Here is a 57,671-nt window from a genome sequence, read left to right as displayed (position 1 = left end):
AGGCTGCATTCCTGCAACGTTGAACATAACACCTGTTGATCCGTCGGATACAAGTGATACAGCGCCACAGTCTACATGTCCACGCTCTATATAAAACTGCTTCCAAGCCTTGCGCAGTTCGTTAGCTGTAAATTGTTTCATCTTTATACTCCTTTGTAACCCTCATCCCTATGGGCACCTTCTTCCCGGGGAAGAAGGCAGGGATTTATATTTCTTTTGTTTTAGAAGTCGAATTTATCTGAGAAGAATGCCTCGAGCTCATCGATAGCGATTCTCTCCTGCTCCATGCTGTCACGGAATCTTACAGTTACCTTTCCGTCTGTCTCTGAATCAAAGTCATAAGTGATGCAGAAAGGAGTACCGATCTCATCCTGTCTTCTGTATCTCTTACCAATGTTACCTCTGTCGTCGAACTCACAGTTGTACTTCTTTGAAAGCTGAGCATAGATCTTCTCTGCACCCTCGTTAAGCTTCTTTGAAAGAGGAAGGATACCAATCTTAACAGGAGCAAGTGCAGGATGGAAACGAAGAACTGTACGCATATCAGGTGCCTCTTCTGTTCCAAGATTCTCCTCGTCATAAGCCTCGCAAAGGAATGCAAGTGTCACACGGTCAGCACCAAGTGAAGGCTCAACAACGTAAGGAATGTACTTCTCCTTAGCTTCATCATCGAAGTAATCCATAGGCTCACCGGATGTCTCCTGGTGTCTTGTAAGGTCATAATCAGTTCTGGAAGCAATACCCCAAAGCTCACCCCAATCTGTGAAGGGGAATGCATACTCAATATCTGTAGTGTGATCACTGTAGAATGAAAGCTCTTCCGGATCATGGTCACGAAGTCTTAAGTTCTCTTCCTTGATACCAAGTGAAAGAAGCCACTCATAGCATGTCTTTCTCCAGTATTCAAACCACTCTGTCTGTGTTCCGGGTTTGCAGAAGAACTCAAGCTCCATCTGCTCGAACTCTCTTGTACGGAATGTGAAGTTACCGGGTGTGATCTCGTTACGGAAGCTCTTACCAATCTGGCAGATACCAAAAGGAACCTTCTTACGTGATGTACGCTGAACGTTCTTGAAGTTTACGAAAATACCCTGTGCTGTCTCAGGGCGAAGATAAACTGTGTCCTTTGCATCCTCTGTTACACCCTGGAAGGTCTTGAACATAAGGTTGAACTCTCTGATGCTTGTGAAATTGTGCTTACCACAAGATGGGCAGGGAACGCTGTGCTCCTTGATGAAGTTCTCCATCTCCTCGTGTGACCATCCATCAACAGATGTCTCAAGCTTAATGCCATTATCAGCTGCAAAATCCTCAATGATCTTATCAGCTCTGAATCTCTCGTGGCACTCTTTACAATCCATAAGAGGATCTGAAAATCCGCCAAGGTGACCTGATGCAACCCATGTCTGAGGGTTCATAAGGATAGCGCAGTCAACACCTACGTTGTAAGGATTCTCCTGTACGAACTTCTGCCACCATGCCTTCTTTACGTTGTTTTTAAACTCAACACCAAGGTTACCGTAGTCCCATGTATTGGCAAGACCGCCATAAATCTCACTGCCGGGATAGATGAATCCTCTGCCCTTGGCAAGTGCAACTATTTTGTCCATTGTTTTTTCATTTGCTTTCATTCCAAAACCTCTTTCCGAGCAAAATGCTCTATTTATATATATAATTCAGAGCTAAATGCTCATTTTTTACTTTTCAAGAACCACGCAGGCTATTTCGCCATCAACATTATCTGACATATCAGCCATGTATTTATTATACGCCTTGGCTTTTCCTGCAAAATATTTCACCTTATAGGGTGCTGCGATTATATTGGCAGATTTGGTTATGATCACGTGCTGATCGCTTAAAACCGCTGCCTTATCAGGATCTATTGCTATTCCGTCCTTATCGACAAGAGTATTCACATCAAGCTGACCTGAGAGCACTGCATCGGTTACAGTCTCGTAGGCAAGATATTCGCTGTTAAAATCCGCATAATTATCAACATCGGAAAATTTGATGACAAGCTTGACCTTACCATCATTCAGGTCTACGCTCTTAAGCTCCGCAGCGCCCTCACCCTTTGAAACTATGAAGGAATTTACCTCGTTCTCAGTCATCTCCTTCAGCTCATCCAGATTGTAATAGCTCTCTGCAAAGTCATCAATAATTGTACTAACTACAGATCCGTCCTTGTTTATCTCAATAGACGAAGTAGTAAGCTTTGAAGTGTTTCCCCCGGCACCGCAACCTGACAAAACGGAAAGTGTCATGATTACAGATATTACTGCCACACTGCTTTTCATAAACTCTTTTTTCACTAGAATAGTCCTCTTATATTTATACACTTTAGTGTACTAAAACTATGCACACTTGTATGATTATATAACGCCTTTTCAGCTTTTTCAATTATCTTCAATCATCTTAACCATTTCATAGCTGTTAAGGCTTCTGTCAATGAACCTTTTCCTGTAGATATCACAGATGTGATCGAGCTCATTAAGCACCTCTTTAGTAACTGCAAAGGTATACAGCTTTTCAATAGTAGAGCTTCTTATAAACTCCAGAGTATAAGCGGTCGAATTCTCGTAAGTCCTGTCTGTAGGTATCCCCGGAAACTCGCCGTTTATGACAAGGCTTTTTATTTCAAATACGCATCTTACCAGTCTGTTATCAAAGCTATCGGACTCCAATGCCCTAAGTGACTGATACAGAAGCTTTAAAACCTGTCTCTCATCATTGTTTTCCCTGGTATAGTAATCTGCTATCTCAAGGAAAAGCATCCCATACATAGAGCCGTTAAAATCATTTCTGAAATGCTCAAAATAATTGGAAATCCTGGCTTCCTGTATTGTATATGAAGTTCTTCCTTCATAGAGCCTGAATTCCCCAAAGCAAAAGGGCTCTACAACACCCGCAAGATGATTCCCCGGACGTCGTGACCCCTTAGCAAAGGCTGTGATCTTACCACGTTCGGATGTAAGGATAGTCACCACAAAATCGTAGTCTCCTACAGGTGCCCTCTTTATGATCATTCCGTTAACAGTGGTAAACTCAACCATTTAATGTATCAAACCTCATCTGCCGGAAAACTCCGGCAGCCCTCCAAGCCTGTGAGGGCTTATTTAGTATTCTTATATCCAAAATTCTTCATCTGGACTGTGTCATTTCTCCAGTCCTTTCTGACCTTTACAAAAAGCTGAAGATTAACCTTGCAGCCCACAAGCTTTTCTATATCAACTCTTGCCTGTGAACCAATCTTTTTAAGCATGGCTCCACCTTTACCGATAATGATTCCCTTATGTGAATCACGCTCACAGATGATAGAAGCTTCAATATCCATGATCTCAGTCTCATCAGACACATCCGCTGCATCCTTTGCTCCGCCCTTAAGAGCTGCAAGCATGGCCTCAAGATCAGGAGCATCACCCGAGCCCTGAACGTTTTTTGCAGCAACATTGGCATTTTTCTTTGGCGGGTGAACATGCTTGGATTTCTTCTTTTTAGCAGGCGCTGCAGCCCTTCTTGTTTTCATGGTCTCTACAGTTACAGCAATACCATGAGGTACTTCGTCGGATAAAAGTCTAAGCGCCTTTTCACGGATGATCTCTCCTACAATATCCCTCTCGGACTGGTCTGTAAGAGTTTCATCATCATAAAAAGGATCTCCGTAGGGAAGTCTGTCGAATATTCTCTGCATAAGCTCATCAAGATTATCGCTCTTTAAAGCAGATACAGTCACGATATCCGCATACTCCATCTCTTTTTTATAGGCATCAATGAAGCTTTTTAAATCTTCTCCTGAAACAGTATCAATCTTATTTATTACAAGAATAACCTGCTTACCGCATTCTCTTAGCTGATCTATGATCATGTGCTCACCGGCGCCGATAAAGGTGCTGGGCTCAACAAGCCATAAGATCAGGTCAACTTCTTCCATGGTCTTGGTAGCAACCTTTACCATGTATTCACCAAGCTTATTCTTGGACTCATGAATACCGGGAGTATCAAGGAATACAATCTGTCCGCGATCATCCGTATAAACAGTCTGTATCCTTCCGCGGGTTGTCTGGGGCTTATGGGATGTTATAGCTATCTTCTGACCTATAAGATGATTCATCAGCGTGGATTTTCCCACATTAGGTCTTCCGATGAGCGTAACATAGCCGCATTTCATACTTAAATTATTGTTCTGATTTTCCTGCATAAATAAGCTGCTCCACTTTTCCAAATAAATCCTTATTCTGCATAAGCTTGTTGCCGTCACCTACAACGCAAAGGCACTCGTCCTCCATGAAGGCATCAACATATGCGGCAAGGCTTCTTATCTTATTCTGATCTGTAGCAAGAAGTGTATCCCTGTCGTTCTGAATGTTCTTCATATCAGCCTTGCAGAGGTAGGCTGTAAGTCCGTAAGCTCCCTTCGCAGAAGGTGTCTTCGGAGTATCGATATCACTTATAGCTCCTATTACAAACTGTGTGATCGTACGGTCATCAGCCTCAAAGTTCTTAAGATAATCAGATGCTTCCTTGAAAACATCAATACTTCTTGAAAGGTGCGGGTCTCTGTAGGTTACAAAATATGAGTCACCGTTCTTGGCAAAGCCGCTCATGCAGCCATAGGCACCGCCCAGAACTCTGATATTTTTCCAGAGATAATCATAGCCAAGCATAACTCTGAGTACTCTTAAGGAACCATCGTATTTAAGTCCCTTTGATGCAAAATTACCTGCGCGGCAAACATACTGAACCTGTCCCGCTGTCTGGAAGCCCTCGTTCTTCTTCTCACACTTGATTTCAAATCCCTTAACTGAGATTTCCTCTGTATGAAGAGTATCGGCGAACTTAACTACCTTATCCTCGAGACCGGGATACTCCTTCTCAGAAGCTGTATAGTCTACAAGAAGATTCTCCGGACGGAAAATTATTCTGCAGAGCTCTGTCATTTTATCAATAATGTCATCAGCAGCGTTTATGTCATCTGTGATCTTCTCGCGAACTTCCTCAACAAGTCTGTAGCCACCGATACCAGAAACCATATCGGATATCATAGCTGACTTTGATACATAAGAAAGAGCTCTTAAAGCCGCACTGTGGTGGCCTGCTCCGGCCAGCTCAGATCTTGCTCTGCTGCAGGATTCATCGAGAATCTCAAGAATTCTCTTTTTATCCTCAAACTTTGTTCTTAAAATAATCTCGCTTACAAGCTCGAAGGCCTTTTCAAGCTGAGGATAAAGAACCTTAGCTGATATCTCAAAGGTTGTTACGAACTTACTTGTATCATTAGAATCTGTATATGTGCTTATAGCAGCATTTATTCCACCTGTCTGAAGGTTGATCTCATTGTACAGATCAGTATATGAATAGTTCTCGGTATCCATAAGTCCAAGCAGGGTCTTCAGCATGGGTGCATACGGAAGAAGTCTGTCCGGAACATTTATCATGTCAAATACAAAGTTCAGATAACCGATTCCGTTTGTAAATACATTATGGAAAAGAATCTTTCTGTCGCCGCACGTTCTGACTTCATTTATAAACTGCTCTGCCTCTTTCTTTATATCATCGATTGTAAGAAGCGGAATCTTGGCAAGATCCTCAGGCCTGTCAGGCTCCTCCTGATATGCCTTGAGCTCTGCTGTTTCCTTTACGATTGTCTCGAGCTCATCCTTAGACATACTGTCACGAAGAGTCTGTAGTTTCTTTTTAAGCTCCTCTTCCTTCTTCTCAGTAAGTCCCTTCTTGGGCTCCATTACAAGCAGAGTGCTGTGAGTGTTCTGAAGCAGGTATTTTTCTATAAGCTTTTCAAAATAGCCTGTCTCAACCTCTTTCTTAAGAGCAGCAAAGGTCTCATTTGCTTCAATGTTGATCCAGGGCTTGGACTCATCGTAGAGCCAGCTGTCGAATACCTGAAGTCCATAGAGAAGTCCCTTGGGGAATCTTCCAAAATCAGCCTCACGGTATTTGAATTCATCTGCGTTAATACCTGCAAGGAGGGCCTTTTTATCTATTCCCTTAGCTACCTGCTCCTTAAGTACTTCTTCAATAGTACTTACAAATTCTTCTCTCTGCTCAGGATTGGCATTCTTGGCAACAATAGAGAAAACAGGCTGAATAATGCCGTTGTCGTAGTCGCTGAATACTTCGCTGCCAATTCCCTTATCAATAAGAGCCTTCTTAACAGGCGCTCCGGGAGCTGAGCAAAGTGCATAGTCAAGAATGTCAAAAGCAACATAGAACTTAGGATCAAGGCTGCTTCCTACTGCATAGTTAAGGGAGAGATATGTATTATCTCTCTCTGATTCCTCGTTAAGGATAGGATACTGACCAGTAACTTCCTTTCGTACATCAAAAGCCTTCTGAAGCTTTATCTCTGAATCTATAGCCAGAGTGTCATATTTTGAGAGATAGTTCTCATCGATATACTGAAGCTTTTCAGCCATATCCATATTTCCGTACAGGTAGATATAGCTGTTTGAAGGATGATAATACTTTCTATGAAAATCGAGATAATCCTCATAGGTCAGGTTATAGATTTCTTCCGGATCTCCGCCTGACTCAATTCCGTAGGTGGTATCAGGGAAAAGAGATTTTCTTATCTCTCTTGAAACAACCTCATCAGCTGAGGAAAATGCACCCTTCATCTCGTTGTAAACAACACCGTTGATCTTTAGCTCATCATTGATGTCGTCCATCTCATAGTGCCATCCCTCCTGCATAAATATCTTCTTGGTCTGATAAATATTGGGATAAAATACAGCATCAAGATATACATGCATTAAGTTCTGGAAATCCGCATCATTACAGCTTGCCACAGGATAAACTGTCTTATCCGGATATGTCATGGCATTAAGGAATGTATTGAGGGAACCCTTTACAAGTTCAACAAAGGGATCCTTTATAGGGAACTCCTTAGAGCCGCAAAGTACGGTATGCTCAATAATGTGAGCTACACCTGTAGAATCCTTGGGCGGAGTTCTGAAACCGATGTAAAAAACCTTATTTTCATCATCATTAGATAAAAGTGCAACCTTAGCACCTGTCTTTTTATGACGAACTATATAGCTGTCTGAGTTCAGATCCTCTATTCTTCTGTGCTCTAATACTTCATAGGTACTAAGCTCTTCAACTTTCATTAACAGTAATCCCTTTCAAAATTATCTTTATATTTTTAGATATCGAAGTCATCACCCGGTTTAAGAGTGATATCGAAATCGTCTTTTTCTTCATTAGTTTTTTCTGGAGTTTTTTCCTCTACAGGCTCGTTTATTTCGGGCTCTTTCGTTTCAGTTTCTTCTGTTTCGGGCTCTGAAGGTTCTGTCGCAGCAGCTTCTGCAACTGTGTCAGTTGTCTTCTTGCCTACGGATAATACTCCTATATCAGCCATCTCGGGTCTGTTCATATTGAAATTAGGAACAAGGTCTTCCTCATCCTCATCTCCAAAGGGAAGTACCATACCCTCAGGAACAAAGCGTAGCTTTTCTTCTTTCTCTTCCTTCTTTTCTTCCTGTTCAGGCTCTTCTGTCTTTTCTTCTTCAGGCTCATCAATCTCGATGATATCATCTGCACCTTCAACATAGGCAAAGCATGCAAAGCCGCAGCTGATAAGAATAACAAATGCAGCAATTATCATTACTTCGCTGTTAGCTACGGTCTCTCCAAGGAATACAGAAACCAGGATCATAAGGACTGAATAAATCAGCCATGGTGTAATCTTCTCGCATCTTTCCTTTGTTAAATACAAAATTGCAGGAATAAATGCAAGTCCAAGTATAGCAAATGCAAAATATGTATTAGGAAGAGAATTCTTAACCATAATCAGCCAGGGGCTGTTGTTATATCCGTAGAATCTCCAGGTCCAGCGGTAATATGTATCCGGTACACTTCCTGTGCCGCCCTCCCATATAAGCATGCCGATAAATGCGGCAACTCCTGACAGGAGAAGCAATATCTCATTTATGCATACGTCAAAGGTCTCGCCGTAAATATCAGCAAGTGCCCAGGCGGAAAGTAAAAATACTACAGGTACAGCTGCTGCAGCATCAAGGTAGATCATAAGTCCCATAAATCCGCCAAGTAAAATACTGAACACCTTGTAAAACCATCTGGTACCAACTCTGTGCTCAAAGCCTTTTACATACAGCACAACAAGAAACGTTTCAAAAGCCAGTGCTGTAAAAATAAGCTGAGCGCTGTCAATTGTGCGAAGTGAGTATCCAAAGGATGGAACAAAAGCTGTCACAAAGCCAAAAACCATTGCAGGGAGCATTCCGATACTGATTCTGACTGCAATATACAAAAGCAGAACCATTATAATTCTGAGTGCAAGATTTATGGAAAAGGCAACATTAAGAGAATTCCCAAGGAAGCTCATAATAACCCTGAGAACACTTGCATATCCCGCTTCTGCAGCTGTTGCATACTGTGGTATCTCACCTGACATCGCAACAGTTGCATTGTCATAAATCGTCAAATTGCCTGAGAACTCACTTACAAGAAGTGATGAATGGCTAAATGCAAAAAATGCCACCACAGCGATAATAACAGGAACCAAAATTTCCAGCCATACAGGCTTTTTCCATTCCTTTATTTTCTCGTTCTCATTTAGTTTTTCACCGATCTTATTACCGATAAGACATATAATAACAGCAGCTACCACGCAAATCGCAAGAGAACCGCCTGCTACTATATATCTGTCATAAGATAGAAAAAGCCCCGAGACAAAACCGGTAACTCCTATGGCAAATATCATTCCCACTAAATAAATCACCCAGACACAAATACCAATCCATGTCTTCCTAAGTTTCATCTCAAGGCCTCCCCATTTTTATTAGTAATTAATTACTCAGCTGCGCTGTCATCCCAGTTGTGATATACAGCCTGAACGTCATCATCCTCATCAAGGATATCAAGGATTCTCTGAATGCACTTTACATTGTTCTCATCAGTAACCTCAACATAGTTCTGAGGGATCATTGTGATCTCAGCTGATGCTGTTGCGATCTTCTCCTTATCAAGAGCCTCAACAACGCCCTGGAATGCATCGGGAGCTGTAAGGATCTCAAAGCTGTCCTCTTCCTCGTTGAAATCATCAGCGCCTGCATCAAGTACAAGCATCATAAGGTCATCAGCACCCATAGAGCACTCTTCCTTATCGATAAGGATCTGACCCTTTCTGTCAAACATGTAAGATACGCAGCCCTGAGTACCGATGTTACCGTTACCCTTGGAGAAAGCAGCTCTTACATTAGCAGCTGTACGGTTGATGTTATCTGTAAGTGTATCAACAATGATAGCTGTACCGCCGGGGCCATATCCTTCATAAGTAAGTGTCTGGTAATCAACGTTACCGTCAGCACCTGCAGCCTTCTTGATACCACGCTCGATAGTGTCGTTAGGCATGTTGTTAGCCTTAGCCTTTGCGATAACCTGAGCAAGCTTGAAGTTGTTAGCCGGATCAGGGCCACCCTCTTTAACTGCAACTGCGATCTCACGTCCGATTACTGTGAAAATCTTACCCTTTGCAGCATCGTTCTTCTCCTTCTTATGCTTGATGTTGGCAAATTTTGAATGTCCTGACATTTTATCCTCCTAAAAAAAACATTTAATTATCTTTATTTTCCTGATCGTCTCCGGTAGTTTCCGGCTTGTTTGTATCAAGTCGCTTTACCAGTACGCTTTGGATCATGTGGTTCTTCACTGAGAGTATCTTGAAGGAATAGCCTTCAATCTCAGCTGTAAAGTCTTCACCCTCCTCGGGTATTCTGTCCAGCTTGGAAATAAGCAGTCCGTTTACTGTCTCAAAATTAGCATCCTCAAACTCAATTCCAAACTTTTTTTCCAAATCTTCAAGGGGCGTTTTGCCCTCTATAATAAACTCATCCTTATTTGATGTGGCCTCGATGTAGTCCTGATCCTCATCATACTCATCCATGATATTGCCGACAATCTCTTCAATAATGTCCTCCATGGACACCAGGCCGGCGGTCTGTCCGTACTCGTCTATGACAATAACCATCTGAGTTTTGGACTTTTGCATATCATGAAAAAGGCTATCGATATTTCTTGTCTCCGGTACATTTCTGGGGGATCTTAAGAGTCCTCTTGTTTTTCTAAGAGGTGTATCATCATCCGTATGCTCGGAGAGCTTCTTCATTGCATCCCTTATATGAAGTATACCAATTATATGATCGATATTATCAAGATAAACCGGGAAACGGCTGTTGTTCATATCAAGCATGAAATCTACAGCTTCCTTGAGAGTAGTATTTCCGTCGATACAAACCATGGCCTTTCTGTTGGTCATTATATCCTGCGCCTGCTTATCTGAAAATTCGAAAATATTGGATATCATATCCGCTTCCGAATCCTGAAGCACACCCTGCTCCTGGCCTTCAGATACCATTGATTTTATCTCTTCCTCGGTGACGTCATTCTCATCAGCATCCCAGTGAAAACCGAATATCCTCAGAATCCCTATGGCTGTGAGTCTTATAAGTGCCGTAAAAGGACTAAAGAATTTAATGATAAGAGTAATGGCACCGACTCCGAAGTATGCCCACTTTTCAGGGTATCTCGCACCGAGCTTCCTCGGTATAAGAACTCCTATAGTAAGTACTATATACATAAGTATCAATACTGCCAGAATATAAGAAATAGTCTGGACAAGAAAAGTGTTCTTTATAAAGCCGCTAATAAGCTTATATGTGAAACCGCTCAAGGCTCTGATATAGATGACACCCAGCAACATATTGATAAGAAGTGTCAGAAGCTGAATGGTATTTATGTAACGCCCGGGGAATTCAAGTATCTCCTCAAGCTTCTCAGCTGTCTTTTTCTCTCTTTGCTGAAGAGTTGACTGATTATCATCATCCTTGTCAGTTCCGAGCTTTAGATCATCCGGCTTAAGATTCTCAATTGCAGCTCCAAATCCATAGCAGAGCATATCAATGAGAATGACAATAACAAATATCAATAAAAATGCAGTGGCAGTAGGCCCACCATCGTCCATTTATATCCATCTCCTTTACCGTAAAAATCGCAAAAAGCGTCAACATAAAATATAGCATTTTGCATGGATACCGTCAAGAAACCGTACTTGTCATCGTTTTTTCGTTAAGTTAAAATGAATACATGATTTCGGTGTTTTTTGAATTCCTCATAAGAGGACTAATTTGGATATTTAAATGCATATTTGATATGATACTGTTTTTCCTGCGTCAGTTATTCAGGCTGCTTCGCCTGTTCCTGGCGCTGCTTCCTGTAACTGCCGTGGTTTACAGCTTCTTTTTCTGCTTCCTCACCATAGAAGTCATCGCAGGCGAGAATATTATTTCATCGCTTCTTCCTATACAAATAGATTCCACTGAAGTAAAGGATGTTATAGTAAGTACCTTACGGGGCTATTTATCGATTTTATCAGGGTACAGTGGAACTCTGATGTATTTCCTGCTTTTTATTATAATGCTAATTCTTGCAATCCCGCTATTTTTGGTTTTTGTAGGTGTCGGAACCTTTGTATATGTAGGCAGGGTCTTTGTCATTACACTACTGGCGGATCTCGTCCTGTACTTTATAAGATGTGTGATATCAGGAAAATCGCCCTTTGACATCATCTCATCCAGGTGCCGATTGCTCTTCCCCGAGATGGGCAGACGAATGAACGAACGAAGCTATAACAGATGGCTACGCCGACATCGTGATGAATTTGAAAATGACACCTTTGGAAAAACCGAAAAAAGAAGTCCTCTTGAAGAGTTCTATGCGGAAGATCCTGATGACGAAGATGAAGATTATGATGACGAGGATTATGGCGACGAGGAGGAGTATTACCCCGAGGAAGAATACGACGAGGACGAGTATTATCCCGATGAAGATTATTATGAAGATGAGGAAGACGATGATTTCGATGAATACTATGACGATCGCATAGAGGACAGGCACAGTCGCAGAGATCATCCTCATGAAAAGCCCGGTCACACATCCTCTGATATATCTGCCTTCAATTTCTTTGCAGGCTGTACCACCTTAGAGTCTGCCACAAAAAAATACAAGACCCTGGTTAAGCTCTATCACCCCGATAACATGGACGGCGATACAGCTGCCCTTCAGGAAATAAACATGCAATACAATGAAATAAAAAGACGGCTAAGCTGATAATCCTTCAGCTATAGCCGTCATATTTTTATACCTCGAAGGCTTTAAGAATCTTACCATCCATGGAGTACAATCTTGGCACGCGGTGATTTATATCACAGGTAAACTCATAGTTGAATCTACCGCTCAAATCTCCAAGCTCCTCTATCGTAATCTTTTCAGGCTCGGAATCTCCATAGACCGCCTGTGCCTGTCCGATAAGAATAACCTCATCGCCCTCCTTCGCATTAGGTATTCCGGACACATCCACCATGAACTGATCCATGCATACCCTGCCAAGGATTCTCGCCTTTACGCCATGAACGAGGACATATCCTCTTCCACCTGAAAGGCTTCTGGGATAGCCATCACCATAGCCTACAGGAATTGTCGCTACTCTCATTCTTCTGTCGGAAACGAAGGTTCCGCCGTAGCTGACAGATGTATTCTCAGGAATATCCTTTATAAAGGATATATGGCTGTACATAGACATTACAGGCTTTATCTCGATCTTATTCCTGCTGACCTCCTCTGAGGGCCACATGCCATACATGGTAACTCCGCATCTTACCATATCCATGTGTGCTTCAGGCATATCGATTATGCTTGCGCTGTTAGCACAGTGAACGATCGGGATCTTGAAATCATTATCAGCTTCAACCTTTCTTACGAATTCCTCAAATTCCTTAAACCTGGAATGGGCATTTGTAAGATCAGCCTCATCTGCCCTTGCGAAGTGTGTAAAAAGGCCTTCAACCTCAATACCCTCTGTTGCAAGTGCTGTTTTTATAAAGTTCTCTCCATCGGCATCTGTTCTTACACCGATTCTGCTCATTCCGCAGTCAACAGCTACATGGACATGGAATATTTCATTTCCGCCCTGAGCTCTTCTCTTTTTAACACGCTCCGAGAGGTGCTTTAACATATCATATCTGAAAACAGTAGGCCTTATGTTTTCTCTGAGCATTCTCTCGTAGGCATAAGGGAAGGTATAGCCCAAAACTACTATAGGCTTACTTATTCCATTCTCACGAAGCTCGAAGGCCTCCTCTGCAGTTGCAGTAGCAAATCCCCATATATAAGCATTATTCTGAAGCATTCTGGAAATCGGTACTGCTCCAAAACCGTAGCCGTCAGCCTTAACAACTGCCAGCATCTTAGTGTTTCTTGGAAGTGAATTGTACATATTCTCAACATTCTGAGAAAGTGCATCCAGATCTATTTTTGCATAAACTCTTGAAAACTCGTCCAGCATTACAATATTGCCTCTTTTTTAAATAGTTTTTCCGGAAAAAATATCACGCAAGCTTCCGGATATATCTCTTGCGGTCATTCCCTGTCTGCCGTGCTTAATAGCAGCCATATCACCGGCTAAGCCGTGAAGAAATGCTCCTGTTACAGCTGCCTCAATAGCGCTTGAAAAGCCTGAAAGCACAAGGGCTCCAAGGAGTCCTGCAAGCACATCACCGCTTCCTGCGGTGGCCATTCCGTCATTACCGCTCAGATTGATAAAATTCCTTTCTCCGTCGGTAATAACACTTCTTGCGTCTTTACATATAATACTCGCATGAAATTCTTTTGCAAGTTTTATGGCTTCATCTATTAAACAGTTCCGGCTGTCATGTATGTTTTTACCTATAAGTCTCGAAAACTCGGCAAGATGAGGTGTCATTATAATATCAGCCTCATAATCACACACAAGCCTTCTGATCTCGTTATCCTCAGCAATTATATTAAGCGCATCAGCATCAAGGATAAGTGTATTGCCTGCATTTTTAAGGATAAGCTTAAGTATCTCTCTGCCTGAGCTGCCCTTTCCTATGCCAGGTCCGCATACAACAGCATCAGACCAGCTAAGGGCTTTCAGAAGTGTCTCTTTATCCTCTTCAAGCTCATTATCATCAAGGCCTTCAAAGGCTTCTTCAGAATAAATATCGGTCATAGCCTCAGGTAAAAGCGTCTGAATCGCAGACAGATTAGTCTTTTCGGTAAACACCCTCACCATTCCGGCGCCGCTTCTAAGGCAGCTTTCGGCAGCCATAATGCAGGCTCCGCTTATCTTTCTGCTTCCTGCAGCTACTAGCACCTTACCAAAGGATCCCTTGTTTCCTGCGGGATTCCTGGGCGGAAGAAGAAGTCCTGATGCCTTGTTATTATCAATAATATCAATGTATTTAAACAGTGGCATATCCTCAAGGAATCCTGCTTCCGTAATACCTACATTGACGATATGGATTTCACCTGAGTGAGCAGCTCCGGGATAAAAAGCGCAGCCCATTTTAAGAAATCCAAAGGTCACTGTCTCATCCGCACAAATGGCATGTCCCTGAACCTGTCCCGTATCGGAATTAATTCCGGTAGGTATATCTGCAGCAATAACATGAGGCACCTTATCATCAAAGTCCTCTCTTGCATAATTTATCTCGCAAACCGCTGACAGATAGTCGCCTTCGAGATTCCTCCTGCAGCCTATTCCAAGCATTGCATCTACAATTACGTCGCTCTTTTTTATCTCAGCATTTATCGTGCTGGAAGCAAAGTCGATCACATTGACGCCATAGGTAAGCGCTATCTTTAGCTGAGCGCTGCAGGCTGTAGACCTTTTGGAGGCAGACGCCTTTTCATGAAGGCTGTGATTAACCAGAATAAGCGTAACCTGAATTCCCTCCTGGTGAAGGATTCTTGCGGCCGCAATTCCGTCTCCGCCGTTATTACCGCTTCCCGCAAAAATAAGGACTCTGCCGGATGGCAAAAGAGCCTTCTTTACATATTTGCATATAGAAAGCGCCGCCCTCTCCATCAGTACATCCTGTGGAATTCCAAAGTGGTCGATCGTGGTCTGATCGCACCTTTTCATTTCGGCAGCGCTTACAACATATTTTGAATTCTTGTCAACTATCGGTAAATTTTTCATCTTCTACGATTATCCCATCTTGTTCTTTCATACCGGCTTTTAATACTGGATGTCGCTTATCGGGATCATACTTAAGATCAAAAAGGTCTATGACCTCGGGACCGAAAATGTTATGCATGTAAGAATAGACGTTAAAGTTCTCTATCTCCTTTTCCTGCAATCTGATGACATTCTTCTTAAGCTTGACTCTGACCTGAGATACCCACTCGTCAATGGCATCTATTTCTACGGTGTTGTCATGCATCTTCTTATAGAAAAGATTCATGGTTTCAATCATAAGCTTAAAATTTGCCTGATAGATTTCCCTAGGGAGACCGAGCATATTGTCCTCACACTCCTCTATCTTCTCATTACATTCCTTGATAAGACGGGTGTGATCATCAATCTCAGCCTCTATCTTCTTACGCTGCTTGGGATTCTTATCCGCATCATCCCTAAGTACAACGATTTCACCAAGAAGCTTTTTCTTAAGCCTCTTGATATCCTTGATCTTTTCTCTGGTCTTTTCCTGCGTCGCCACAAGCTTAATAAGCTCCGCCTCAAGCTGCTTAATTCTTGCAGTCTTAGGGCTCAGCACGAAAAGATCCTGCCATTTTTGGTCCTTGAAAAGAACTGGGACATCCTTTCCAACGAGTGCATCGGAATAAGTGCTACTGTCCTTCGCCATATCGGCTCCCTCATATGGTTATACTACTTCAGATTATGCGATTTTTCGTATCTCTCTACGCTGTAGGTAAGCTTCATCAGCGAATCTGAAAGATGTACATTTTCTACCTGCACATAATCCGGCAGTTCAAGATCCACATGCGCAAAATTCCATATTGCCTTTATTCCGCATTTCACAAGCTTGTCCGCCATAGGGACAGCCTGATCCTTTGGAATCGTAAGAACTGCTATCTCAATTTTGTTGTCCCTAACAAACTTTTCAATCTCCTCTACTGGTCTGATCTCAATATCCCTTATCTTCTTACCGTGAAGCTCAGGATTTAAATCAAACGCGCCTTTAAAAATAAATCCCCTGTTAAAAAAATTGTTGTAGCCTGAAAGCGCCTGTCCAAGATGCCCTGCTCCGATAATAATAAGAGTATGCTCTTTTCCAAGGCCTAAAATCTTACCAATCTCATCATACAGATACTCCACATTATATCCGTAACCCTGCTGACCAAATCCGCCAAAATTATTAAAATCCTGCCTTATCTGTGAAGCAGTAACCTTCATAATATCGCTTAATTCCTGAGATGATATACGTGTAATGCCCCGGTCCTTAAGCTCTCCAAGGTATCTGAAATATCGTGGCAGGCGGCTGATAACCGCCTGGGAAATATCTTTTCTTGTCATGTTTCCTCCAAACTTAACTTCACCGAATATATTATGTTTTTCATTAATTAGCACTGAAAATTCGGTTATATTTAATTATACTATCTGTTAAAATTTAGTCAATGTGTGAAATTGCCTATACAACATCATTTCCCATAAATTTAATAAACGTGAAAAATCCTTTCATATTCGGCATTTTCCGGTGAAAAATTGTTTCGAAAAAGTGCATATTTAGGTTTTCTTTAATAGTAAGTTTATGCTTTGTTTCGAATTGGAATTTATAATAATAAATAACTTCGTGTGTCCTTTTTTTGAAGTTGTGAGGGTTATATTATGGGAATGTCAATCGGAGGAATTAACGGATACGATATCTACCAGACCAAGCCTATGAACCTGAGCTTATCCAATCAGGCTCCTGTTTCAGATGTTTATGACAAACATAAAGCTGTAGGCGACGTGGCAACCGTCCCGCCTGTGGTATATCCAAATGCCCAGGAGGTAAAGATCGGTGAAGTCGCTAGTACTGATGGCAAGGATGAAGCCTTAAAGGTTAGTCAGCAGTACAACAACATTGCTTCCAAATTCGGAAATACGACAGTTGGATATGGCCGCGATATGACAGGCTACTCCTATGGTCAGAGTGGAAGCTCATTTGACGCCTTTGCTTAACGTGAATAACAGAAATGCTCCGGTTTCCCGGAGCATTTTTTTATTCTGATAATTCTGCCCACTCATCATAGAGAGTGCTTAATCTTTCTTCATTTGCCGTAAGCTCATCAGATAGCTTTCTCACCTTTGCAAGATCAGTTGCAACATCAGGATCAGAGAGCTCTTCGTTTATCCTCTCATTTCTTTCCTCGAGCTTTGCTATCTCTTCTTCACATTTTTTAAGTGCAGCTTCCTGCTTTCTCTTCTTCGCAGCCTCTTCCTTTTGAGCCTTCCAGTCTGCTGCGCCTGAGCCTGAATTGTCAGAAGAAGCGTTGCTGTTTCCTGCAAGCTTACCAAAGGAGCTGCCGGTTGCAGCTGAGGTGCTGTCCATTCCAATGCCTCTTCCAAAGGATGATGCATTTCCGCTCTCAGCAAGAACTCTTGCGGTCTGCTCCTCACAGTGCTCCATGTAGTAATCGTAATTACCTAAATAATTAATCATTCTGCCGTGTTTAAGATCAAGAATTCTTGTGGCAGTCTTATTTATAAAATAACGGTCATGGCTTACATAAAGTACTGTTCCCTCGTAGCCTGAAAGGGCATCCTCAAGGATTTCCTTACTGGTGATATCAAGGTGGTTTGTAGGCTCATCAAGGATAAGGAAATTAGCATCCGAAAGCATAAGCTTAGCAAGAGAAACTCTTCCCTTCTCACCACCTGAAAGATCGCCAATCCTCTTAAATACATCATCCCCTGTAAAAAGAAATGCTGCCAGGGTATTACGGATCTCGGTATTATTCATGGATGGATAGGCATCTGATAGCTCCTCAAACAGAGTCTTCTCATCATGAAGCACCTGATGCTCCTGATCGTAGTAGCCTATGTGAACCTTAACGCCAAGAGTGATCTCTCCGTCATCAAGACTCTCCATTCCGTTTATTATCTTCAGCATGGTGGTCTTACCGGTTCCGTTATCACCGATAATAGCAACCTTCTCACCGCGCTTGATATCAAAGCTAATGTTCTCAAAGAGCTTTTCATTGGCAAAGGACTTGGAGATGGAATCAACATGCATTACATCATTACCGCTGACACATGAGGGAGTGAGGGTAATTCTCATATCATCCCTTGCCTCAGTAGGCTTTTCAAGTCGTTCTATCTTATCGAGCATCTTTTCTCTGCTCTCGGCACGCTTGATGCTCTTTTCGCGATTAAACTGCTTGAGCTTTTCAATTACCTCTTCCTGATGCTTTATCTCTGCCTGCTGGTTAAGATATGCCTTGAGCTTGGCAGCTCTTATCTGCTCACGCTTTTTTGCATAAGCGGTGTAATTGCCGATATAAACATCAGCGCTTGTCTGATCTATCTCAATAACCTTCTGAGCAATTCTGTCCAGGAAATATCTATCATGGGAAACTATAAGCACAGCTCCCTTGTAGTTCATAAGGTAGCCCTCAAGCCACTTGATAGAGTTCATATCAAGGTGGTTCGTAGGCTCATCAAGGATAATAAGATCAGGACTCTGCAGAAGGAGCTTACCAAGAGCAACTCTGGTCTTCTGACCACCGGAAAGAGTTGAAATCCTCTTATCGAATTCCTCCTCTGAAAAGCCAAGACCCTTGGCAACGCCAATTACTTCACTCTCCCAGGCATAGCCATTCTTAAGCTGAAACTCATGGTTCATCTGGGCATAGCGCTCCATAAGTCTGTCCAGCTCCTCGCCCCTGAGAACGTCCATCTGAGCCTCTGCGCTTCTTATCTCTTTTTCAAGCTCTATAACGTCTCTTTTCATCTCACGAAGTTCTTCGTAAATGCTGTGAGCGCTGTCTATGTTCTGGTTCTGAGCAAGATATCCGACCGTTGTGTCCCTTGAAAGGGTGACAGTTCCTGTATCCGGCGTAAGCTCGCCAATAAGCATCCTTATAAGGGTTGTCTTACCTGCTCCGTTAATTCCTACTATAGCAGCCTTCTCATTGTCCTCTATGTGAAAAGATACGCCTTTTAATATATCCTTACCGTCAAATGATTTTGATAAGTCATGACAATTTAAAATCATAAAAAGTTCTCCAAATAAAATGTGTGCCTAAGCACCAACGCCTAAACACACATTAGATTATCATGAAAAAATACATTGGGCAAATAAAAGCCCTAAGTTTTATGCTTCAAGAGTAAAATCAGCTGCGTTGTCGGTTGCAGAATCAAATCCGACAAATACACTGAAATCCCCTTCTTCGCTGTCAAACTTATTCTCAATAGTCCAGAATCTGAGCATCTCCTCTTTGATCTCAAAGCTGACTTCCCTGGATTCACCGGGAAGGAGCCTTACCTTCTCAAAGCCCTTAAGCTCTTTTACTGGGCGGACTCTGCTTCCGGCAAGATCTCTAATATAAAGCTGAACAGTCTGAGTTGCAGCTGCAACACCTGTATTTGTCACCTTTACATTGGCTGTTATCTTATCTGATGAAGTACCTTTACTCAATTTATCCTTTTCAAGCTCTACCTTAGAGATATCAAAACTTGTATAGGTCAGGCCATAGCCAAAGGGATATCTCGCCTCATTAGGGCAATCCAGATATCTGGTAGTAAAGTTTGAAGGTCCAACCTGCGGCTTGGGTCTTCCTGTCATGAAGCAGTTATAGTAAATAGGCTCCTGTCCAACTATGTAAGGGAAGCTCATCGGAAGCTTTCCTGAAGGTGAAAATTCACCTGTGAGCACATCCCATATTCCATGTCCGCCCTCTGTTCCGGGACGCCAGCAGATCATAAGCGCATCTGAAAGCTCCGGTATATGCTCAAGCTCAAGAGGTCTTCCTGTGAAGATAAGAGTTACAAGCTTCTTTGCTATTTTTCTCATCTCATAGAAGAGCTCCATCTGAACATCGGGAAGCATGATATCCGTGCGGCTTGTGGATTCACCTGACTGTCCGATGTCCTCACCGAGGCAAAGCACAACCGTGTCAGCCCATTCAGCAACCGCCTTTGCTTCATCAAGAAGCCTTTCATTATCATCATAAAAGCTGTCGCTGTGGTATTCACTTATTCCAAGAGTAGTGTCATTATCAAGAATTGTACTGCCCTTAGCGACACGTACGATTGTATCCTTAAGAACGCCAAGGCCACCTCCCTGATTCATACCAAGGAAAAGGCTGACATCCTTACTTTCTCCTGCAGCTTCCATGATTGTCACTGTCTTTTCAGGATCAAGTGAAAGTGCCCATGAGCTATGGAGATTCTTCTCTGTTGCATAGGGACCGATAAGTGCTATCTTCTTGTCCTTAAGAGGAAGTGCCTCATCTCTGTTTTCCAAAAGAACAAGCGATTTTCTTACAGCATCCCTTGCAATCTTTCTGCTCTCATCTGAAAAGGTGATCTCCTCATATCTCACCTTAGATGCGCCGTGATAAGGATCCTCGAAAAGTCCAAGATCATTTTTAAGATTAAGAACTCGTAAAACTGCTTCATCAAGGAGCTTGCCATCAACCTTTCCTGAAGAGATAAGCTCCTCAAGATTAGCAGCATAGCTCTCTGTACACATGTCGATGTCGACACCAGCCTCAATTGCAAGCTTTGCAGCTTCCTTTAAATCCTTGGCAAAGCCCCAGGGTACCATCTCTCCGATTGCACCCCAGTCGGAAATAAGAACTCCGTCAAAGTTCATCTCTTTCCTGAGAATATCTCTCATGAGCAACTTGTTACCGGAAGAAGGAATTCCGTTCAGTGTATTGAAGGAGGTCATTACAAGCCTTGCGCCTGCGCCTATTGCCTTATCATAACCCTTAAGGTACTGATCTCTTAACGCATATTCCGAGAGCTCTACGTTGTTATAGTCTCTTCCTGCCTCAGAAGCACCATAAGCTGCAAAGTGCTTAACACAGGCAGCAACATGCTCCTTATCTGCAATATTATCTCCCTGGTAGCCGCGAACCATTGCAGAGGACATCTCACCGTTAAGATACGGATCTTCACCTGTTGACTCCACTACTCGTCCCCATCTTGCATCCCTTACAAGGTCCACCATGGGAGAAAAGGTAACCTGAATACCATCTGCAGCTGCTTCTTTTGCCTGAATCTCAGCACCCTTCCTTGAAACCTCAGGCTCAAAGGTTGCGCCCTGTCCAAGAGGGCAGGGGAAAACTGTATCATGTCCATGGATGACATCAAGCATGAACAAAAGCGGAATATGATGTGGCTGACCTGCCATATACTCATCCTGAATAGCCTTAACCTTCTCAGCACCTCTTATTCCAAGTACACTTCCTGCCATCTTTTTTAATTTGTCGAAGGAAGCCTCATCAGCAATACCTGTCACAGCAAAATCCGATTCAAAGGCAGAGCCCGGGAGCTGTACAAGCTGCATAATTTTCTCTTCAGTCGTCATGTCGTTTAATAAAGCAAGTAAATCTTCTTTTTTCATAATCTTCCTCCAGCGTAATATAGATTAGTCTACTGTAATTCCAAAGTACTCCTTCACAGCCATGTACCATAATCCGAAGGTCTCCTCGTCATACATTGTGGAATTGTACTCTGTTTTTCCGTTATTAAAATAAAACTTTTTGTTGGCAGCATCAGAAACCCAGACATCATCGTTTCCGTATGCGCTTATCTTGTAGGCGTACAAATTGCGGTTATCATTTGGTATACGCACTGCCTTAAGCTCCACTGCCATGTCATGGAACTGATTTGAAACAGTTGAAGCATAGATCATTGATGTAGCAAAGGACTGATCATCCTTATAAAGTGAAGGATCAAGAAGATAAATCGAAAGCAGATCATAATAAAGCTGACGATTTAAGGTTCTGCCCTTTTCAAGCACCCAGCCATCGACGAAATCAGCATATTCTCCGGCAGTAATTCCCTTGTAGATAACTGTATTGGCATTTACGGTTCCTATGGGAACTACATAATCAGCTTCACCATCGTTCGCGTATTTAGCAAAGGTATACTCGGTAAAATTGAGATTTTCATAGCCTGCAAAGGGATCATCCTCGTTTCCGACCTTCACAGTATTCTCTGCTGCAGGTTCATCCGGAGTCACAGGATCAGTATATGTATCAACATCCGCAGAATAGCCGCTTGTGCTTTGACTGTTTTTCGCTACAGAAACCTCATGCAGAGCTCCCATTATAGAAACTGTGCCATATACCACAACTCCAAGAACGGCAACAACCAGGAATGTTACAACCAGTGCTGCGCCCTTATTAGACTTTTTCTTGGTGTAATAAGGCGTCATACCAGATCTTTGTGAACTATATGGATTCTGTGAGCTGTATGTATTCTGAGAGCTATATGTGTTCTGTGAGCTGTATGTGCTCTGGTAATTATATGAACTCTGAGAACTTACCTGGCTCTTTGCCTTGGCCATCGTGACCTGTTTACCGCAGGTCGGACAGTAAACCTGTCCTCCCTGAACCTCTGCCCCACAATTTGTACAAAACATTTCTTCATTCCTCCACTATATAAAAACCTTATCTGTTCCCCACGTATTTATCCCATCTATCGTCTCTTATAGCGCCCTTCCAGTTAAGACCAAATCCGAAGTCATACTTATTTCCTTCTGAATCTGTATATGGCTCATAATCAAAAGGCACATCTTCCGAGTGCTTCTCAATAGTGCTCATGTCCTTAGGAAGCTGCACGGGAAGCATTCCTGAAGGCTCAGCCTTACCGCTTACTATGCTAAGAACAGCTGCTGTTTCAACACCGAAGTTAACAAGAATTGCATCCGCATATTTTTCAAACTCTGCCACGATGCAGGGGTTGTTCATCCTGATAGAAACAATAACAGGCTTATCTCCCATCTGCTCCCTTGCTTTTATAACAAGGTCTAAGTCGCTTTCATTGGCAGCTCTGTTCGCTTTTCCCTTATAGCTTCTGTTATCAGAATCCTCTCTGAAGTCTCCGCCTGCAATGCTTACCTCTCTTGCATCCTCAGCTACATAATTCCTGTACTGAAGTGTTACAGGTCTGTAGCCTGTTTCCTCTGTATAGCCGTCACTTACGGGACTCTCAATGAAGCATATAGCCATATCAGCATCCTTGGGGTCATCCGTCACTTCATAAAAAGCTGCCACATCTTCAGGCTTAGCTCCCGGTAGATCAATGGCCTCAACCATGTTTCTCATAAACCCCTTATGTGCATCTATATGACGTCCGGGAATATAAACCTTTTTCTTTCCGGATACAGGAAGTACGCCGTTATTTTTTACCATAACGATACTACGGAGCTGAGCGTCAAAGCCTTCCTTCATGAATTCATCACAGCCAAGAACCTTGCCACTGTTTTCCGCATCAAGATAAGGATTCTCGAAAAGGCCGCATCTAAAGCTGTTAAGAAGAAGCCTTACAGCGCTCTCCTCAAATCTTTTTCTCATAGCCTCTTCGCCGTGGCGCTCACAGCCAATGCGATAAGCCTCTAAGATAGGCTTAATATCATTATTTCCGCCGAACTGGTCAACACCGTTTTCTATTATGGTAAGGTGCCTCTCAGCTTCAGAAAGCTTTTCAGTTCCATAGCATCTTGAGCCAAAGGAATCAATCTTATCTGAAGGATCCTGTGTGATTCCCCAGTCAGTACAAACGATTCCCTTATAGCCATATTTATCTCTTAAAAGATCGCCAATAATGTATTTACTATAGCTGTTTCCAACATTTTTGCCTGAAGGATCAACTCCCCAGCTCACAGTATAATACGGCATTACAGCTGAAGCCTGCTCTGTTCCGTCGAGCTTAAATGCACCCTCAAGGAAGGGCTTTAAATGCTCTTCAAAATTGTCTCCCGGATAAACAGCATATTTTCCGAATGCATAATGGGCATCTCTTCCTGCTTCGCAGGGACCGCCACCGGGCCAGTGCTTGACCATTGCTGCTACGCTGTCTCTTCCCCAGCCATCGCCGCATTTCTCATCATTCTGCAGGCCTTCACAATATGCCTTTGCATAATCAGTCGCGAGCTTACTGCTCTGACCATAGGTATCAGCAACTCTCATCCATCTGGGCTCTGTGCCAAGATCAATCTGCGGACCAAGCTCAGTTGTTATTCCAAGTGCTCTGTACTCCTTTGCTGCAACCTTTGCAAATTTATTTACAAGCTCGGGAGAAAAAGTAGCTGCAAGTCCAAGTCCAAGGGGCCACTTACTTGTTCCCTTCGCCTCTGTTTTAAATTCTGCAGCAGTGCTTCCTGCTCCGTGCCTCGGATCAGAGCTTGTATTAACAGGAATACCATGGGGCATCTCCTCGCAGAGAGCCTGCATTTCATTGTTCCACTTTGCTGCTACCTCTCCATTTTTTAGCATCATTGCAAGAACATATCTGACATGATCCTCAGTGAGGAATTTCTTTTGCTGATCTGTCAGTTCATAGTCTTCAGCGCCACTCTCCTCAAAGCTCTTACCACCTCTGTAGGTAGCGCCAAACCATGCACCGCTTTCAGCTGGAACTACCTGATGAGCACTGTACATCATAAGACCTGCCATCTCTTCAACGCTTAGTCTTGAAGCCAGATCCTTAGCTCTCTCCTCCGGAGTAAGCCTCCAGTCCTCATAGGGGACAAGCTCACCTGTCCTCTCCAAATCCTTGAAAAAAAGCCCATCCTTTTCAATAACGGGAGCTGTACAAACTCCAAGGGATGGACCGCTTTTATTCTCAATAACCCTAATATCTGCCATACCTTTCTACCTCCAAAATACATTGAACCCAATGCACTAATTTTAGCATATACAGGCAAAATATAGTAATAAAAAACAGCAGAAAACCCTAAGATTTTCTGCCGTTTTATCAGCTTACGCTTTATATTTATTATTGATTACTCTCTGAGCCATCCATAGTTAGTAATGTCGATTGAATCAACGACACCATCCTCGATGTAGATGTAGTAACGGTTAGCTGAATAAGCTGCGTCACTGCTCTGATCGAAAGGAATCTTATAGATCTCAGTTGTTGTTGAGTACTCGTAGTTCTTAATGCCGTTCTTGTTGAGCCACTTAAGAAGATCTGCCTCAGACATACCAGCCTTAAGACCTGCAGGGAACTCCATGTTGTTACCGAAGTGACCATCGGCGTAGGAATTTACGCTTGTAACAATTGTATTCTTAAGGTATGTAGCCTTCTCGTTGTAGTTGAATACTGTTGCTGTGATGTAAAGGTCACCCTTATGTATTGTGATTACATAGCCTTCGCCGGCACCAACTGCATACTCATCCTCAACATCATAATCCCAGCCGTTCTCCTCCATAACTCTGAGCGGAACAGGAAGGTTATAAATCTGACCGTCAACCTGGAAGTTACCGGAGAAGGGATCTGAACCAAGTGTTGTAGGAGCTGTATAGAGATTGAGGTAATCAGGTGCATCTGCACTGATCTCTGCCTGCTCTAAGTCATCGGGCTCTGTCTCATTACGGAAGCTGATGTAATCGCAAATGCCATCCTCGAATGAAACACTTACCTTCTTCTCATAATTGTCATCATTGTGATCCTTGTAATATGTGTAAACATGGCTTATTGATGAATCGTAAATGTCATCGGGCTCACCGCAGATATCCTTAACATCCTGCTCTGTGCTTGAACCGATCTTGATAGAACCTGACTTAATTGTGATATCAGTACCAAGCTTCTTAACATCATTGTCATATAAAGTGATACCTGTAACGTAGCAGTCCTTAGCCTGCTGAGCGTCCATGCTGAAGTTCTTAACATCTACAGAGATGCTGCTCTTTTCACCAACGGGGCAAATAAGATAGTAATAATCTGTGTTGCCTGCACCAAGCATTGTAGTAGCATCAGTATTTGTATCAAATTCCCAGCCATCATCAAGAAGTACGCTGACCTTCATGGGAATCTGGTAATTGTAGCTGCCGATAGCAAATGCGAAGAGGTCATCTGTATTTACTGAAGGTGCCTGGCTGTTAACTGCATCTGTAGGCTGCTCCTGAACAGGCTCCTCTGCGGGCTGTTCTGCAGGCTGCTCCTGAACGGGCTCCTCTGCGGGCTGTTCTGCAGGCTGCTCCTGAACAGGTTCCTCTGTGGGCTGCTCCTGAACGGGCTCCTCCTGAACAGGCTCCTCAACGGGAGTTTCTACAACAGTTTCTTTTTCAGGAAGCTCCTCAGGTGCCTCCTGCTTCTCTATATTAGCTGCGCTGTCCTTGATAAACTGAGTAGCCTTAACTACGCCGAAAATACCAAGTCCGATAAATGCAACAATAATAACGATAAGTACGATGAACGCTACCTTCTTGTTCTGAGCACTCTGCTCCTTTTCAATTGCAGTGGGATCATAGCCCAAAGAAGCATTATCATTCTGAGCCCCAAATGAATTCTGTGCTCCGTATGTGTTCTGAGCACCATAGGTATTCTGATTACCATAGGTGTTTGATGCGCCATAAGGATTCTGCTGTCCAAAATTGTTAGGTGCACCTGACTGTGAAAGAGGCTTTCCTGTAAACGGATCGAATTTGGGTCCTTCAGGAGTAGCCTGGCTGATAGGCTTGCCTGTCAGCGGATCGAATTTAGGTCCCTCTGAGGGAGCCTGCTGGTTAAGGGGTTGCCCTGTTATAGGATCGAATTTAAAACCGCCGTTATCCTGGTTTGTAATCGGCTTTCCTGTAACAGGATCAAATTTGACATCACTCATTTCATTTTCTCCTCTATAATAAATTCATACAAACGCCTTAGATTTTAGCAAATTTTTAACAAACCAACAAGTAAATCATGTCAAATTTTAAGGTTTCAACTTATCAATTATTGCTGATTATTACTATCATTTTCAACTTTCTCAGCAATTATCTCGCCGTGGCGAAGGTATGAGTCATAAGCAGTATCCCCTCTGTGATCAGGAATCACCTCGGTCCCATACAGGTTTTTCAAGGTTTTTCCAAGGTAATCCGTGTATTTATTACTGCCGTTGTAATTAAGATGTGAGCTGCCATCGGATATATCAGAACCACCGGTATAATCAAGGCCAATTTCTTCGAGATGCTTAAACACATAATCAAAGCACACATGGTCATCCCCCGACTCGTTAAGCTCTTTTACATAATTCTCAAGCCAGTTATAACGTGCTGTTTCCTCCTGCTTTAGCCCCTGCTGCTGTTCCACATTTAGCGCATAGGGAACCATTGTTATATAAAGCTGAATGTTGTTCTTCTTCGTATATTCAACGATTTTATCAAGATACTTAACGGATTTTTCAAGAGGTGGCTTGCACTCATCAGTCTCAATGACAGGATCAGGCATGGACTCATTATGAAAATGGGGAACATATCCCTTGTACGCACTAAGGTCATTTCCAAAGGCCGCCTCAAAGTCTTTCTCCTCCAGATCGTTATATCTGTCGTGATAGCCCCAGAATGAGGGAAAATACTTATTCCACAGTTCCTCCTTATTATCAAAGCAGGCATTCATAAGCTGAAGCTTATTAGCAGAAAGCTTCATTCCGTATAAGCTGTCTCCAAGGAAATAATAGTGGAATTTGTAATCCTCCTGAAAGGCTGCAGCGCTGAAAAAATCAAGAACCACAACCTTTGGCTTTTGATATTTACATATCTCCTTAAGATAATGGTAGGACACCCAGAGGGACTGCTCAGCAGACGACAGGTCATACCCTGCAATTCCATAATCACTAAAGAGCTTTGCTGTATTTATGCCACAGTGAACATGGCTGGAGCCAAGCATTACAACATCAATCGTGTCTTTTGGCTGATCGTACAGAGCTCGCATCTGCATGACACCGGCCTCTGTCTTAGTCCGCAATATATTATTAAAAACCCAGAGCGCACTTACAAACACAATAATGCTAAGTGCGGTAGCAATAATTCTTTTCATAAATTCATATCCTCAAACGGGTATTTATCACTAATTCTTATGCTCTATCAGAACTGCGCATATACAAAACTTCTGATCTCCTCACCTGCTCCGTATCTTCCAAAGACAAGAATTACAAGGGCAAGAAATGCAAACATCAGGCCTCTTGAAAAATCTCCCCACTTGGAAGAAATAAGCTCAGGCGGAATAAGCTTTTTCCTGTAGGACACTCCATCCATAAGGGTAAGAAGTGCAATCGACAAGCCTGCAATCCACCACTCTATGGGGCTAAGTCCAAGCATCAGCTTATCCTCAATCTGAAGACCTGCCCTTAAGCCCTCCGCATTCATAAACGGAAGCATACCCTTTATAAATCCAAAGGCATCAGTAAGGGTATCTGCCCTAAAGAAAATCCAGGCAAAGGAAACTATGCAAAAGCTGATTACTCTTCCGACCATTCCCTTAACAAGAAACGCAGCTTTACTCTTTGATAAGCTGTTTGTGATGACGTTCATAATTCCATGGATAAGCCCCCAGATAATGAAGGTAAACCCTGCGCCGTGCCACATTCCGCACACAAGGAAAACAATAAGGATATTAAGAGCCTTTCTTGCACTTCCCTTGCGGTTTCCTCCAAGAGGAATATAGATGTAATTCCTGAAGAAATTACTGAGGGAAATATGCCAGCCACGCCAGAACTTGACGATATTTTCAGTAAAATACGGTGTCCTGAAATTCTGCGTAAGCTCTATGCCAAACATCAGTGAAATGCCAATCACAATATTTGTGTATCCCGCAAAATCGCAGTAAATCTGAATCGTATATAAAAGTGACGTCAGGATAAGCACCAGGCTTCCATACATTTCCTTTTGTTCAAATACCGTATCAACGACGATTCCAACCCTGTCTGCGATAACAAGCTTCATGAAAAGTCCCCAGATAAGAAATGACAGGACTCTTATAAATCTTTCAAAATCAAAAAGCTTTGTTCTTTCACTCTTTTCAAGGTTCTCTATGAAATCTCCCGCTCTCTCGATAGGTCCGCTCATCCATTTGGGAAACCACATCATGTAAAGAGCAAAGCTAATTGGATTCTTTTCAGGAACTATTTTCTTCAGCTTCACATCGGCGATATAGCTTATTGCCTGGAATATATAAAACGAAAGACCGATTGGCATTCCAAGCCGGGTTACCCTCTCAGGCACTGATGCACCTATGAGAGATGCTCCAAAGCTTAAGTATTTCCACCCAAACAAAACAGCAGCAAGTATGATGATTCCACAGGCTGCTGCAGATTTTTCCGCTGCCATATTCTTATTTTTCTGAAAAACAGAAACAAGAAGTCCGCAAATAAATGTGAATAAAGAGATGATCGCCAGGGCAATAATTCCAAGCTCCTTCCCCTGCCAGTAAATGAAGAACACACTGGCAGCCAGAAGAATGTATCTACGAATTTTGCCCGGTGCTATATGAAACAAAAGAAAGGTCAAAAACAAAAAGCAAAAGGTTGTTATTTGAAAGTGCATCTTTCCTCCAACTCACTGTATGTCATCTGGGTGCCCGCCGAATCTCCCCACAGATATTCTGATCTGAAATCATATTCCCCATCAGCTATCATCATATCCCTATCAAAAAAGCGCTTAAAAAGGTCATCACCCATATACTGGTTAAAGGCCTTAAGATAGTCCTCCTCAGAGACAGAATTGCCATTTCCATCCTCGTAGGAGAAGCTATCATCCCCTTTATTAACAACCAGCATTCCAAGCTCACCAGGCTGACCTGTCGCATCATCTATACTGAAAAAATGGCTCTCTATCCTGTTTCTGGCATCAGAAAACTCATATCTGACATAAATATTATGGTTCGGATAAAGCGCAGCATAGGTGCCAGGGTTATAGGTATCCTCGCCCACATCAGCCGCCTCGTAAATAAGCACAGGCTCAGAAATCCCGCCATTTACATAGGTGCAGTAATAGGCAGATTTTCCGATAACATCATGCATTATAAGCTCAGGAATTCTGTCTTCATTGACATCAACAAGTGAGAACCTTGCAAGGTCATCCGATATATCAGAAAAAGCACCTGCGCAGGAATCCTTATATGCGGCAGCTCTCTCCAGAATCCCCTGATTATATTCAGCACTTGCTATTATCTCATCAGGATTAATTTCAACAGGAGTCTCCACAGGAATCGCCTCGGTGATATCCGGAGTCACTTCTTCCTCTTCATTCTTTCTAAACACCAGAAGCCACACAATAAAGATCAGTAAAACAAGCACAAGGCCTGCGATCACAGAAAGAAAGAGCTTAAGTTTTTTATTGCTTTTTCTTCTCATTTCCATTCCCATCCTTCGCCTGCAACTTCAGCCTTTAGTTCCTCTACGTTAACATCCCATGATGAATATTTCTCATCACCTCTGTGGTCAGGCAGAAGCTCCTCACCATATCTTTGCCTCAAATCCTCAGAGAGGTATTTAGCAAACTGAGTGCTTCCGTAATAGTTTAAATGAGAGCTTCCGTCAGCAAAATGACTTCCGCCTTCATAGTCGATTCCAAGGTCTGATATGTGTTTAAAGGTATAGTCAAAGTAGACATTATCTATACCCTCGTTTTTTAGCTCTGAGAGGTAATTTTCAAGCCAGTTATATCTAAGGTCTTCCTCCTGGGTTACGCCCTCCTGCTGACCTACATTAAGCTTGTAGGGAACAATGGTGATATAGAGCTGTATGCCCCGCTCGTTAGTAAAGTCTATTATTTTCTTTAAATACTTTTGGGATTTTTCAGATGGAGCTTTCACATCAGTGGTGTTTGGAGACGGTGTCTCTATGGCCGCTGATTTAAATGACGGCGTGTAGCCTTTAAATGAACTGTAGTCCTTATTCCAGTCTGCAGAAAGGCTGGCCTCATCACTACCCTCCTCACAGCAAAAATAGGAAGGAATAAATTCCTTCCTCAGATCTTCATTACCATCGATGGCTGTCTCGATCATTTGGAGCTTGTTCATGGAAAACTTAAATCCATAAAGAGCTTCCTTCAGGTAATAATATTTGTCGGCATAGCCATCTAAAAATGCAGCAGGAGCAAAGAAATCCAGCACTACTACCTTAGGGCTCTGGTACTTGCATACCTCCTTAAGGTAGTAATATGAAATCCATATCGCCTGCTCGGCAGATGAATAATCATAAGCTGAGATTCCGTAGTCTTCCCACATCTTTGCGGTATTTATACCGTAGTTTACATGACTTGACCCAAGCATAACCACGTCTATGGAATCCTCAGGCTGGCTGTACATAGCAAGCCCCTGCCTGATTCCTCCGTTTGGTCTGTCAGCAATCACCCCTGAGGGAACCTGAACAGAACTGAAAAGACAAGTTATGGTCAAAAGCAAAGCCATTAAACATTTCATTTACACATATCCTCATAAGTTTCTCTGATAGCCTTGATAAACTGCTCAGAGTTAAGCTTCTTAGCGTTAGGATTGCTTGTGATAAGAAGAAGGTCACCTGTCATCTGACCGCCCTCGATGGTAGAAAGTGTAGCCTTTTCCATGTTGTCAGCCCAGTCGATAAGACCCTGGATTCCATCAAGCTCTCCGCGCTTTCTCATAGCACCTGTCCATGCGAAAATTGTAGCTACAGGGTTTGTGGATGTCTCCTCACCCTTAAGGTATTTGTAGTAATGACGCTGAACTGTTCCGTGTGCAGCCTCGTACTCGTAGATTCCCTCAGGAGAAACAAGTACTGATGTCATCATTGCAAGTGAACCGCAGGCTGATGAAACCATATCACTCATTACGTCTCCATCGTAGTTCTTGCAGGCCCAGATGAATCCGCCCTTAGACTTCATTACGCGGGCAACAGCATCATCGATAAGTGTATAGAAATACTCGATTCCTGCTGCATCAAACTTAAGCTTGTAGTCCCTCTCGAAGGTCTCATCAAATATCTCACGGAATCTAGCATCATAGGTCTTGCTGATAGTATCCTTTGTAGCAAACCAGAGATCCTGCTTTGTTGAAAGAGCATATTCAAAGCATGCCTTAGCAAAGCTCTTGATTGAAGCGTCCTTATTGTGAATACCCTGGATGATTCCGGGTCCGTCAAACTCCTGAATGGTCTGTCTGATCTCTTTTCCGTCAGCGCCTGTAAATACGAGCTCAGCCTTTCCTGCTCCGGGAACTGCGATCTCAACATTTTTATAAACATCACCATAAGCGTGACGTGCTAATGTAATAGGCTTCTCCCAGGTCTTAACGTTGGGCTCGATTCCCTTAACAAGGATGGGAGCTCTGAAAACTGTTCCATCGAGCATTGCACGGATAGTGCCGTTAGGGCTCTTCCACATTTTCTTTAGGTCGTACTCCTCAACTCTTGCTGCGTTAGGTGTGATCGTTGCACACTTAACAGCTACGCCGTACTTCTTAGTTGCAACGGCACTGTCTATTGTAACCCTGTCATCAGTCTCATCACGGTATTTGAGTCCAAGGTCATAATACTCACTCTTAAGATCAATATAGGGCTCAATGAGCTCTTCCTTGATCATCTTCCAGAGAATCCTGGTCATCTCATCTCCGTCCATCTCAACAATAGGGGTGGTCATCTGTACTTTTGACATAGCATCTCCTCTCTTTAAGTAAATTTATATTAAGCTTTTTCAAACATTTCCAACAATCCGTTATTTACCATATTATCATAAGCACTACGCATATGCCTATTGGCAATTTCCTCAGCCCTGTCAGCATCCTTGTCACGGATTGCCTCCATGATCTGCCTGTGCTCATCATTGCAGTCCTTACCGCGTTTTCCGGCCAGGGTCTTCTGTCTTATCTGCCATACATACTGGTGATAATCCTTGAGCAGGTGCTCTAACATCTTGGAATCGCAGGATTCATATAATGTTGTATGGAACCTGTTATCAAGCTCTGCCAGCTGATCGAAGTGTCCCTTCTTTTCATGAAAATCTGCCAGATAAACGATTTCCTCAAGGTCCTCCATCTGCTCATGGGTTATATTTTCACAGGCCCACCTTGCACAGAGTCCCTCGAGCTTGGATCTTATCATATAAATATCCCTGATATCCTTGGCACTTATGCCAACGACATAAGCTCCCTTATTAGGAATAATCTGGACAAGGCCCTCCAGCTCAAGCTGCCTTAGTGCTTCTCTCACAGGTGTTCTGCTGACGCCAAGCTCTTCACCTATGGCAACCTCTTTAAGTTCCTCGTGATCTGCATATTTTCCGTTCAGGATGTCTTCACGTATTCTGTTAAATACTCTTCCCCGAAGTGAGTATTTATCTGTAACTTCCGTTTTTAAGTCTTTCTTTTCCATATCTTCTATTGTCTTCCCTCTTATGGATTCCTTCTAAAAAAGATTATCATTTGGAAAGTTCTTTTATAGCTCCGTCTGTCACTTCAATTCCAATGAGCTTTGAAACCTCAGCGATTTTTTTGGTAAGCTCCTCGTCATACATAACAGTTACACGTCCGTTAGCATATTCCTCATCTACCCATTCCTTAAGAACAAGCACAAGCTTTGAGTCTTTTCCGATAGCCTCATCACCCTTTAAGTGATAGTGAACATTGATCCAGTGAGCTATACCTGCAAGTCCTGAAGTGTTTGATACAGCACTTACAGGGGGTCTTCCAAGGAACTTATCCGTATCAAAAATGTTATAGATCTCCTCATTTTTAAGAAGTCCGTCTGCGTGGATACCTGCTCTTGTCACATTGAAATTCTTACCAACAAAGGGTGTCTGCGGCGGGATGTGATATCCAAGCTCCTTCTCGTAGTACTGAGCAAGCTCTGTAATAACCTGTGTATTCATTCCGTTCAGAGTACCCTTAAGCTGAGCATACTCAAATATCATTGCTTCAAGAGGTGTATTACCTGTTCTCTCACCGATACCAAACAGTGATGCGTTAACACCTGAGCAGCCATAGAGCCATGCAGTTGTTGAGTTGCTGACTGCCTTATAGAAGTCGTTGTGTCCATGCCACTCTATAAGCTCACTGGGAACACCTGCGTTAGTATTAAGCGCATAGATGATACCCTGAACACTTCTGGGAATAACCGCACCTGAGAAGTTTACACCATATCCCATGGTATCGCAGGCACGAACCTTGATCGGTATTCCATACTCCTCTCTGAGCTTCATGAGCTCCACACAGAAGGGAACTACAAAGCCATATATATCAGCTCTTGTGATGTCCTCAAGGTGGCATCTGCAAGCAATACCCTCCTCAAGGCAGTCGCGAATAACACTAAGATAGTGCTCAAGAGCCTGTTTTCTTGTCATCTTAAGCTTTAAGAAAATATGATAGTCTGAGCAGCTTACAAGGATACCGGTCTCCTTCATGCCGATTTCCTTAACAAGCTTAAAATCCTCCTTGCTTGCGCGGATCCAGCTTGTAACCTCAGGGAATTCATAGCCTCTCTCCATACATTTATAAACAGCATCTCTGTCCTTTTTGCTATATAAAAAGAACTCACTGGCACGGATCATTCCGTTCGGTCCGCCAAGCTCATGCATCTTATCATAGATGTGGACTATCTGCTCTGTTGAGTAAGGTGCTCTGGACTGCTGTCCGTCTCTGAAGGTTGTATCTGTGATCCAGATGTCCTTAGGCATGTTGTGAGGAACAATTCTATCATTAAATGGAATCTTAGGAACCTCATCATATGGGAACATATTTCTGAAAACATTGGGTTTTTGTACATCGTCAAGAATATACATATGTTCCTCAATTTGTAACAGATTGTTATGTTCATTCATCGTCACCGGTCTGTTCTGGAATGTCTCGTCCTGCATTTTGGTTCCTCCCTTAAAACTGTTTGTTTTGCTATTATATATAATCTTTGCATTATTGTATACAATGATACGAAACATGTCAACGCTTTAATGTGATAAAGTGATAAAAAATCAATAAAAAGATGGCATATGAACAATATGCTCATCTGCCATCTTTTTTTCTTCAAATCAAACGGGAAGTTCTGCTCTCGCTCCGCTCGCCAGAACAACTTCAGCTGACTAAGCTCGAAAAGACCTCGCTAAGTCATCTGAGTTTGAACTGGTTAATCAATCTTGTAAGATCCTCAGACTGTGCTGTCAGCGACTGTGATACATTGCTGGATTCCTGAGCTGTCTCAGAATTACTCTGCACAACAGTAGATATCTGATCGATACCTTCGTTGATCTCTTCCATGCTGGCTGCCTGCTGCTGTGCCATCTCTCCGGTGTCAGCGATCATACCGGTAATCTCTTCAACTGATGCCTGCATCTGCTGAAGTGCTTCTGTGGTCTCAGCCACAACATCATTACCGTTTCTAATCTCTTCCATTGTATCCTGGATAAGCTGGTGAGTATTCTTAGCAGCCTCTGTACTCTGACTTGCAAGTGTACTGATCTCATCAGCAACAACTGCAAAGCCTTTTCCTGATTCACCTGCTCTTGCTGCCTCGATTGAAGCATTAAGCGCAAGGAGCTGTGTCTGCTTGGCAATGGATTCGATTGTATTTGTTACCTGCTCGATCTCGTTTGAAGCCTCTGTGATTCTGACCATAGCATCTGTAACAAGATGCATCTTTCTCGCACTGGCATCTGCATCATCGCGAACCTTGCCGGCCATCTGACGTGATCTCTCAGCTGTCTCGGCCATGGTCTTGGTCTGCTCTGTAACTGTGTTAACAGAAGCTGTAAGCTCCTCAACCGCAGCAGCCTGATCCGTTGCACCCTCTGCAAGGTCTGTGGCGCCTCTGCTCATTCCGCTTGCGCCCTCAGATACATGGTTGGAGGATTCTCTTACATGAGACAGGGTATCTGACAACGAATCTGTGATATTATCTAAAGCTTCGCTGATAGGAGCAAAATCTGCTTTATACAATTCGGGATGAAGTGTTCCCTGTGAAAAATCGCCGTCCGCAACGAGCTTAAGAGTCTCTCTGATATCCGAAACAATCTGCTCTGTTACACCTGTGGATTCACTAAGATCCTTGGCGAGTCTTCCAAGTTCATCCTCTGATTCATAATCAATTTCGATATGAAGGTTTCCTTTTGACATCTCGTCAGCTGCCTTGGAAATTTCTTCAACAGGAATAAGGATAGCCTTTGAGAGTTTTTTCTTAACATCGATGATGTAAAGAAGTACAAGGATAACTATGATCAAAGTGATCGAGCTCATTACGATTCCGAGAATAAGTGCATTCTTATATGCCTTTTCTGCAGATTCTGTAGAAGCGCTTGATACACTCTTGAAATCCTGAACTGCCACATCAAGTGAAGGATATAACGTATCGTTGAAGTAGAAGAATATCTCCTCGGAGGTAGATCCATCATTAAACATATTACCGAGGGTAACTCCGTTCGCTTCAACAGCCTTAAGATCCGAAGATACCTTATTTATGGATGAACTGTCATCCATAACCTTGGCAAGCTTACTGAGGTTTTCATCGAACTCCTCAAACTTACCCATTGCTTTATCAAGCTGTTCCTGCCTGATACCCTCATCTGGTGACGAAAGTGCCCACAGGAATGACTTAGCCAAAGCCTGAATATCAATTCTTATCTCAGCCTGAATCGTATTCATCGTATAATACTTTTTGTATATCGTACGAATAGAAAACAGCGCTGAAACAATTGTAATTGCCAGAATTGCAACAGCAATGCAGAACATCGTAATAATCTGCTTGAAGGTGGAGTTAAATTTTTCCTGAACGCTGAGATTATGAATTCGCTTCTCATCTACGCTCACAAGATTCTTTATACTCATAATTTGCCCCCTATCATAAAAGAAAACCTACCTACACTTAATTTTAGCAAATTATGTGAATAATGCAGTAATATATTAACGATTTTTCAAAAATTTTATATTTATAAATTTTGTAAAATTTTTTAGCAAACAGTCAGTATATCCGCCACAGAATTGATATTTGTCTCAGCCCTGTTGCTCTTTGCTGCAGCCCCTATTGCCACGCTGTGCATTCCTGCCTCAATGGCTGCATCTATCCCTGCATCTGCATCCTATTGATGGTATAGGTGACTACGAAACCTCACATATAGGTGCAAGAGTCAGATGGAGAACCAGTGCCGGTAAATAATTCAAACCTTACCGGTACTATTTCACCTTTATCTTTTGCGATTTTGAAAAATGGCCATAGTATTTCTTTCCTTCATACTTCCTGAATGCTCTTACCTTAACCTTGTAGGTGCCTTTGGGAAGCTTCTTTGCCGTAAAGGATCTCTTTGTAGTCTCTACGATTATCCACTTGCCACTCTTCCTGTACTTTATCTGATATCCACTGGCATCAGTGATCTTCGCATACTTTACCTTAAATTGTCCCTTGCCTCGCTTAAGCTCTGAGATGGTAACCTTTGACGCCTTGACATTCTTCATCTTTTCAAGGCCTGTGGGGCTGCCAACTCTTACTTTTATGGAGCCGATCTCCTGTCCATCCTTATTCTTTGCAATAACACGGCATTTTCCGACCTTAAGTCCATGGACATAAGCTTTTCTATACTTTTTGCTGTCTCTTTCTACAGTAGCGATCTCAGTATTGGTGCTCTCCCAGATTATCTCAGTATTTATTGCATCGGTGGGATATACCTCTCCGGTGATCGTTTCAATTTCGTCAGGCTTTATCTTAATCTCATCATCCTCAAACAGGAGCTGGGTATAATTCTTCTGCCTTACATTCACATGACAGGATGCAGTTTTTCCGTTGGCTGTAGTAACGGTTATATCAGTGCTTCCAATTGCCACGCCCTTTACAAGACCATTACTGTCAACAGTCGCATAAGAGCTCTGACTGCTATTCCAGGTATAGGTTGTAGTAGCTGTGGTCGGTGTAAGTGTCGGTGTAAGTGTAAATGACTCTCCGGGTGAAATATCCCTGGTTGTTATATCCAGAGTAACTCCCTGGGGTTCATTTGCATCAACAGTCACGGCCTCCGTATCCGGTACGGTCACAACCTCAGATCCGTTTCCAGCCCCAGGTTCTGTCTGACCCCCTGGCGTTGTTTCGCCCTCTGCCCTTGTAGCTATAGCCGTATTAAAAAATACCGTAAGCGAAAGACACATGATCATAATTAAGCTGGTAAACATGTTCCGTTGGTTTTGTTTCCTCATAATATTCCCCTCATAAGCTCGCACTGCATGAAAAAAACATGCATCAAAACAACGTATCTATGATATATTCTAACAATCAAAGCCCAAATAATCTCACAATATCCAACTATTTAAGAGTAAATTTATAAACGCATAAAAAAATTTAAACTCCTTTAATAATGTGCAATTCATAACAAAAACCGCTACATGTCCATATCGAGCATGTAGCGGTTTTGAAATTGTATCTTTTATAGGACAGCTGATATTACTTCATAACGATGTTCACGATCTTGCCGGGAACATAGATCTCTTTGATAATATTGCCATCAAATTTGCCTGCAATAGCTTCCTTAGCCTTAGCAAGTACATCATCCTTAGCATCATCCTTGCCAATTGAGATGGTTGCACGAACCTTACCGTTAACCTGAACAGCGATCTCTATTGTGTTCTCTACAGTAAGTGCCTCATCATACTCAGGCCATGTCTGCTGGTAAAGTCTTCCCTCACCACCGATTCTCTGCCAGATCTCCTCTGTGATGTGAGGAGCAACAGGGTTAAGCATTGTGATAAGTGTCTTATACTCAGCCTTGTTTACTGCATTCTTCTTATAGAAATCATTGATAAGTGACATCATAGCAGCAATAGCTGTGTTGTACTTAAGGTTCTCAAAGTCGCTTGAAACCTTCTTAATGGTTCTGTGCATCTCACCCTTAAGATCATCTGAGTACTCATCTCCGTCAACAAGAATATCCTGGAGCTTCCATACTCTCTCAAGGAATCTGCGACAGCCCTTAACGCCGTCCTCAGACCATGAAGCAGCAAGGTCGAACGCACCGATGAACATCTCATAGGTACGAAGTGTATCAGCACCGTAATCCTCTACGATATCATCAGGATTAACAACGTTACCACGGGACTTACTCATCTTCTCGCCGTTCTCACCAAGGATCATTCCGTGGCTTGTTCTCTTCTGATAAGGCTCAGTTGTAGGTACTACGCCCTGATCATAGAGGAACTTGTGCCAGAATCTTGAGTACAGAAGGTGAAGTGTTGTATGCTCCATTCCTCCGTTGTACCAGTCAACGGGAAGCCAGTATTTAAGTGCTTCCTTGCTGGCAAGTGCATCCTTGTTGGTAGGATCTGTATATCTGAGGAAGTACCATGATGATCCTGCCCACTGAGGCATTGTATCTGTCTCTCTCTTTGCAGGTCCACCACAGCAAGGGCATGTTGTGTTAACCCAGTCTGTCATAGCTGCAAGAGGTGATTCACCGTTATCTGTAGGCTCGTAGCTGTCTACCTCAGGAAGGAGCAGCGGAAGCTCTGACTCATCGATCGGAACAAATCCGCACTTCTCACATTCAACGATCGGAATAGGCTCTCCCCAGTATCTCTGACGTGAGAATACCCAGTCACGAAGCTTGTAGTTAACCTGTGCATGACCAATCTTCTTCTCTTCAAGGAAGGAGATCATCTTTTCCTTAGCATCTGCTACTGAAAGGCCATTGATGAAGTCTGAGTTAATAAGTACGCCTGTAGCAACATCTGTAAATGCAGCAGCGTTAACATCAACCTCTTCACCATCCTTGGCAACAACCTGGATGATAGGAAGATCAAACTTCTTAGCAAACTCCCAGTCTCTGTCATCATGAGCAGGAACCGCCATAATAGCACCTGTACCATAGCTCATAAGTACGTAATCTGAAACCCAGATCGGGATCTCTTTTCCGTTAACAGGGTTGATAGCCTTAAGACCATCAATCTCAACACCTGTCTTATCCTTGGCAAGCTCTGAACGCTCGAAGTCTGACTTCTTGGCAGCTGCCTCTCTGTATTCGATAACTGCGTCCCAGTTATTGATTCTGTCCTGATACTTATCAAGGTAAGGATGCTCAGGAGATACAACCATATATGTTGCACCGAAAAGTGTATCGCAACGTGTTGTATAAACTGTAAGGTGATCCTCTGTATCCTTGATTGCAAAGTCTACCTCTGCACCTGTTGAACGTCCGATCCAGTTCTTCTGAGAAACCTTGACTCTCTCAATATAATCAACACCGTCAAGACCATCGATAAGCTTATCAGCATACTCTGTGATCTTGAGCATCCACTCACTCTTAACCTTGCGGACAACCTCAGAACCGCAACGCTCACAAACGCCGTTAACAACCTCCTCGTTTGCAAGACCAACCTTACATGAAGTACACCAGTTAATAGGCATTTCCTTCTTATAAGCAAGTCCGGCCTTGAAGAGCTTTAAGAATATCCACTGAGTCCACTTGTAGTAATCGGGATCAGTTGTATTAATTTCTCTGTTCCAGTCAAAGGAATAACCCAAAGAATGAAGCTGGCTCTTGAACTTCTTAACGTTGTTAGCTGTTACGATCTTAGGATGAATGTGATTCTTGATCGCATAGTTCTCGGTAGGAAGTCCGAAAGCATCCCAGCCCATGGGATAAAGAACGTTATAACCCTGCATTCTGCGCTTACGTGCAACGATATCCAGCGCTGTATACGGACGCGGATGACCTACATGAAGTCCCTGACCTGAAGGATAAGGGAACTCAACAAGTGCATAGTACTTGGGCTTAGAGTAATCATTGCTTGCTGCAAATGCATTCTCATCATCCCAAATCTTTTGCCATTTTTCTTCAACTTCTTTGTGATTATATAACTCTGACATTTGAGATACCTCGTTTTTTTAGAATATAGTTAAGAATTTTATCATATTAAAGTGCCATATTCAAGCGAGGTACCTCAGTTCTATGTTATGGAAGTCATCCTTTTTTTGGTAAAATATTTGCCCAGATTCTCAATTGGCGCAGGCTTTGCGTAATGATAGCCCTGAATATAATCGAATCCTCTGTCGATACTGAATTTCTTCTGGGTCTCATCCTCGACACCCTCAACCAGAGTAACAAAGCCATTTTTCTTGAAAAATTCGATCATATAGGTAATGATATCGTCTACGCGGTCGTCCTGAATAGATTTATAGAGAAGTGATTTATCGAACTTAATGGTCTGAACCGGAACATCAACAACTCTCTCGAGATTTGAATAGCCTGTTCCGAAATCATCCATATAAAGCTGTATACCTTCCTTGTTAAGCATATCCATATTGTGCTTAACAGCTTCATAGTTGTCCGCCATCATGGACTCTGTAAGCTCAAGTCTTATCATCTTCTGATCAACCTTGTAGCTGTGGATTATGTCCATAATTTCCTTATAGAAGGTCTTATCAGTAAAATCTGCAGTTGAACAGTTTATCGTCACTGCATCAAAATCATACTCCTCTGAGAGCTTTTCCAGAGCCTTACAGACCTTGTGCATCATTATAACGGTTAGAGCATGGATACAGTTGTTCTTCTCTGCGATCTGGATAAATGCATCCGGAGGAATCATCTTTCCATCTATTGTAAGTCTCATCAGTGCCTCTGCTGACCTGAACTCATCCTTCTCTACACTGTAGATAGGCTGGGCATAGCAAAGAATACGTTCATCCTCGGGATCCATCTTAACCCTGATATCCATAAGCGCCTGCTCGATCTTAAATACTTCATCAAACTCTCTGAAGTCTCTGCCATTGGCGAAGTAATACACATTTTCTCCATCCTTGAGCTTCTGTTCTCTCATGTACCACATGAAGAGCTGTGACCATTTATTACCAACTGCAGCAAACCTTCTGCTATCTCCGCAAACACCAAGGAAATAATGAATATGCTCCTCTGTTCTTTCATGGAAATTATCCAGAATATCTCTTATATGTTCCGCATAATTCTCGGCGTCAGAGCGCTCCTTTGTCTCAATAACAGATACAAAGGTTCCAAAGTTTACCCTATAGAGGAAAATCTTATTAGATATTCTCTCAATTTCCCTGCAGACTCTTGCCATCTCCACAGTAAGACCATCATAGTCAGGTGTAAAGGAACTATCCGTGATCTGGGGGAAATCAATATATGCCAGGTAGAAAATCCTCCCCCTTCTTGTATTTGTCAAAAACTTACTTTCAAGAGCGCTCAGATTCTGACATCCGGTCTCTTCATCATAGGGATTTGAATGGAAAAGCTGATAGAGAATAACCAGCGGCATTACGTAAGTCGCACCTGTGAAAATTGAGTGTCTGGCAATTATCTGAGCCACAAGAAATACAAGTTCTACAGGTAATAATATGAGTGCTGCTCTTATAACAATTCTTGAAACATAACGCCTTCTCAAGAAACATGCAAAAGTGCAGATAAGCACACAAACAATACCTGCAACACAGTAAAATCTTGTAAAATGAGATATATCTATGCCATCAGTTCTGACAAAATACAGATTCTTCATTGCAACCTGATAAATCACACCTGCAAAGTATATAGTTGCAACGAGAACATAGAGCATTACTATTACAGATTTTTTCTTCAATCTTTTCTCACTTAAGAGATTCACATAATTGAATATGAGGATAAGAATAAAAAGATATAAAACCAGAAAAAGTACAAGTAATGCCGTAAATGAATTTCTATCATAATAGGTTTCAACATTACTTGCGACTTCTACTATCATTATCTGAGTTGCAGTCGCAAATACAGACACAACAGTTCCCAAAACAAGGAACTTGAAGGATTTTGACTTTTTGGGCTTGGTCAGAGATATAAAAATCAAAAGAAGCACAGCAAAAAGAAGGCTGGCATATTCTCCGATTATGTCATATCTTAACCCCATATGCATTCCAAATTGTGGCATATCAATTCCTCACAAAAAGCATACTTATGCATCATCAGATTTATCGTATCATATAGATATAAGCACGCTTTTAAAAAACTATAAAAAAATAATAAAGAGCTGACATTTCGTAAATTTAAATGTCAGCTCTTTTATAGTCATTTTATTACAGCTTAATCTTCTATGCTGTTTTCCTTAACCTTTTCAGCTCTTGCTGCAACTTCCTTCTGCTGAATATCTGAAGGAGCCTGCTCGTAGCGAGCGAAACTATATTCATAGTCTCCTGCGCCACCTGTCATGGATCTTAAGGTTGTGCAATATCCATAGAGTTCCATCATCGGGATATCAGCCTCGATAACCTGCTTGCCATCGCCGGTAGGATTCATTCCAAGTACGCGGCCTCTTCTCTTGTTAAGGTCACCCATTACGTCACCGGTGAATGCATCCGGAACAGTAACCTTAAGTGTAGCAATGGGCTCTAAAAGAACAGGTGTAGCTTCCATGAAGCCCTTCTTGAAGGCGTTGCTTGCTGCAACCTTGAATGCCATTTCTGAAGAGTCAACCGGGTGATAGGATCCATCATAAAGTGTAGCCTTTACACCGACAACGGGATAAGCTGCAAGAGGTCCTCTCTGAGAAGCCTCAGCAATACCCTTCTCAACTGCCGGGAAGTAGTTCTTCGGAACAGCACCACCTACTACAACCTGATCAAAGATATAAGCCTTTGTATCGTCGCCTGAAGGCTCGAAACGCATCTTAACGTGTCCATACTGTCCGTGACCACCGGTCTGCTTCTTATACTTGTACTCTACATCTGAGTTCTTGCGGATTGTCTCTCTGAAAGCTACCTTCGGCTTATCGAGATCAATACCAACCTTGTACTCGTTAAGGAGCTTACTTACAGCGATCTCAAGGTGCATATCACCCATACCATAGATAAGTGACTGATGATTCTCTGCATCGTTTACAACCTTAAGAGTTGCATCCTCAGCTGAAAGCTTGGCAAGTGACTGAGCGATCTTATCGATATCAGCCTTGTTCTGTGCCTTATATCTCATGTATGTGTAAGGCTCGGAAATATCCATCTTAGCATACTGTACAGGATTAGCCTTTGTTGAAAGTGTATCACCTGTAGAGATATCAAGCTTCTGAAGGGCACCGAAATCACCTGCGTGAAGCTCGGGAACTTCAATAGTCTTGTTGCCCTGCATTACATAGATCTTACCGATCTTAACTTCTGTATCCTTATTGGAATCGTACATAACGTCATCAGTCTTGATAACACCTGAACGAACCTTGATCATTGAATACTTTCCAATGAAAGGATCCATCATTGTCTTAAATACAAAAGCTGTCTTCGGCTTGGAGAAATCGAAGTTAGCTTCGAAAATCTCATTGGTCTTCATGTTGATGCCGGCCATCTTGCGGTTCTCAGGTGCAGGCATGTACTTAATGATATCATCAAGCAGTGTGTAAACACCCTGTGCAAGAATACTTGATCCCATCTCAATGGGAACGATTGAACCGTCACATACGTTGTTTCTAAGTGCAGATCTGATCTCCTGCTCTGAGAAGATCTCTCCGCTGAAGTATCTGTCCATGAACTCTTCACTGGTCTCAGCAACTGCTTCCATGAGAGTATCACGATACTGACTCAGATATTCCTTGTTATAATCAGGAACCTCGCACTCAACTGCGTCCTTGCCTTCCCAACGGAAGCCCTTTTCCTGAATAACATTTACGTAACCAACAAACTTCTCATTCTCACGAATAGGAAGATTGAAGGGTGCTATCTTCTTTCCATATTTATCTGTAAGGTCCTGAACTACCTGTCTGTAGGATGCATCATCGATATCCATATCTGAAACGAAGAACATACGAGGGATACCATACTTTTCGCAAAGATCCCATGCTCTCTCTGTTCCGACTTCAACACCGGCCTTACCGGAAACTACGATGATCGCTGCATCAGCAACGCTCATTGCTTCCTGTACTTCGCCAACGAAATCAAAGAATCCGGGTGAATCAAGAACGTTTATCTTGTGTCCATCCCACTCCATTGCAATGTTGGTAGTGCTGATTGAAAACTGACGCTTCTGTTCCTCTTTATCAAAGTCACTGACGGTATTTCCATCAGATACTTTACCCATTCGGGAAGTAATTCCGGAGAGGTAAGCCATTGCTTCCGCCAGGGAAGTCTTGCCGGCTCCACCATGGCCTAAGAGTACGACGTTGCGTATTTTGTCACTTGTGTAAACTTTCATATCTTGCTCCTCCAAGTCTTAAATTATGTTGGGAAAAAATAATGAAGTATTTTTTAGATTCCCCCTAACCCTATGGATATATTTTACTAAAATTGTGCATACAATACAAGTAATTCGGTCAAATTTGCACAATTGGGTAAAAAACATCCAATTAATAGATGTTGTAAAATCAAATCGATTGATTTTCGCACTTTAACGTGATATAGTGTAAACTGTTCAAGGCTTTTTTATACTACTAAATATGTACTTTCCAAGGAGTTTTTCATGAATACAGATAATCTGACCTGTGGTTTTATAGGTCTTGGTCTTATCGGCGGTTCAATGGCCAGAGCCCTGAAAGCCAAGAATCCTAAGATCCGCATTATTTCATATACACCCCATCCCGAAACATCACTCAAGGCTAAAGAGGATGGAATCGTTGACGAAGCCTGTGAGAAGGTTGATGAGAGATTTTCAGAGTGCGACTACATTTTCCTGTGCGCACCGATTGAAAGAAATAATGATAATCTTTCTCTTATAAAGCCTTATCTCAATCCTAAGACAACACTTACTGATATCGGCTCTGTTAAGACAAGCATCCATGAGCATGTTAAGGAGCTTGGACTTGAGGAGCAGTTTATCGGCGGCCATCCCATGGCAGGTACCGAGAGAATCGGTTACATAAACTCTAAAGCTTCTATTTTAGAGAACGCTTTTTATATTCTTACAAAAACAGAAAAGACAACCGACGAACGAATTGAAAACTACAGGGAGTTGGTTGAGATGATGGGCGCTACACCGCTTATTATCCCCTATGAGCAGCACGACTTCATAACAGCTGCAGTAAGCCATGTTCCTCACGTTATAAGCGGATGCCTTGTTAATCTTGTTCATGACAGCGACTCAGAGGACGGTCTTATGAAAATGATCGCCGCAGGTGGCTTTAAGGATATAACCAGAATTTCATCATCTTCACCTGTTATGCTTCAGCAGATATGTCTTACAAATCACAAGAACATATCCGTACTGCTTGATAAGTACATCAGCTATTTAAATGAGATGAAGGCAGTTATAGATGATGTTGACGGCAACGGTCTTATGGATTTCTTCTCATCCGCAAGGGAATACAGAGATTCCTTCAATGACCTTAGACGCGGTCCTATCCAGAAGACCTATGTTATCCGTGTTGATATCGCAGATGAGCCCGGTAACATCGCATCAGTTGCCACTCTTCTTTCCGTCAACGGAATCAACATCAAGAATATCGGCATTGTCCATAACAGAGAATTCGAACACGGTACATTAAGTATAGAATTTCATGATGACAAAGCCATGGAAAAAGCATTAAAATTATTAGAAACTCACGGATATCCGTCAGTTGACTGATACCCTTTGACACACTAACTTTTACTTGAAAAAAGAGGGAACCAACCATGATCAGTATTGAAAAAAGCACAAAGCCTTTAACCGGCAATGTATTTGTTCCGGGGGACAAATCAATTTCTCACAGAAGCATCATGTTCGGTGCTATTTCTGAAGGAGCCACAGAGATAACAGGTTTCTTAAAAAGTGGAGACTGTCTCTCCACAATTGAATGTTTTAAACAGCTCGGTATCCTTATTGAGCATTCCCAGAGACCCATGAACGGTGTTCCTACCATAACCGTACACGGTAAAGGACTTCACGGTCTCCATGCTCCGTCTTCTACTCTTTATACCGGCAACAGCGGAACCACAACCCGCTTATTATCTGGAATTCTGGCTGCGCAGCCCTTCGATTCCATGATCACAGGTGACAGCTCAATTGAAAAACGTCCGATGAGCAGAATCATCAAGCCCCTTACACAGATGGGTGCTGATATCAGCTCTGCTCTTGGCAATGACTGTGCTCCTCTTATGATCAAAGGTGGTAAGAGACTTCGCGGCATATCCTATCACAGCCCTGTTGCTTCTGCTCAGGTTAAATCCTGTGTTATTCTCGCAGGCCTTTATGCAGAAACAGATACAGTAGTTTATGAGCCCGCGCTTAGCAGAAACCATACAGAGATAATGCTTCGTGCATTCGGTGCTGATATCCATGACGAGGTTGATGTTAAAGGTGGCTCCTCCGCTATCCTGCATCCGGGACTCCCTCTTCGTGGAATCAAGGTAAATGTGCCCGGAGATATTTCTTCAGCAGCATATTTCATCGCAGCTGCACTCCTTGTTCCCGGCTCTGACATCATCATTCACAATGTTGGAATCAACAAGACAAGATCCGGAATTCTCAGCATCCTCACTCAGATGGGCGCTGATATCCAGCTTGAAAACGTAGATGAATCAATTGAGCCAAGAGCTGATCTTCACGTAAGATACTCAGAGCTTCACGGTAATGAAAACGGACGCTTCGAGGTATCAGGAAAGCTTATCCCGACCATGATCGACGAGCTTCCCATCTTTGCTGTAGTTGCCGCAACAGCTGATTGCACCACTATAATCAAGGATGCAGCGGAGCTTAAGGTAAAGGAATCAAACAGAATCGATACCGTATGCAATAACCTGAAGGCCATGGGCGCTGATATAGAGCCCACAGATGACGGAATGATAATTCATGGCGGTAAGCCACTTCATGCTACCGATATCGATTGCAACAACGATCACAGAATAGCAATGAGCTTTGCAGTTGCTGCTCTTGCTGCCGAAGGTTCAACAAGAATTCTTGATGATAAGTGCGTTGGAATATCTTATCCGGACTTCTTTAAGGATCTTAAAAATCTCACAAAATAAAACAAAGTCATGCGATTTGAAACAAATCGCATGACTCTTATTTTTTGTCTTAAATGTATAGATTAGTCTCTTCTGAAGATATCTCTTGAATAAACCTTATCTGCTACATCATCGAGGCAGGAATCGTATCTGTTAGCGATGATCGCTGCACTCTTCTTTTTAAACTCATCAAGGTCATTAACCACGTGGCTTCCGAAGAATGTGGTTCCGTTTTCAAGTGAAGGCTCGTAAATAATTACGGTTGCACCCTTAGCCTTGATTCTCTTCATAACACCCTGAATACTGCTCTGACGGAAGTTATCTGAATTACTCTTCATTGTAAGTCTGTAAACACCGATGATAACCTCGTGCTCCTTCTTAGCATCATAGGACTCACTGTTACCGTAAGCGCCTGCGATATCAAGAACTCTGTCAGCTATGAAATCCTTACGTGTTCTGTTGGACTCAACGATAGCCTCGATAAGGTTCTCCGGGACATCAGAATAGTTAGCAAGAAGCTGCTTAGTATCCTTAGGCAGGCAGTATCCGCCGTAACCAAAGGAAGGGTTATTATAGAAATCACCAACTCTGGGATCGAGGCATACGCCCCTGATGATCTGATCAGTGTTGAGGTTCTTCATCTCAGCATAGGTATCAAGCTCGTTGAAGTATGATACTCTGAGTGCAAGATATGTATTTGCAAAAAGCTTAACTGCTTCAGCCTCTGTGAAGCCCATGAAAAGAACATCTACGTTTTCCTTAAGTGCTCCCTCCTTCAAAAGCTCTGCGAAGGTATCAGCAGCCTTTTTAAGCTCAGCGTCATTCTCATCCATTCCCACGATAATACGGCTGGGATAGAGGTTATCATAGAGAGCCTTGGACTCTCTAAGGAACTCAGGGCTAAAGAGCACCTTATCTGTTCCCATCTTCTCTCTTACTTTTCTGGTGTAACCAACGGGAATAGTACTCTTGATTACCATGTAGGCGTTAGGATTAACCTTCTTAACAAGGTCAATTACAGCCTCAACAGCACTGGTATCAAAGTAGTTCTTCTTACTGTCATAGTTGGTAGGAGCTGCGATAACTACGAAATCAGCGTCCTTATAAGCAGCCTCTCCGTCTGTTGTTGCAGTAAGATCAAGCTCTTTTTCTGCAAAATATTTCTCAATGTAGTCATCCTGGATGGGTGAAATACGCTTATTAAGCATCTCAACCTTCTCAGGAACAATGTCTACAACTGTCACCTTATGCTTCTGTGACAGTAAAGTAGCGATTGAAAGTCCGACATAGCCGGCACCTGCAACCGCAATCTGTAAGTCTTTAAATTCGCGCATAATATAATCCTTTACATTTCCTCGAGTGTATCCTGAACAGTCTCATAAACAGAGATTCTCTGTCTGTCATATTCAGGCATTCCGATGAAAATAGCACCATATTCATAGCTATCCTCAAGGGCAGTTCCTCGAACGATTTTAATGAATACATGAAGAACCTCTTTAGTCCAAATGGTGAGGTTACATTCATAGTTATCCCCCATGGTAAGCTGTAAGTCTGACTGAAATCCCATTCCTGCACGGGAACAGTTTATAACTGAAATAGCAACTGCCTCCGGCTCTGAAGTAGAGCAAATAGGTTTCATGATGAGCTCACCATCAAGGTCAAGCCTTTTGTATTTTCTTCTCTCTTCCATAATTTCCCCCTCAGATAAATAATGTTCGATTTAGAAAATAATTATATCTTAAATCTCATCATCCGTAAAGAAACATGCATCGCCAAAGCTAAAGAATCTGTAACGTTTTTCGATAGCTTCATTGTATGCGTTAAGCACATTTTCTCTGCCTGCAAGTGCTGAAACAAGCATAACAAGCGTTGATTCCGGAAGATGGAAATTTGTTATAAGGCAATCTGTGACCTTAAACTTATAGCCCGGATAAATGAAAATGGATGTATTATCTGCACAGGGCTCGATATGTCCGTTTTCACCGGCAGCGCTCTCGATGGTTCTGCAGCTGGTTGTTCCAACACAGATAACCCGATGTCCGCTCTCCTTTGCCTTATTTATCTTATCCGCAGCTTCTTTATTAACCTGATACCACTCTGTGTGCATATGATGCTCAAGAACGTTAGTAACCTTAACAGGTCTGAAGGTTCCAAGTCCCACATGTAGTGTTACATACGCAAGATCAATTCCCTTGTCCTGGATTTTCTTTAAAAGCTCCTGAGTAAAGTGAAGACCTGCTGTGGGCGCAGCTGCTGATCCCTCATACTTTGCATAAACTGTCTGGTACATATTCTTGTCCTGAAGTTTATGTGTGATATAAGGCGGAAGCGGCATCTCTCCAAGCTTATCAAGCACCTCCTCAAAGATTCCTTCGTAGGAAAACTGAACAAGTCTGTTACCCTCTTCAACAATATCAAGGATCTTAGCATTAAGAAGTCCTTCTCCGAAGATAACCTCTGCGCCGGGGCGAAGCTTCTTCCCGGGCTTAACAAGTGTCTCCCAAATATCATTCTCTCTTCTCTTGAGAAGAAGTATCTCAACTGCAGCGCCTGTATCCTTCTTGGTTCCAAGAAGACGTGCAGGGATAACCTTTGTGTCATTTAACACGAGGCAGTCACCGGGCTTAAGATAGTCGATGATATCATGAAAAATCTTATGGGTAGTCTTACCCGTATTCTTATTCATTACAAGAAGCTTTGCATCATCGCGGGCAGGAAGCGGGTCCTGAGCGATAAGTTCCTCGGGAAGATCAAAATAATAATCGCTGGTGCGAAGACCCAGATTAGGGTCCGCCGCACCTGAATTTGTAATACTCAATATTTTTCTCCTAAAAATTCATAAGGAAATTCTGCTCTCGGGCTAAAGCCCTCGCCAGAACAAAGTTCGATCACGCAAATCAAAGATTTGCTATCTCACTTTACATATTCGTAAGACTAGCCTTATTCAGGAATGTCTTGTAGCCTCTGTATGCCTCATAGACATCAGCCTTGGAAGTAGCTTCATAAGGTGCGTGCATGTTAAGAACTGCTACGCCGCTATCAATAACATTCATTCCGTAAAGTGCAAGGATGTAAGCGATTGTTCCGCCACCACCTACGTCTACCTTACCAAGCTCAGCCATCTGGAATTCCACATCATCCTCTTCGAAGATGCTTCTAAGATGAGCGATGTACTCAGCGTTAGCATCATTGGAGCCTGACTTTCCACGGCTGCCTGTAAACTTACTAAATACAGGGCCATAGCCAAGAAGTGATGCATTCTTCTTCTCAAACTGACCTGCGTAAAGCGGATCGAATGCAGCGTTAACATCAGATGAAAGCATGCAGGAATTTGCAAGGCATCTTCTGAGCTTAAGCTCGCTGTACTCACCACAGAGATTCATAAGCTCTGCAACAGCGTTCTCAAAGAACTTACTCTGCATACCTGTAGCGCCTACGCTACCGATCTCTTCCTTGTCAACAAGGATGCAACAGCCTGTTCTCTTAAGGTTCTTAACATCAAGGAGTGCCTCCATTGAAGGATATGCACATACTCTGTCGTCCTGACCATAAGCAAGGATCATTGAACGGTCAAAGCCTGCGTCTCTTGCCTTTCCTGCAGGAACGATCTCGAGCTCTGCTGAAAGGAAGTCCTCCTCCTCGATACCGTAAAGATCATAGAGGATTCCAAGGATACCACGCTTAACAGCGTCGCTTACCTTGCCGCTCTCTTCCTTAACTTCCTTCTCATAGGATACAGCATACTGCTGACCATCTGTGAGCTTGCTGTTTTTCTTATCAGCCTTCTTCTTATCATCACTCTCGATAACGAAGGGTCTGCTTCCAACAACAAGATCAAGAGCCTCACCCTCTACTACATTGGAGGCCTTCTTGCCCATAAGATCAGCTGAAAGGTGAATAAGAAGATCACTGATGAAGAATACCGGATCGTCCTCATCCTCACCTACATTAAGCTGTACTGTTGTGCCGTCCTTCTTTACAACTACGCCGTGAATTGAAAGCGGAATAGTAACATACAGATATTTCTTGATACCACCATAGTAGTGAGTATCAAGGTAAGCAATGTTTGTATCCTCATAAAGGGGATTCTGCTTAACATCCATTCTGGGAGAATCGATATGAGCACCCAGGATGTTCATACCGTTCTCAAAGGGCTCGGAACCGATCTGGAACATAACAATAGACTTGTTCATCCAAACGCTGTAAACCTTGTCGCCCTTCTTAAGCTTTGTGTTCTTGCCGATGAGAGTGTTGAGCTCTCTGTAGCCCTTTTCCTCGATCTCGTTTACGATTGTGTCAATCGCTTCACGCTCTGTCTTTGCGTTATCAAGGAATGTCTTATAGTTGTCAGTAAATGACTCTAATTCTTTTAACTGCTTTGCAGTGTATTTTGTCCATACGTTGGTTCTTTTCATATGTTCTCCTTTCCCCTCATCCGCCCTTCGGGCACCTTCCCCCTCTGGGGGAAGGTGTCAGCGAAGCTGACGGATGAGGGTTCATAATCAACTTCTAAGCTTAATATTCAGGCTCTCAAGGCCATTCAATATCTTCTTCATAGCTGCATTGATCTCATCATCTGCAAGGGTTTTTTCCTTGTCTCTGAATGCAAGTGAATAAGCCATGGACTTGAAGCCCTTCTCAATCTGAGATCCCTCATAAATATCGAAAAGTTCAAGCTTCTCAAGCTTCTTACCACCGCGCTGTCTGATCATCTTCTCGATGTTGCCGGCTGTTACATCTGTAGGAACTACCATACTGATGTCTCTTGTTACAGCAGGGAACTTAGCGATTCCTGTGTAAACACGGTTGTAGCTTGCGTGAGGAACGATTGCAGGAAGATCAAGAACTGCAACATAAGCTCTTGAACCGATTCCATAGTTATCAAGTACTTCAGGATGAACCTCACCAAGATAACCGATTGTCTCTCCCTTGAAGCTGATAAGTGCCTGACGTCCGGGATGAAGGAAAGGCTTACCTGCCTTAGCATCATACTCAAGCTCGTCAGCCATACCGATCTGTCCAAGGAACTCCTCAACAGCACCCTTCATTGTGAAGAAGTCGCCATCACCGTAGAAACCAAGAACAAACTGTGCTCTCTCATCGGGAAGTTCCTTAAGAGGAAGCTCCTTAGCGATGTAGATATTAGCTATCTCGTAAAGCTTAACATCCTTGTTTCTGCGCTTGAAGTTAGTTGCAAGGCTTGTAAGGATAACGTTAAGCGGGATTGTTCTCATAATTGAGAAGTCCTCACCAAGAGGGTTTGAAATTGTAATTGCATTTCTCTCAGGAGCATCCTCAGGTAAAAGAAGCTTATCAAATACCTTGGGGCTCTCGAAGGAATAGCCGTAAGCCTGTGAGAAGCCGCAGAACTGTGCAACCTCACGAGCTGTCTTCTCAACAGTCATCTTGAATGTAAGCTTACCTGTTGTAGGTGCATTCTTAGGAAGTGTAGAAGGAATCTTGTCATAGCCATAGAATCTTGCAACCTCCTCAGCGATGTCACAGAAGCCTACAAGGTCCTGTCTGAAGCTGGGGATAATAATCTCGTTTGAAGCCTCGTCATATACAAGCTCTTCTCTTGCAAAGATATCAAGCATAGTCTGTCTGTCGATATCTGTACCAAGAAGCTTGTTGATTCTCTCGGGCTCAAACTTAATTCTGTTCAGAGGCTTGATAGGTGATTTTGCCTCAACAATTCCAGATGTTACCTTACCACAGCCAAGCTCGTTAACAAGCTGACATGCACGATTGATAGCATCCTCAGCGTTGTTAGGATCAAGACCCTTTTCAAAGAAGCCAGAAGCATCAGTACGAAGGCCGATTCTCTTAGCACTCTTACGGATGTTGGGACCATTGAAGGTAGCAGCCTCAAAGAGAACTGTCTTAGCACCCTCTGTGATCATTGAGTTCTCACCACCCATGATACCGCCGATAGCTACTTCCTTTTCGCCATCACAGATCATGATAACTTCGCTGTCGAGATTTCTCTCCTGACCGTCAAGAGTTACAAACTTCTCGCCGTCCTGTGCTCTCTTAACAACGATCTTGTTGCCAGCGATTGTTGAAAGGTCGAATGCATGCATGGGCTGACCATACTCAAGCATTACATAGTTAGTAATATCAACAATATTGTTTATAGGTCTTACACCGTTAGCAGCAAGTCTTCTCTGCATCCACTCGGGTGAAGGACCAACCTCTATATCTGTACAAACCCTTGCGCAGTAACGTGAGCAAAGATCTGCATCCTTGATCTCAACTGAAATATAATCAGAAGCCTTCTCAGAAGTCTCCTCAACCTTAACCTCAGGAGCCTTGAAGGGAAGCTTGAAGGTAGCTGCTGTTTCTCTTGCAATACCAAGAATGCTGTAGCAGTCTACGCGGTTACTTGTTACTTCAAATTCGAATACTGTATCGTGAAGACCGAGCACCTCTACTGCGTCAGCTCCAACCTCTGTATCCTCAGGAAGAATATAAAGTCCGTCCTCGGGAGCATCCGGATAGAAATCCTTTGATGAACCAAGCTCCTCGATAGAGCACATCATACCTGCACTGGGAACACCGCGAAGCTTGCCAGCCTTGATCTTGATTCCTTCCTCAGGATTCGGGCTGCCGTCATGTCCGCCTGCAACTCTTCCGCCATCAAGAACAACAGGAACCTTATCGCCTTCCTTCATGTTCTTTGCACCGGTAACGATCTGAATCATTTCAGAGCCGATGTTAACCTGGCAGATAACCAGTTTGTCAGCGTCCGGATGAGGCTCGATCTTGTCGATCTGACCTACAACAATTTTCTCTAAATTTTTATCAAGGCGATGAAATCCTTCGCCCTTTGTTCCGGAAAGTGTAAGTGCATCAAGGATTTCCTGATCACTTGCATTCAAATCCGGTACGTATACTTTAAGCCAATTTAAATTAGCATCCATATTTCTAATCTCCTTTTTATGTAATAACCTCGCTAAGTGATTACTTTTAGAACTGCTCTAAGAATCGTATGTCGTTCTCGTACAGGAGACGCATGTCATCAATCTCATATTTAAGCACTGCAATTCTCTCAAGACCGAGACCGAATGCAAAGCCGGTGTACTCGTTAGGATCGATTCCACTCATCTCAAGAACGTGAGGATGAACCATACCGCAGCCAAGGATCTCAATCCATCCTTCGCCCTTACAGAAACGGCATCCCTTACCACCGCACTTAAAGCAGCTTACGTCCATCTCAGCAGAAGGCTCTGTGAATGGGAAGTGATGAGGTCTGAATTTAACCTTAACGTCCTCCCCGAAGATCTCCTTGGCAAACTCAGCAAGAGTTCCCTTAAGATCAGCAAAGGTGATGTCCTTATCGATAACAAGACCCTCGATCTGGTGGAAGCTGGGGCTGTGTGTAGCATCAACTTCATCTGCTCTGAAAACACGACCGGGAGCGATCATCTTAATAGGAAGCTTACCCTTCTCCATCTCATGAACCTGAGTTGAAGATGTCTGTGTACGAAGAAGAAGATCTCCTGAAATATAGAAAGTATCCTGCTCATCCTTTGCAGGGTGATCTGCAGGGATATTAAGTGCCTCAAAGTTGTAATAGTCCTTCTCAACCTCAGGACCCTCAGCAACCTCATAACCCATTCCGATGAAGACATTCTCAACGTCCTCAAGAGTGATGGTATTGGGATGACGGTGACCTACGTTATTCTTCTTTGCAGGAAGTGTAACGTCGATAGTCTCGCTGGCAAGCTTAGCCTCGCGGACAGCAGCCTCCATCTTCTTCTTTGTAAACTCGAGGTTCTTTTCGATTTCCTCTCTTACTTCATTTACCATCTGGCCAACCTTGGGTCTGTCCTCAGGTGCCACATCCTTCATGCTCTTAAGGATACTTGTAAGTTCTCCCTTTTTACCAAGGATAGTTACGCGAACATCATTAAGCTTATCAAGACTTTCTGTCTCTTCGATCTGCTTAAGCGCACTTTCCCTGATTTTTTCTAACTGCTCTTTGATCATGTTTACCTCCTAAAAAATAAAATCCCTTACATCGTTAAAGATGTAAGGGACGAATATAATCCGCGGTACCACCCTGATTCCTGCCATAAATACATGACAGACACTCATTTTAATCTTAAATTGTAGCTCCGATGCGAAATTTCCGAACTGTCTTTACCAGACAGGCTTCCAGCCAGTGACCTGTCTCTCTATTATGGAAAACAGAACATCCCGGGGACACGCCCCACATCATCAACGCTCTGCCCATTAGTTTAACTACGAGCAAATAAAAAGTCAAGGTGAACCCCATAAATTTATGGTAGGAAAATATCATGTCCCGTCTGTTATTATACTATTTAGTTGTGTTAATATTATTAATCGTACACAACAATTTCAGATAGGATGACATCATGAATCGCAACAAGAAAAAATATCGTTCACAAATATTAAAATTAACAATCCCGATCGTACTTCAAAATCTGTTAAGCGTCGCAGTAAACTCAGCTGACGTGGTTATGCTCAACTATGTGGGACAAAGCCATATATCAGCAGTTTCTCTTGCTGCCCAGTATGCCAGCGTTCTGTTTATGATTTTCTATGGTCTTGGTACCGGAGTTACCATGCTCTGCTCCCAGTACTATGGAAAAGGCGACATGAAGGCCATAGATGTTATAGAAGGCATCGCTCTTAGATTTTCACTTCTGGCCGCATTTGCATTTGGCGCATGTGCCATGTTCTTCCCAAGATATATGATGCGCGTGTTCACTCCTGACCCGGAGCTCATCACCATCGGAGCCTCATACCTCAGGAACATCAGCGTCGCTTATATCTGCTGGGGTGTTATCGAGATATACCTTTCTACCCTCAGAAGTATAGGAAGAGTCACCATCTCAACAGTTCTGAACACCATAGCCTTTTCGCTTAATATCCTGCTTAACGCGGTGTTCATTTTCGGACTTTTCGGAGCACCGCAGCTTGGTGCCGCAGGTGTTGCTCTTGCAACCTCAATATCAAGAGTTATAGAGCTTATCTTATGTATCATTGTCTCCATCAGAAGTAAAAATGCAAAGCTCAAGCTCTCCTACATGTTTATTAAAAATGATCTGCTTCTCAAGGACTTTTTCAAAATGGCACTTCCTGCCATGCTAAACGATGTATCCTGGGGCCTGGCATTTTCCATGTACTCCGTAATCATCGGACAGTTCCTCGGAAGCGACGTGGTTGCTGCTTATTCCTTCACTTCCCTTGCAAGGAATTTCGGAACGATCCTTTGCTTTGGCGTTGCCAGCGCAGGTGGAATCCTTCTTGGTCAGATAATCGGTGAAAACCGTCTCGAGGATGCGGACGAAGCGTCCAAGACACTTATGAAAATGACAGTGTTATTCGGTGCAATAGGAGGTCTTATAATCTTCCTTCTTATGCCGATATTTCTTAGCTTTGCAAATCTTACACCGCTCGGAAAAGACTATTTAAAAACCATGCTTTTCATAAACACCTATTACGTAATGGGTGCTGCTGTTAATACAACTCTTATCGCAGGAGTATTCAGAGCAGGTGGTGACAGCCGCTGGGGCTTTATCTGTGACACCATCGATATGTGGTGCTACGCTGTTCCACTGGGATTTATAGCCGCTGCACTTCTAAAGCTGCCGCCCATGTGGGTTTACTTCCTTCTCTGCACCGACGAATTTGTAAAATGGCCTTGGGTTATCGGTCACTACAAGAGCAAAAAATGGCTCCGCAATATAACAAGAGATGAATACTAAAAACAAGGGGCTGTCGCACTAAGTGAACTGCTACCCGTCAAGTAGACAATAGAAAAAACAAAATTTTCTGCCATCAGATTGTTGATCTGGTGGCAGTTTTTATGCTACCGCCAGATACTGCTCGTACTTCTCGAATGGTGTTAAAATCCCAAGTTTTCTCTGTAATCGCCTAGTATTGTAGTATTCTATGTAGTCCTCTATCATTTTCACAAGAGTGTCTCTGTCAGTGAATCGGTTCCCATAATACCGTTCGCGTTTAAGTATTCCCCAAAATCCTTCCATCGGACCATTATCGATGCATTTAGCTACACGGGACATGCTTTGTGTCATTCCAGCAGCTTCA

Annotated in this window: 42 protein-coding genes (1 of these 42 running past the window's edge); 5 read left to right on the top strand and 37 right to left on the bottom strand. The window is 42.8% G+C overall.

From position 1 onward, the window contains the following. From alaS to G587_RS20735, 9 genes are all read right to left on the bottom strand, one after another. On the bottom strand, positions 1-141 hold the 5' portion of the coding sequence (alaS, locus tag G587_RS0100215; RefSeq protein ID WP_026490574.1) for an alanine--tRNA ligase. It extends 2,514 nt beyond the left edge of the window; 141 of the gene's 2,655 nt are visible here — the first part of the coding sequence; it begins with the start codon at positions 139-141; its stop codon lies off the left edge, out of view. 80 nt (positions 142-221) lie between these two features. Beyond that, positions 222-1,631 (bottom strand): glycine--tRNA ligase, encoded by a 1,410-nt coding sequence (locus tag G587_RS0100210; protein WP_026490573.1) that lies wholly within the window; start codon positions 1,629-1,631, stop codon positions 222-224. 66 nt (positions 1,632-1,697) lie between these two features. Next, positions 1,698-2,312, bottom strand: a complete 615-nt coding sequence (locus G587_RS0100205) for a hypothetical protein (RefSeq protein WP_026490572.1) — start codon at positions 2,310-2,312, stop codon at positions 1,698-1,700. Positions 2,313-2,396: 84 nt separating this feature from the next. Beyond that, positions 2,397-3,053, bottom strand: coding sequence for a DNA repair protein RecO (recO, locus tag G587_RS0100200; RefSeq protein WP_026490571.1), 657 nt, complete (start codon positions 3,051-3,053; stop codon positions 2,397-2,399). A gap of 59 nt (positions 3,054-3,112) precedes the next feature. Then, complete coding sequence (gene era / locus G587_RS26045) at positions 3,113-4,198, bottom strand: GTPase Era (RefSeq protein ID WP_026490570.1); 1,086 nt, start codon at positions 4,196-4,198, stop codon at positions 3,113-3,115. Further along, the gene (locus G587_RS0100190) at positions 4,176-7,124 is read right to left on the bottom strand and encodes an insulinase family protein (RefSeq protein WP_026490569.1); all 2,949 of its coding nucleotides are present in this window, start codon (positions 7,122-7,124) and stop codon (positions 4,176-4,178) included. The genes era and G587_RS0100190 overlap by 23 nt, the downstream gene beginning before the upstream one ends. Before the next feature lie 35 nt (positions 7,125-7,159). Then, positions 7,160-8,797, bottom strand: coding sequence for a hypothetical protein (locus G587_RS0100185; RefSeq protein WP_026490568.1), 1,638 nt, complete (start codon positions 8,795-8,797; stop codon positions 7,160-7,162). 32 nt (positions 8,798-8,829) lie between these two features. After that, positions 8,830-9,570 carry a YebC/PmpR family DNA-binding transcriptional regulator gene (locus G587_RS0100180; protein ID WP_026490567.1) on the bottom strand — a complete coding sequence of 247 codons (741 nt, stop codon included), beginning with the start codon at positions 9,568-9,570 and terminating at the stop codon, positions 8,830-8,832. Between the two features lie 22 nt (positions 9,571-9,592). Further along, the gene (locus G587_RS20735; RefSeq protein ID WP_035785222.1) at positions 9,593-10,999 is read right to left on the bottom strand and encodes a hemolysin family protein; all 1,407 of its coding nucleotides are present in this window, start codon (positions 10,997-10,999) and stop codon (positions 9,593-9,595) included. A gap of 188 nt (positions 11,000-11,187) precedes the next feature. On the opposite strand from G587_RS20735, the gene G587_RS23925 reads away from it, so the two are divergent. Next, positions 11,188-12,144 (top strand): J domain-containing protein, encoded by a 957-nt coding sequence (locus tag G587_RS23925; protein WP_051200442.1) that lies wholly within the window; start codon positions 11,188-11,190, stop codon positions 12,142-12,144. A gap of 28 nt (positions 12,145-12,172) precedes the next feature. On the opposite strand, the gene alr is transcribed toward G587_RS23925, so the two are convergent. Genes alr through G587_RS0100150 form a run of 4 tightly spaced genes read right to left on the bottom strand, consistent with a single transcriptional unit; the run spans position 12,173 to position 16,375 of the window. Then, a complete protein-coding gene (gene alr / locus G587_RS0100165) occupies positions 12,173-13,378 on the bottom strand; it encodes an alanine racemase (protein ID WP_035785216.1) in 1,206 nt (401 codons plus the stop codon). 18 nt (positions 13,379-13,396) lie between these two features. Next, a complete protein-coding gene (locus G587_RS0100160; RefSeq protein ID WP_026490565.1) occupies positions 13,397-15,037 on the bottom strand; it encodes a bifunctional ADP-dependent NAD(P)H-hydrate dehydratase/NAD(P)H-hydrate epimerase in 1,641 nt (546 codons plus the stop codon). Further along, on the bottom strand, positions 15,015-15,704 hold the full coding sequence (locus G587_RS20725; protein ID WP_051200441.1) for a hypothetical protein: 690 nt from the start codon (positions 15,702-15,704) through the stop codon (positions 15,015-15,017). The genes G587_RS0100160 and G587_RS20725 overlap by 23 nt, the downstream gene beginning before the upstream one ends. Positions 15,705-15,727: 23 nt before the next feature. Beyond that, a complete protein-coding gene (locus G587_RS0100150; RefSeq protein ID WP_026490564.1) occupies positions 15,728-16,375 on the bottom strand; it encodes a redox-sensing transcriptional repressor Rex in 648 nt (215 codons plus the stop codon). Between the two features lie 312 nt (positions 16,376-16,687). On the opposite strand from G587_RS0100150, the gene G587_RS0100145 reads away from it, so the two are divergent. Then, positions 16,688-17,023, top strand: a complete 336-nt coding sequence (locus G587_RS0100145) for a hypothetical protein (RefSeq protein ID WP_026490563.1) — start codon at positions 16,688-16,690, stop codon at positions 17,021-17,023. Between the two features lie 40 nt (positions 17,024-17,063). On the opposite strand, the gene abc-f is transcribed toward G587_RS0100145, so the two are convergent. The 17 genes from abc-f to G587_RS0100055 all read right to left on the bottom strand — a co-directional run bounded on the left by abc-f (position 17,064) and on the right by G587_RS0100055 (position 44,868). Beyond that, positions 17,064-19,058, bottom strand: coding sequence for a ribosomal protection-like ABC-F family protein (gene abc-f / locus G587_RS0100140; protein ID WP_026490562.1), 1,995 nt, complete (start codon positions 19,056-19,058; stop codon positions 17,064-17,066). A gap of 99 nt (positions 19,059-19,157) precedes the next feature. Then, entirely contained in the window at positions 19,158-21,416 is a 2,259-nt protein-coding gene (bglX, locus tag G587_RS0100135; protein WP_026490561.1) for a beta-glucosidase BglX, read from the bottom strand. 24 nt (positions 21,417-21,440) lie between these two features. Beyond that, positions 21,441-22,439: a zinc ribbon domain-containing protein gene (locus G587_RS0100130; RefSeq protein WP_026490560.1), complete on the bottom strand. Its 999-nt coding sequence runs from the start codon at positions 22,437-22,439 to the stop codon at positions 21,441-21,443. Positions 22,440-22,467: 28 nt separating this feature from the next. After that, positions 22,468-24,666: a glycoside hydrolase family 3 protein gene (locus tag G587_RS0100125; RefSeq protein WP_026490559.1), complete on the bottom strand. Its 2,199-nt coding sequence runs from the start codon at positions 24,664-24,666 to the stop codon at positions 22,468-22,470. 137 nt (positions 24,667-24,803) lie between these two features. Continuing rightward, positions 24,804-26,627 (bottom strand): hypothetical protein, encoded by a 1,824-nt coding sequence (locus G587_RS0100120; RefSeq protein WP_026490558.1) that lies wholly within the window; start codon positions 26,625-26,627, stop codon positions 24,804-24,806. A gap of 107 nt (positions 26,628-26,734) precedes the next feature. Beyond that, positions 26,735-27,817, bottom strand: a complete 1,083-nt coding sequence (locus G587_RS0100115; protein WP_026490557.1) for a hypothetical protein — start codon at positions 27,815-27,817, stop codon at positions 26,735-26,737. 47 nt (positions 27,818-27,864) lie between these two features. Beyond that, positions 27,865-29,322, bottom strand: a complete 1,458-nt coding sequence (locus G587_RS0100110) for an MBOAT family O-acyltransferase (protein ID WP_026490556.1) — start codon at positions 29,320-29,322, stop codon at positions 27,865-27,867. Further along, entirely contained in the window at positions 29,307-30,131 is an 825-nt protein-coding gene (locus G587_RS0100105) for a hypothetical protein (protein WP_155829393.1), read from the bottom strand. Before G587_RS0100105 ends, G587_RS0100110 begins: the two co-directional genes overlap by 16 nt. Further along, a complete protein-coding gene (locus G587_RS0100100; RefSeq protein ID WP_026490554.1) occupies positions 30,128-31,201 on the bottom strand; it encodes a hypothetical protein in 1,074 nt (357 codons plus the stop codon). Before G587_RS0100100 ends, G587_RS0100105 begins: the two co-directional genes overlap by 4 nt. Further along, positions 31,198-32,409 (bottom strand): NADP-dependent isocitrate dehydrogenase, encoded by a 1,212-nt coding sequence (locus G587_RS0100095; protein ID WP_026490553.1) that lies wholly within the window; start codon positions 32,407-32,409, stop codon positions 31,198-31,200. Before G587_RS0100095 ends, G587_RS0100100 begins: the two co-directional genes overlap by 4 nt. A 29-nt stretch (positions 32,410-32,438) precedes the next feature. After that, positions 32,439-33,125, bottom strand: coding sequence for a GntR family transcriptional regulator (locus G587_RS0100090; protein ID WP_026490552.1), 687 nt, complete (start codon positions 33,123-33,125; stop codon positions 32,439-32,441). Between the two features lie 46 nt (positions 33,126-33,171). Next, a complete protein-coding gene (locus tag G587_RS0100085; protein WP_026490551.1) occupies positions 33,172-34,605 on the bottom strand; it encodes a 2-isopropylmalate synthase in 1,434 nt (477 codons plus the stop codon). 244 nt (positions 34,606-34,849) lie between these two features. After that, on the bottom strand, positions 34,850-36,562 hold the full coding sequence (locus G587_RS23920) for a methyl-accepting chemotaxis protein (RefSeq protein WP_051200439.1): 1,713 nt from the start codon (positions 36,560-36,562) through the stop codon (positions 34,850-34,852). 345 nt (positions 36,563-36,907) lie between these two features. Next, positions 36,908-37,918, bottom strand: a complete 1,011-nt coding sequence (locus G587_RS0100070) for an Ig-like domain-containing protein (RefSeq protein WP_081679277.1) — start codon at positions 37,916-37,918, stop codon at positions 36,908-36,910. Between the two features lie 244 nt (positions 37,919-38,162). After that, entirely contained in the window at positions 38,163-40,580 is a 2,418-nt protein-coding gene (gene leuS, locus G587_RS0100065) for a leucine--tRNA ligase (RefSeq protein ID WP_026490549.1), read from the bottom strand. Between the two features lie 80 nt (positions 40,581-40,660). After that, the gene (locus tag G587_RS0100060) at positions 40,661-42,625 is read right to left on the bottom strand and encodes an EAL domain-containing protein (RefSeq protein ID WP_026490548.1); all 1,965 of its coding nucleotides are present in this window, start codon (positions 42,623-42,625) and stop codon (positions 40,661-40,663) included. A 152-nt stretch (positions 42,626-42,777) separates the two neighbouring features. Next, positions 42,778-44,868 (bottom strand): elongation factor G, encoded by a 2,091-nt coding sequence (locus tag G587_RS0100055; protein ID WP_026490547.1) that lies wholly within the window; start codon positions 44,866-44,868, stop codon positions 42,778-42,780. 264 nt (positions 44,869-45,132) lie between these two features. On the opposite strand from G587_RS0100055, the gene G587_RS0100050 reads away from it, so the two are divergent. Further along, positions 45,133-46,233, top strand: coding sequence for a prephenate dehydrogenase/arogenate dehydrogenase family protein (locus G587_RS0100050; protein ID WP_026665826.1), 1,101 nt, complete (start codon positions 45,133-45,135; stop codon positions 46,231-46,233). A 47-nt stretch (positions 46,234-46,280) separates the two neighbouring features. Beyond that, a complete protein-coding gene (aroA, locus tag G587_RS0100045) occupies positions 46,281-47,612 on the top strand; it encodes a 3-phosphoshikimate 1-carboxyvinyltransferase (protein WP_026490545.1) in 1,332 nt (443 codons plus the stop codon). A 62-nt stretch (positions 47,613-47,674) separates the two neighbouring features. On the opposite strand, the gene G587_RS0100040 is transcribed toward aroA, so the two are convergent. From G587_RS0100040 to pheS, 6 genes are all read right to left on the bottom strand, one after another. Continuing rightward, positions 47,675-48,925, bottom strand: coding sequence for a nucleotide sugar dehydrogenase (locus tag G587_RS0100040; RefSeq protein WP_026490544.1), 1,251 nt, complete (start codon positions 48,923-48,925; stop codon positions 47,675-47,677). Between the two features lie 11 nt (positions 48,926-48,936). Further along, positions 48,937-49,281 carry a PilZ domain-containing protein gene (locus G587_RS0100035; protein ID WP_026490543.1) on the bottom strand — a complete coding sequence of 115 codons (345 nt, stop codon included), beginning with the start codon at positions 49,279-49,281 and terminating at the stop codon, positions 48,937-48,939. A 48-nt stretch (positions 49,282-49,329) separates the two neighbouring features. After that, positions 49,330-50,409 (bottom strand): tRNA preQ1(34) S-adenosylmethionine ribosyltransferase-isomerase QueA, encoded by a 1,080-nt coding sequence (gene queA / locus G587_RS0100030; protein WP_305803597.1) that lies wholly within the window; start codon positions 50,407-50,409, stop codon positions 49,330-49,332. Between the two features lie 100 nt (positions 50,410-50,509). Beyond that, on the bottom strand, positions 50,510-52,006 hold the full coding sequence (locus G587_RS0100025) for an aminopeptidase (protein ID WP_026490541.1): 1,497 nt from the start codon (positions 52,004-52,006) through the stop codon (positions 50,510-50,512). A gap of 87 nt (positions 52,007-52,093) precedes the next feature. Then, positions 52,094-54,514 (bottom strand): phenylalanine--tRNA ligase subunit beta, encoded by a 2,421-nt coding sequence (gene pheT / locus G587_RS0100020; RefSeq protein WP_026490540.1) that lies wholly within the window; start codon positions 54,512-54,514, stop codon positions 52,094-52,096. 46 nt (positions 54,515-54,560) lie between these two features. Next, complete coding sequence (gene pheS / locus G587_RS0100015) at positions 54,561-55,580, bottom strand: phenylalanine--tRNA ligase subunit alpha (protein WP_026490539.1); 1,020 nt, start codon at positions 55,578-55,580, stop codon at positions 54,561-54,563. Between the two features lie 392 nt (positions 55,581-55,972). On the opposite strand from pheS, the gene G587_RS0100010 reads away from it, so the two are divergent. Beyond that, positions 55,973-57,328 carry an MATE family efflux transporter gene (locus tag G587_RS0100010; RefSeq protein ID WP_026490538.1) on the top strand — a complete coding sequence of 452 codons (1,356 nt, stop codon included), beginning with the start codon at positions 55,973-55,975 and terminating at the stop codon, positions 57,326-57,328. Positions 57,329-57,427: 99 nt separating this feature from the next. On the opposite strand, the gene G587_RS0100005 is transcribed toward G587_RS0100010, so the two are convergent. Further along, positions 57,428-57,671 (bottom strand): IS3 family transposase (locus G587_RS0100005; protein ID WP_155829392.1); only part of this gene is annotated, 244 nt, incomplete at its 5' end.

It is taken from the genome of Butyrivibrio sp. XPD2002 (genome assembly GCF_000423945.1).
Lineage (GTDB): Bacteria > Bacillota > Clostridia > Lachnospirales > Lachnospiraceae > Butyrivibrio.
This window is presented reverse-complemented; position numbering and strand designations above follow the sequence as displayed.

Excerpts from the sequence above, each read along its gene's own strand:
- G587_RS0100185 (WP_026490568.1), bottom strand. The coding sequence starts at position 8,797 with ATGAAACTTAGGAAGACATGGATTGGTATTTGTGTCTGGGTGATTTAT.
- G587_RS0100190 (WP_026490569.1), bottom strand. The coding sequence starts at position 7,124 with ATGAAAGTTGAAGAGCTTAGTACCTATGAAGTATTAGAGCACAGAAGA.
- G587_RS0100210 (WP_026490573.1), bottom strand. The coding sequence starts at position 1,631 with ATGAAAGCAAATGAAAAAACAATGGACAAAATAGTTGCACTTGCCAAG.
- G587_RS0100120 (WP_026490558.1), bottom strand. The coding sequence starts at position 26,627 with ATGAGTGATGTCAAATTTGATCCTGTTACAGGAAAGCCGATTACAAAC.
- bglX (WP_026490561.1), bottom strand. The coding sequence starts at position 21,416 with ATGAAAAAAGAAGATTTACTTGCTTTATTAAACGACATGACGACTGAA.
- G587_RS23925 (WP_051200442.1), top strand. The coding sequence starts at position 11,188 with ATGATACTGTTTTTCCTGCGTCAGTTATTCAGGCTGCTTCGCCTGTTC.
- G587_RS0100055 (WP_026490547.1), bottom strand. The coding sequence starts at position 44,868 with ATGAAAGTTTACACAAGTGACAAAATACGCAACGTCGTACTCTTAGGC.
- G587_RS0100035 (WP_026490543.1), bottom strand. The coding sequence starts at position 49,281 with ATGGAAGAGAGAAGAAAATACAAAAGGCTTGACCTTGATGGTGAGCTC.
- leuS (WP_026490549.1), bottom strand. The coding sequence starts at position 40,580 with ATGTCAGAGTTATATAATCACAAAGAAGTTGAAGAAAAATGGCAAAAG.
- aroA (WP_026490545.1), top strand. The coding sequence starts at position 46,281 with ATGATCAGTATTGAAAAAAGCACAAAGCCTTTAACCGGCAATGTATTT.
- G587_RS0100010 (WP_026490538.1), top strand. The coding sequence starts at position 55,973 with ATGAATCGCAACAAGAAAAAATATCGTTCACAAATATTAAAATTAACA.
- G587_RS23920 (WP_051200439.1), bottom strand. The coding sequence starts at position 36,562 with ATGAGTATAAAGAATCTTGTGAGCGTAGATGAGAAGCGAATTCATAAT.
- G587_RS0100050 (WP_026665826.1), top strand. The coding sequence starts at position 45,133 with ATGAATACAGATAATCTGACCTGTGGTTTTATAGGTCTTGGTCTTATC.
- G587_RS0100025 (WP_026490541.1), bottom strand. The coding sequence starts at position 52,006 with ATGAAAAGAACCAACGTATGGACAAAATACACTGCAAAGCAGTTAAAA.
- G587_RS0100115 (WP_026490557.1), bottom strand. The coding sequence starts at position 27,817 with ATGAAAAGAATTATTGCTACCGCACTTAGCATTATTGTGTTTGTAAGT.
- G587_RS0100095 (WP_026490553.1), bottom strand. The coding sequence starts at position 32,409 with ATGTCAAAAGTACAGATGACCACCCCTATTGTTGAGATGGACGGAGAT.
- pheT (WP_026490540.1), bottom strand. The coding sequence starts at position 54,514 with ATGGATGCTAATTTAAATTGGCTTAAAGTATACGTACCGGATTTGAAT.
- G587_RS0100100 (WP_026490554.1), bottom strand. The coding sequence starts at position 31,201 with ATGAAATGTTTAATGGCTTTGCTTTTGACCATAACTTGTCTTTTCAGT.
- G587_RS0100145 (WP_026490563.1), top strand. The coding sequence starts at position 16,688 with ATGGGAATGTCAATCGGAGGAATTAACGGATACGATATCTACCAGACC.
- abc-f (WP_026490562.1), bottom strand. The coding sequence starts at position 19,058 with ATGATTTTAAATTGTCATGACTTATCAAAATCATTTGACGGTAAGGAT.
- G587_RS0100090 (WP_026490552.1), bottom strand. The coding sequence starts at position 33,125 with ATGGAAAAGAAAGACTTAAAAACGGAAGTTACAGATAAATACTCACTT.
- alr (WP_035785216.1), bottom strand. The coding sequence starts at position 13,378 with ATGCTGGACGAGTTTTCAAGAGTTTATGCAAAAATAGATCTGGATGCA.
- G587_RS0100105 (WP_155829393.1), bottom strand. The coding sequence starts at position 30,131 with ATGAGAAGAAAAAGCAATAAAAAACTTAAGCTCTTTCTTTCTGTGATC.
- G587_RS0100060 (WP_026490548.1), bottom strand. The coding sequence starts at position 42,625 with ATGCCACAATTTGGAATGCATATGGGGTTAAGATATGACATAATCGGA.
- G587_RS0100130 (WP_026490560.1), bottom strand. The coding sequence starts at position 22,439 with ATGTTTTGTACAAATTGTGGGGCAGAGGTTCAGGGAGGACAGGTTTAC.
- G587_RS0100040 (WP_026490544.1), bottom strand. The coding sequence starts at position 48,925 with ATGCGCGAATTTAAAGACTTACAGATTGCGGTTGCAGGTGCCGGCTAT.
- G587_RS0100180 (WP_026490567.1), bottom strand. The coding sequence starts at position 9,570 with ATGTCAGGACATTCAAAATTTGCCAACATCAAGCATAAGAAGGAGAAG.
- era (WP_026490570.1), bottom strand. The coding sequence starts at position 4,198 with ATGCAGGAAAATCAGAACAATAATTTAAGTATGAAATGCGGCTATGTT.
- G587_RS0100150 (WP_026490564.1), bottom strand. The coding sequence starts at position 16,375 with ATGACAAGAAAAGATATTTCCCAGGCGGTTATCAGCCGCCTGCCACGA.
- G587_RS0100110 (WP_026490556.1), bottom strand. The coding sequence starts at position 29,322 with ATGCACTTTCAAATAACAACCTTTTGCTTTTTGTTTTTGACCTTTCTT.
- G587_RS0100160 (WP_026490565.1), bottom strand. The coding sequence starts at position 15,037 with ATGAAAAATTTACCGATAGTTGACAAGAATTCAAAATATGTTGTAAGC.
- G587_RS20725 (WP_051200441.1), bottom strand. The coding sequence starts at position 15,704 with ATGGCGAAGGACAGTAGCACTTATTCCGATGCACTCGTTGGAAAGGAT.
- G587_RS0100125 (WP_026490559.1), bottom strand. The coding sequence starts at position 24,666 with ATGGCAGATATTAGGGTTATTGAGAATAAAAGCGGTCCATCCCTTGGA.
- G587_RS20735 (WP_035785222.1), bottom strand. The coding sequence starts at position 10,999 with ATGGACGATGGTGGGCCTACTGCCACTGCATTTTTATTGATATTTGTT.
- recO (WP_026490571.1), bottom strand. The coding sequence starts at position 3,053 with ATGGTTGAGTTTACCACTGTTAACGGAATGATCATAAAGAGGGCACCT.
- G587_RS0100085 (WP_026490551.1), bottom strand. The coding sequence starts at position 34,605 with ATGCAGGACGAGACATTCCAGAACAGACCGGTGACGATGAATGAACAT.
- G587_RS0100070 (WP_081679277.1), bottom strand. The coding sequence starts at position 37,918 with ATGAGGAAACAAAACCAACGGAACATGTTTACCAGCTTAATTATGATC.